The organism is Pontibacter saemangeumensis, from assembly GCF_039541895.1.
Lineage (GTDB): Bacteria > Bacteroidota > Bacteroidia > Cytophagales > Hymenobacteraceae > Pontibacter > Pontibacter saemangeumensis.
This window is the reverse complement of sequence record NZ_BAABHC010000016.1, coordinates 461,373-519,043: the sequence shown is the minus strand read 5'-3', so window position 1 is coordinate 519,043 and position 57,671 is coordinate 461,373. Positions and strand designations below refer to the sequence as shown.

Annotated in this window: 48 protein-coding genes and 1 pseudogene (2 of these 49 cut by a window edge); 36 read left to right on the top strand and 13 right to left on the bottom strand. The window is 54.1% G+C overall.

Annotated elements, in window-relative coordinates:
- The 4 genes from ABD920_RS16220 to ABD920_RS16205 form a co-directional block, all read left to right on the top strand.
- On the top strand, positions 1-1,095 hold the 3' portion of the coding sequence (locus ABD920_RS16220) for a sugar porter family MFS transporter (RefSeq protein WP_345160517.1). Its footprint begins 255 nt before the window's first position; only the last 1,095 of its 1,350 coding nucleotides appear in the window; its start codon lies off the left edge, out of view; it ends in the stop codon at positions 1,093-1,095.
- A 361-nt stretch (positions 1,096-1,456) separates the two neighbouring features.
- Positions 1,457-2,227, top strand: coding sequence for a carbohydrate kinase family protein (locus ABD920_RS16215; protein WP_345160805.1), 771 nt, complete (start codon positions 1,457-1,459; stop codon positions 2,225-2,227).
- Positions 2,228-2,290: 63 nt separating this feature from the next.
- Positions 2,291-3,400: a DmpA family aminopeptidase gene (locus ABD920_RS16210; RefSeq protein WP_345160516.1), complete on the top strand. Its 1,110-nt coding sequence runs from the start codon at positions 2,291-2,293 to the stop codon at positions 3,398-3,400.
- Complete coding sequence (locus ABD920_RS16205) at positions 3,384-4,235, top strand: aminotransferase class IV (RefSeq protein ID WP_345160515.1); 852 nt, start codon at positions 3,384-3,386, stop codon at positions 4,233-4,235. Before ABD920_RS16210 ends, ABD920_RS16205 begins: the two co-directional genes overlap by 17 nt.
- Here the strand turns inward: ABD920_RS16205 and ABD920_RS16200 are convergent.
- Positions 4,232-4,960, bottom strand: coding sequence for a metallophosphoesterase (locus tag ABD920_RS16200; protein WP_345160514.1), 729 nt, complete (start codon positions 4,958-4,960; stop codon positions 4,232-4,234). The genes ABD920_RS16205 and ABD920_RS16200 overlap by 4 nt on opposite strands.
- A 256-nt stretch (positions 4,961-5,216) precedes the next feature.
- Positions 5,217-5,669, bottom strand: a complete 453-nt coding sequence (locus ABD920_RS16195; RefSeq protein WP_345160513.1) for a dual specificity protein phosphatase family protein — start codon at positions 5,667-5,669, stop codon at positions 5,217-5,219.
- 271 nt (positions 5,670-5,940) lie between these two features.
- Between ABD920_RS16195 and ABD920_RS16190 the strand changes: the two genes are divergently transcribed.
- Entirely contained in the window at positions 5,941-6,480 is a 540-nt protein-coding gene (locus tag ABD920_RS16190) for a DinB family protein (RefSeq protein WP_345160512.1), read from the top strand.
- A gap of 232 nt (positions 6,481-6,712) precedes the next feature.
- Here ABD920_RS16190 and ABD920_RS16185 read toward each other — a convergent pair whose 3' ends face one another.
- A complete protein-coding gene (locus tag ABD920_RS16185) occupies positions 6,713-9,319 on the bottom strand; it encodes a M1 family aminopeptidase (RefSeq protein WP_345160511.1) in 2,607 nt (868 codons plus the stop codon).
- Between the two features lie 301 nt (positions 9,320-9,620).
- Between ABD920_RS16185 and pxpB the strand changes: the two genes are divergently transcribed.
- Genes pxpB through ABD920_RS16165 form a run of 4 tightly spaced genes read left to right on the top strand, consistent with a single transcriptional unit; the run spans position 9,621 to position 13,321 of the window.
- On the top strand, positions 9,621-10,364 hold the full coding sequence (gene pxpB / locus ABD920_RS16180; protein ID WP_345160510.1) for a 5-oxoprolinase subunit PxpB: 744 nt from the start codon (positions 9,621-9,623) through the stop codon (positions 10,362-10,364).
- The gene (locus ABD920_RS16175) at positions 10,354-11,361 is read left to right on the top strand and encodes a 5-oxoprolinase subunit C family protein (protein WP_345160508.1); all 1,008 of its coding nucleotides are present in this window, start codon (positions 10,354-10,356) and stop codon (positions 11,359-11,361) included. The genes pxpB and ABD920_RS16175 overlap by 11 nt, the downstream gene beginning before the upstream one ends.
- Complete coding sequence (locus ABD920_RS16170; protein ID WP_345160506.1) at positions 11,358-12,137, top strand: LamB/YcsF family protein; 780 nt, start codon at positions 11,358-11,360, stop codon at positions 12,135-12,137. The genes ABD920_RS16175 and ABD920_RS16170 overlap by 4 nt, the downstream gene beginning before the upstream one ends.
- Positions 12,134-13,321 (top strand): NRAMP family divalent metal transporter, encoded by a 1,188-nt coding sequence (locus ABD920_RS16165; protein WP_345160505.1) that lies wholly within the window; start codon positions 12,134-12,136, stop codon positions 13,319-13,321. Before ABD920_RS16170 ends, ABD920_RS16165 begins: the two co-directional genes overlap by 4 nt.
- A gap of 136 nt (positions 13,322-13,457) precedes the next feature.
- On the opposite strand, the gene ABD920_RS16160 is transcribed toward ABD920_RS16165, so the two are convergent.
- The gene (locus ABD920_RS16160; protein ID WP_345160504.1) at positions 13,458-14,483 is read right to left on the bottom strand and encodes a patatin-like phospholipase family protein; all 1,026 of its coding nucleotides are present in this window, start codon (positions 14,481-14,483) and stop codon (positions 13,458-13,460) included.
- Between the two features lie 432 nt (positions 14,484-14,915).
- Between ABD920_RS16160 and ABD920_RS16155 the strand changes: the two genes are divergently transcribed.
- Positions 14,916-15,311 (top strand): hypothetical protein, encoded by a 396-nt coding sequence (locus ABD920_RS16155; protein WP_345160502.1) that lies wholly within the window; start codon positions 14,916-14,918, stop codon positions 15,309-15,311.
- 337 nt (positions 15,312-15,648) lie between these two features.
- Entirely contained in the window at positions 15,649-16,785 is a 1,137-nt protein-coding gene (locus ABD920_RS16150; protein ID WP_345160501.1) for a glycoside hydrolase family 26 protein, read from the top strand.
- A 143-nt stretch (positions 16,786-16,928) separates the two neighbouring features.
- Here the strand turns inward: ABD920_RS16150 and ABD920_RS16145 are convergent, their stop codons facing one another.
- Positions 16,929-19,871 (bottom strand): adenylate/guanylate cyclase domain-containing protein, encoded by a 2,943-nt coding sequence (locus ABD920_RS16145; RefSeq protein WP_345160499.1) that lies wholly within the window; start codon positions 19,869-19,871, stop codon positions 16,929-16,931.
- 279 nt (positions 19,872-20,150) lie between these two features.
- Between ABD920_RS16145 and ABD920_RS16140 the strand changes: the two genes are divergently transcribed.
- From ABD920_RS16140 to ABD920_RS16130, 3 genes are all read left to right on the top strand, one after another.
- Positions 20,151-20,321 carry a hypothetical protein gene (locus ABD920_RS16140; RefSeq protein WP_345160498.1) on the top strand — a complete coding sequence of 57 codons (171 nt, stop codon included), beginning with the start codon at positions 20,151-20,153 and terminating at the stop codon, positions 20,319-20,321.
- A 151-nt stretch (positions 20,322-20,472) separates the two neighbouring features.
- Positions 20,473-20,721: a hypothetical protein gene (locus ABD920_RS16135; protein ID WP_345160497.1), complete on the top strand. Its 249-nt coding sequence runs from the start codon at positions 20,473-20,475 to the stop codon at positions 20,719-20,721.
- 80 nt (positions 20,722-20,801) lie between these two features.
- Positions 20,802-21,215, top strand: coding sequence for a hypothetical protein (locus ABD920_RS16130; RefSeq protein ID WP_345160495.1), 414 nt, complete (start codon positions 20,802-20,804; stop codon positions 21,213-21,215).
- A 159-nt stretch (positions 21,216-21,374) separates the two neighbouring features.
- Here the strand turns inward: ABD920_RS16130 and hrpB are convergent, their stop codons facing one another.
- Positions 21,375-23,921 carry an ATP-dependent helicase HrpB gene (gene hrpB, locus ABD920_RS16125; RefSeq protein WP_345160494.1) on the bottom strand — a complete coding sequence of 849 codons (2,547 nt, stop codon included), beginning with the start codon at positions 23,919-23,921 and terminating at the stop codon, positions 21,375-21,377.
- A 242-nt stretch (positions 23,922-24,163) separates the two neighbouring features.
- The gene (locus ABD920_RS16120; protein ID WP_345160493.1) at positions 24,164-25,186 is read right to left on the bottom strand and encodes an LLM class flavin-dependent oxidoreductase; all 1,023 of its coding nucleotides are present in this window, start codon (positions 25,184-25,186) and stop codon (positions 24,164-24,166) included.
- Positions 25,187-25,385: 199 nt separating this feature from the next.
- On the opposite strand from ABD920_RS16120, the gene ABD920_RS16115 reads away from it, so the two are divergent.
- Entirely contained in the window at positions 25,386-26,258 is an 873-nt protein-coding gene (locus tag ABD920_RS16115; RefSeq protein WP_345160491.1) for an aldo/keto reductase, read from the top strand.
- Between the two features lie 197 nt (positions 26,259-26,455).
- On the opposite strand, the gene ABD920_RS16110 is transcribed toward ABD920_RS16115, so the two are convergent.
- Positions 26,456-28,021 (bottom strand): protein adenylyltransferase SelO, encoded by a 1,566-nt coding sequence (locus tag ABD920_RS16110; protein WP_345160489.1) that lies wholly within the window; start codon positions 28,019-28,021, stop codon positions 26,456-26,458.
- 122 nt (positions 28,022-28,143) lie between these two features.
- Positions 28,144-28,596, bottom strand: a complete 453-nt coding sequence (gene msrB, locus ABD920_RS16105) for a peptide-methionine (R)-S-oxide reductase MsrB (protein WP_345160488.1) — start codon at positions 28,594-28,596, stop codon at positions 28,144-28,146.
- 276 nt (positions 28,597-28,872) lie between these two features.
- Between msrB and ABD920_RS16100 the strand changes: the two genes are divergently transcribed.
- From ABD920_RS16100 to ABD920_RS16045, 12 genes are all read left to right on the top strand, one after another.
- Positions 28,873-29,793, top strand: coding sequence for a 2-hydroxyacid dehydrogenase (locus ABD920_RS16100; protein ID WP_345160486.1), 921 nt, complete (start codon positions 28,873-28,875; stop codon positions 29,791-29,793).
- Position 29,794: 1 nt separating this feature from the next.
- Positions 29,795-30,208, top strand: coding sequence for a VOC family protein (locus tag ABD920_RS16095; protein WP_345160484.1), 414 nt, complete (start codon positions 29,795-29,797; stop codon positions 30,206-30,208).
- Between the two features lie 119 nt (positions 30,209-30,327).
- The gene (locus ABD920_RS16090) at positions 30,328-30,528 is read left to right on the top strand and encodes a hypothetical protein (protein ID WP_345160483.1); all 201 of its coding nucleotides are present in this window, start codon (positions 30,328-30,330) and stop codon (positions 30,526-30,528) included.
- An 817-nt stretch (positions 30,529-31,345) separates the two neighbouring features.
- Positions 31,346-32,701, top strand: coding sequence for a hypothetical protein (locus ABD920_RS16085; protein WP_345160482.1), 1,356 nt, complete (start codon positions 31,346-31,348; stop codon positions 32,699-32,701).
- 5 nt (positions 32,702-32,706) lie between these two features.
- Positions 32,707-33,120: a hypothetical protein gene (locus ABD920_RS16080; protein WP_345160480.1), complete on the top strand. Its 414-nt coding sequence runs from the start codon at positions 32,707-32,709 to the stop codon at positions 33,118-33,120.
- Between the two features lie 2 nt (positions 33,121-33,122).
- Positions 33,123-34,574, top strand: a complete 1,452-nt coding sequence (locus ABD920_RS16075; protein WP_345160479.1) for a hypothetical protein — start codon at positions 33,123-33,125, stop codon at positions 34,572-34,574.
- A 275-nt stretch (positions 34,575-34,849) separates the two neighbouring features.
- Positions 34,850-38,314: a hypothetical protein gene (locus tag ABD920_RS16070; RefSeq protein WP_345160478.1), complete on the top strand. Its 3,465-nt coding sequence runs from the start codon at positions 34,850-34,852 to the stop codon at positions 38,312-38,314.
- 228 nt (positions 38,315-38,542) lie between these two features.
- Positions 38,543-39,385, top strand: a complete 843-nt coding sequence (locus ABD920_RS16065) for a hypothetical protein (RefSeq protein ID WP_345160476.1) — start codon at positions 38,543-38,545, stop codon at positions 39,383-39,385.
- A gap of 8 nt (positions 39,386-39,393) precedes the next feature.
- Positions 39,394-41,151 carry a hypothetical protein gene (locus tag ABD920_RS16060; RefSeq protein WP_345160474.1) on the top strand — a complete coding sequence of 586 codons (1,758 nt, stop codon included), beginning with the start codon at positions 39,394-39,396 and terminating at the stop codon, positions 41,149-41,151.
- Positions 41,152-41,153: 2 nt separating this feature from the next.
- On the top strand, positions 41,154-41,807 hold the full coding sequence (locus ABD920_RS16055; RefSeq protein ID WP_345160473.1) for an OmpA family protein: 654 nt from the start codon (positions 41,154-41,156) through the stop codon (positions 41,805-41,807).
- 395 nt (positions 41,808-42,202) lie between these two features.
- Complete coding sequence (locus ABD920_RS16050) at positions 42,203-43,246, top strand: NAD(P)-dependent alcohol dehydrogenase (RefSeq protein ID WP_345160472.1); 1,044 nt, start codon at positions 42,203-42,205, stop codon at positions 43,244-43,246.
- A 520-nt stretch (positions 43,247-43,766) separates the two neighbouring features.
- Positions 43,767-44,885, top strand: a complete 1,119-nt coding sequence (locus tag ABD920_RS16045) for a serine hydrolase domain-containing protein (protein ID WP_345160470.1) — start codon at positions 43,767-43,769, stop codon at positions 44,883-44,885.
- Between the two features lie 128 nt (positions 44,886-45,013).
- Here the strand turns inward: ABD920_RS16045 and ABD920_RS16040 are convergent, their stop codons facing one another.
- A complete protein-coding gene (locus tag ABD920_RS16040) occupies positions 45,014-46,249 on the bottom strand; it encodes a multidrug effflux MFS transporter (protein ID WP_345160469.1) in 1,236 nt (411 codons plus the stop codon).
- Positions 46,250-46,953: 704 nt separating this feature from the next.
- Between ABD920_RS16040 and ABD920_RS16035 the strand changes: the two genes are divergently transcribed.
- Together ABD920_RS16035 and ABD920_RS16030 are read left to right on the top strand one after the other, a co-directional pair.
- Positions 46,954-48,921: a sialate O-acetylesterase gene (locus ABD920_RS16035; protein WP_425568630.1), complete on the top strand. Its 1,968-nt coding sequence runs from the start codon at positions 46,954-46,956 to the stop codon at positions 48,919-48,921.
- Between the two features lie 26 nt (positions 48,922-48,947).
- Entirely contained in the window at positions 48,948-50,495 is a 1,548-nt protein-coding gene (locus tag ABD920_RS16030; RefSeq protein ID WP_345160467.1) for a glucuronyl esterase domain-containing protein, read from the top strand.
- A 314-nt stretch (positions 50,496-50,809) separates the two neighbouring features.
- On the opposite strand, the gene ABD920_RS16025 is transcribed toward ABD920_RS16030, so the two are convergent.
- The 3 genes from ABD920_RS16025 to ABD920_RS16015 form a co-directional block, all read right to left on the bottom strand.
- Positions 50,810-52,171 (bottom strand): hypothetical protein, encoded by a 1,362-nt coding sequence (locus tag ABD920_RS16025; protein ID WP_345160466.1) that lies wholly within the window; start codon positions 52,169-52,171, stop codon positions 50,810-50,812.
- A gap of 145 nt (positions 52,172-52,316) precedes the next feature.
- Positions 52,317-52,583 (bottom strand): hypothetical protein, encoded by a 267-nt coding sequence (locus tag ABD920_RS16020; protein ID WP_345160465.1) that lies wholly within the window; start codon positions 52,581-52,583, stop codon positions 52,317-52,319.
- 273 nt (positions 52,584-52,856) lie between these two features.
- The gene (locus ABD920_RS16015; protein ID WP_345160463.1) at positions 52,857-53,753 is read right to left on the bottom strand and encodes a helix-turn-helix domain-containing protein; all 897 of its coding nucleotides are present in this window, start codon (positions 53,751-53,753) and stop codon (positions 52,857-52,859) included.
- A gap of 240 nt (positions 53,754-53,993) precedes the next feature.
- Here ABD920_RS16015 and ABD920_RS16010 point away from each other — a divergent pair, with 240 nt between their 5' ends.
- The 7 genes and pseudogenes from ABD920_RS16010 to ABD920_RS15985 all read left to right on the top strand — a co-directional run.
- On the top strand, positions 53,994-54,983 hold the full coding sequence (locus tag ABD920_RS16010; protein WP_345160461.1) for an aldo/keto reductase: 990 nt from the start codon (positions 53,994-53,996) through the stop codon (positions 54,981-54,983).
- A 57-nt stretch (positions 54,984-55,040) separates the two neighbouring features.
- The gene (locus ABD920_RS16005) at positions 55,041-55,520 is read left to right on the top strand and encodes a nuclear transport factor 2 family protein (RefSeq protein WP_345160460.1); all 480 of its coding nucleotides are present in this window, start codon (positions 55,041-55,043) and stop codon (positions 55,518-55,520) included.
- A 66-nt stretch (positions 55,521-55,586) separates the two neighbouring features.
- The gene (locus tag ABD920_RS16000) at positions 55,587-56,069 is read left to right on the top strand and encodes a nuclear transport factor 2 family protein (RefSeq protein ID WP_345160458.1); all 483 of its coding nucleotides are present in this window, start codon (positions 55,587-55,589) and stop codon (positions 56,067-56,069) included.
- Between the two features lie 25 nt (positions 56,070-56,094).
- Positions 56,095-56,712 (top strand): flavodoxin family protein, encoded by a 618-nt coding sequence (locus tag ABD920_RS15995; RefSeq protein ID WP_345160457.1) that lies wholly within the window; start codon positions 56,095-56,097, stop codon positions 56,710-56,712.
- A 93-nt stretch (positions 56,713-56,805) separates the two neighbouring features.
- Positions 56,806-56,964 (top strand): annotated as a pseudogene (locus ABD920_RS24980) (carboxymuconolactone decarboxylase family protein); the annotation flags it as partial.
- A gap of 69 nt (positions 56,965-57,033) precedes the next feature.
- Positions 57,034-57,480, top strand: a complete 447-nt coding sequence (locus ABD920_RS15990; protein WP_345160456.1) for a carboxymuconolactone decarboxylase family protein — start codon at positions 57,034-57,036, stop codon at positions 57,478-57,480.
- Positions 57,481-57,506: 26 nt separating this feature from the next.
- A protein-coding gene (locus ABD920_RS15985; protein ID WP_345160454.1) for a cupin domain-containing protein crosses the window boundary here: on the top strand, positions 57,507-57,671 show its beginning. 318 nt of this gene lie beyond the right edge of the window; 165 of the gene's 483 nt are visible here — the first part of the coding sequence; the start codon lies at positions 57,507-57,509; its stop codon lies off the right edge, out of view.

Sequence of the window (57,671 nt, the reverse complement as noted above, 5' to 3'; positions counted from 1 at the left end):
GCGGTCGGCTCTGCGCTGGCCACCGGCTGGTACGCTTTCCTGTTTTTCCGCTTCCTGGGCGGTCTGGGCGTGGGGGCATCGTCGGTGACTGCCCCGCTATATATAAGCGAGATTGCCCCTGCCAGGTCGCGGGGCAGGCTGGTGGCGCTGTTCCAGTTTAATATTGTATTCGGTATTCTCATCGCGTTCCTGTCCAACTACCTCATCGGCGGCACAGGCCCCAACGACTGGCGCTGGATGCTGGGCGTAGAGGCTTTCCCGGCCGTTGGTTTCCTGCTGGGGGTGCTGTTTGTGCCGGAGAGCCCCCGCTGGCTCATCCTCAAGCGCAACAGGGTGGAGGAGGCACGGGGCATTTTGCAGGCGGCCAACCCCGAGGTGGACGCAGCGCTCACTGTCCGGGAGATCCTGGAAACCTCCAAACACGATGCCTCCAAACCCGCCGCGCCCTTCTTCTCCAGCCACTACAGCAGACCCATCACGCTGGCCGTGCTGTTTGCCTTTTTTAACCAGCTGTCGGGCATCAACGCCATCATCTACTATGCGCCGCGCATTTTCGAAATGACGGGCCTGGGGCAAAGCTCCGCGCTCCTTTCTTCGGCGGGAGTGGGGCTGGTGAACTTCCTGTTCACGCTGCTGGCCCTTAACTTCATCGACCGCTTTGGGCGCCGCACCCTCATGCTCATCGGCTCCTTCGGGCTGATCGTGACGCTGGGGCTTGTTTCGCTGGCGTTCTTTACCCAAAGCTTTCAGGGGTATGCCGTCCCGATTTACCTTTTTATCTACATCGCTTTCTTCGCTTTCTCGCAGGGGGCGGTTATATGGGTGTTTATATCGGAGATCTTCCCGAACGAAGTGCGTGCCTCCGGGCAGGCGCTGGGCAGCTTCACGCACTGGATTCTGGCGGCCATCATTGCGTTTGCCTTCCCCTACGTCGCTGAGACGCTGGGCGGCGGCCTGACTTTCCTGATCTTCTGTGTGATGATGGTGCTGCAGCTGATCTTTGTGTGGCGCATGATGCCCGAAACAAAGGAAACGTCGCTGGAGCAGATCGGACGGGCCGTGGTAGAGGATGAGGTGCTGGAGAAGGCGGAATGAAAAAAGAGACATTGGCATAGAAATGATGGAGTATTGACCTTTGGGATACAGGAGTGCGGCAGGGATTGCTTTGAAGAGGAGTTGGTTTATATATGGCTCCCTACATCATCGGAGGGATGGGGCAGAATTTAAGTATGCTATATATAAACAGCCGCTCTGAAATAAAATGTTAGCACGAAAGGGATTTTTCGCCGGGAGGTTGCGCTTTATATCGTAAAAGATAAATACCTACATCCAAAACACAGCCTATATGAACGATCAAATCATTTGCTTCGGGGAGATGCTCTGGGACATGCTGCCGGACGGGAAACTGCCGGGAGGGGCGCCCATGAACGTGGCCATTCACCTGTAGTACCAGGGGCTGTCGCCTGTGGTGGTGAGCCGGGTGGGCCATGATGACCTGGGTGACAAGCTGCTCGGTTACCTGGAGCAAAAGGGGGTGAACACCCAGTGGGTGCAGGTGGATGAGGCGCATGAGACGGGCGTGGTGCTGGTGAACGTGAGCAACCGCAGCGAGGTGACCTACGACATTGTGCAGCCGGTGGCCTGGGATTATATACAACTGCAGGAGGGGCTGGAGCAGGTGGTGGCCGGGAGCGATTACTTTCTGTATGGCAGCCTCGCCGCCCGCAGTGAAACCTCCCGCAACACGCTGCTCGCGTTGCTGAAAGTGGCGAAAAGGAAAGTGTTCGACGTGAACCTGCGGCCGCCGCACTACGCGCGCGAAGTGCTGGAGCCCCTGCTGCAGCAGGCGGATATCGTGAAGATGAACCACCACGAACTGACCGAGATCACCGGGTGGCACCAGCCTTATACAGACGAGAGAACGGCGATGGCATTTCTGAGGGAGCAATACGCGGTGCAGACCATCATCGTGACGCGCGGTGAGAACGGGGCCGCTGTGCTCAGTGCGGAAGGAAACTACGAACAGGCCGGCTACCACGTGGAGGTGGAGGACACCATCGGGAGCGGTGACGCTTTCCTGGCGACGTTCCTGGCGCACTATATTGCAGGCAAAAGCTACCCGGAGGCATTGAAGCAAGCGTGTGCGATGGGGGCGCTGGTGGCTACAAAGAAAGGCGCCACGCCGGTCATTCCGCGGGAGGCAGTGAGTCAATTGATCAATAGCTGAGGGGTTGCGCCGGTTTGACCAAGCAGGTATATGGTTCGGAAACTTCTCATATTATTTCTTCTGATGGCAGGAATTGCATCCCAGGCTTGGAGCCAGCGGCGCCTGCGGGCGAGGGAGTACGGCATAAAAATAGGGGTGCTCCCGACGGGTATACACAATGCCATCACCGATGTGGCAGGCGTGCGGGTGGGCCATGTCACGCTGCGCGAGGGGAATGCTATCAGGACAGGCGTTACCGCCATCCTGCCGCACGAGGGGAATGTGTTCCAGGAGAAGGTTCCGGCCGCTATATATGTGGGCAACGGCTTCGGCAAACTGGCCGGCACCACGCAGGTGCAGGAGCTGGGCAATCTCGAAACACCCATCATCCTGACAAACACCCTGGGCGTGGGGACAGCCTTGGATGCCGTAGTAGGCTATGTATTGCAGCAGTCCGGCAACGAGCAGGTGCAGTCGGTGAATGCGGTGGTGGGCGAGACGAACGACGGCTACCTGAACGACATTCGGGGCAGGCACATAACCGAGGCCCACGTGCGGGAAGCCCTGCAAGAGGCCAGGGGCGGCGAGGTGGCGGAAGGGAACGTGGGAGCGGGCACGGGTACGGTCTGCTTCGGCTTTAAGGGCGGCATCGGCACCTCCTCCCGGCGGCTGCCCGACGCCATGGGCGGCTATACCGTGGGGGTGCTGGTGCAGACCAACTTTGGCGGGGTTTTACAGATTGACGGGGCCCCGGTGGGCGAGGGTCTGAAACAGTATTTCGGCAGCCAGCATATCCAAGACAGCGCCGACGGCTCCTGTATGATCATTGTGGCGACGGATGCTCCTGTGGATGCCCGCAACCTGGAGCGCATGGCGAAAAGGGGTATCATGGGGCTGGCCAAAACCGGCGGTATCGCCTCAAACGGCAGCGGCGACTACGTGGTGGCTTTCTCCTCGCATCCGGGACTGCGGGTGCCATATGCGTCATCGGATAAAACGCAGGCAGTTACCCTGCTGCGCAACGAGGAGATGTCGCCGTTGTTTATGGCGATCATCGAGGCGACGGAAGAGGCGATCATCAACTCGCTCTTCAAAGCTGAAACCACAGAAGGGAAGGAGCAGCATGTAGTGGAAGCGCTGCCGCTGGATAAAGTAATTCGCATTTTAAAACAGCACCGTGTCATCAGGAAATAGACTATATGCCTTTGTCCGGCACGAGATTGTGCCCTTGGACCAGGCGTTCCTGCATATAAGCGACTTGGCCATCCAGCGCGGCTACGGCGTGTTTGATTATTTTAAGGTCATGGGCGGGAAACCCTTGTTTCTGGAGGATTACCTGGCCCGCTTTGGGGCGTCAGCCCGGCTCATGAACCTGCCCGTCCCTCTATCGGACGTGGAACTGAGGGAAGCCATATATAAACTGACTGATTTGAATGGGCTGCAAATGTCTGGCATGAAGATGATCCTGACGGGCGGCTACTCCGAAAGCGGCTATGACATCGCGGCTCCCAACCTGCTCATCACGCAACAGCCGCTCTCGCTGCCCGGTCAGGCGCTGCGGGAGAGGGGCCTGAGGCTGATCACCCACGAGTATATGCGGGAAATGCCTTTCGTCAAAACCATCAATTACACCATGGGTATCCGCCTCCTGAACAAAATAAAGGAACAAGGGGCAGACGATGTGCTCTACCACCGCGGCGGGGTGGTGACGGAACTGCCGCGTTGTAATTTCTTTATCGTCCGGCAGGACGGTACCGTCGTGACTCCGGCGGAGAATGTATTGTTCGGCATTACCCGGAAGCATGTGCTGGAACTGGCCGGCAGGCGGTATAGTACAGAGGAGGGCACCCTGACGCTGGATGATGTCAAAGAAGCGAAAGAGGCTTTTCTCACCAGCACCACCAAGCAGATCCTGCCGGTAGTGCAGGTGGGGGATGTGAAGATAGGAAACGGCAAACCCGGGGCGGTGACACATTTACTGTTTCAGGAGCTTGTGCAGCTGGAGGAAAGCCTGCTTTTCCCCGTCTAATCGTGCAGTTCGTTCCAGCTCATGCCGTTGCGCCCTTTATGGTTCGGGTACAGGCGCATGACCATGTCTGATTGCCAGACCTGTTTGCTGTCTATGTCCTGGATGGAGAGAAGGCCGCTGAAGGCAGCCCCGGTATCCATCAGGGTAACGTTGCCCATTTGAAGGGGCAGCGTCTGTGACCTGTCCAGCGAGAGGGTGGGGGTATGGCCTATATATACCTCCTTGTACGGTGCCATGTGCATAAGCTGTTGTTTTTTAAACTGGTGATAGCAGTCTTTCACGAAGTCCCTGCTCCAGATGAGGTAGTCGGTGGCCGTTTCCTCTATCGGCTTGGCCATGTCGAAGCCGGCGTGCACCAGCAGGATATGGTCGTCGGTGATATGATAGGGTTTTGCGTTGCGCAACAGCTCCAGGTGTGCTGCTGGCATGGGCTTGCGGGCGCCATAGGATTTTACGGTGGCGTCGCCTCCCTGCGTCAGCCACAGGTAAAGCTCATCCCCGGCCCCGGACATCTGGCCGCTGTAGTACTTTAGCGCCCACTGGTCGTGGTTGCCCAGCAGGTACACCAGGTTTTTTATGCTCAGCAGCAGGTCCACACTCTCCATTGTTTCAGGCCATCCGTCCACCACATCACCCAGGAAAAAAAGTGTATCCTCCTCACTGTCAAAGCCACTCCTTTCTATACACTGCACCAAGGCTTCGTAGGCGCCATGGCTGTCTGACATCACAAACCGTTTCATCTCATCCCCTTGTTAAAGGTCGCTCCTGTATTCATGCTGGTTGGCTGCAGGATTACTCTAAATAACGTAAGCTGGACAGCTTCTGTTGATGTGGCACAGGCTCTTGCTTTACGCCTATCCTGCCGGTTGAGATGACCTGCAGGAAATTAGATAGGGCACCAGGATTTAGAGTTTAGTTGGAATATAAGGCAGAAATTTTCAGGCACAAGTAATAGCAGCAGGCTGCATGGGCTGGTTTAACTCAGTTTTTTGCCCTGTTGTATCTCTTCAGCACCTCCACATAGGGGATATTCTCCTGGTAATAGGCACACAGCGATTGCCACAGCGCCGGATGGGGCAAGGCCATGGCATGCTCCTGAACGATTTCCCCGTAAGCCGAGAGCAGGGAGCTGCCTTCTGTTTCTTTCAGGGCGGCAATGGCGAATGTGATGGACCTGCTGATGCCTGTGGCACAGGCAATCAACACGTTTCTGCCCAGCTGGTGCTCCAGTAACATGAATTTGATGCCGCGGCGGTAATCGTTTTCGGAAATGGGGACGCCGTCCTGCACCGGGAGAAATAACGTATGTATGCCCGGCTGCTCCACAGGTTCTTCCAACTGCAGCATTCCCCTGATGTGGTAAGCTTGCAGTTGCGGAAGGTTTTCCGCATCGCGGTGCTTCCCTATATATAGCCAGGGTCTTACAGTAAACATGCTGAATGATGCTTTAGAAGATGTAGAGTTCGGTGCTCTATCATGTATAACTAACTAAATAGCAGAATGTTGTGCGCTGGATTTTACGTCAGATTCTTGTACCCTGGAAGGTTGAACAGCAAATAGACTATGTTTAAGAGATATCTTTTCCCATTCCTGTTCAGGGCACTAGTTTGTAGCTTCTTTAGACATGCGGTAGCTGAAACCTGGCTGAAACAGTGAAACGCAGCGCACGGCTTGCCTGTATATATAAATCCTTAGTGCTGACCATATGAATGATAAGACACCACCCCAAAACAAGGAAGTCTGGCTGCGCGGACCACTACCCGATATGCCGCCTTTGCTGCAGCCGGTGGCCCATGCGCTGCTGCAGGCAAGAGAAGAGGTAGATGCGCTGATGCTGGGCTTTCCGGAGGAGTTGCTCTGGGAGCGGCCTGCGGGAGTGGCTTCAGTGGGTTTTCATCTGCAGCACCTCACCGGAGTGCTCGACCGGCTGTTGACGTACGCGCGGGGAGAGGCGCTTAGCCAGGCGCAACTTGATGCCCTGGGCACTGAAGGCAAATGCCCCGAGCCAACTTGCAGCACGCAGGACTTTGTGCAGGCTTTTAACCAGCAGGTAGGCAAGGCGCTGGAGCAATTGCGCCGCACCGATCAGGAGGCGCTGACTGAGCTGCGGGGGGTAGGGCGGGCGCAAATCCCCTCCACCGTACTGGGGCTGCTGGTGCACGCCGCCGAGCACACCATGCGGCATGTGGGGCAACTCAGCGTAACGTCCCGGATCCTGCGGGGCACGGCCGCACCGGCTTCCTGACGCGCTATATGAAAGGATATATAAACTGGCCTGCATTGAGCCCCACCTGTCGGCGCATGAAATGCAGTAACCCCAACCTCCTGCTGGTAGACTCGTGGCCTTTAACAGCGGTGCACCTGTTCCCTGTTGCTCCTCAGCTCCTGCTGCTCGCTGGTCGCGCAGGAGCTGAGGAGCAACAGGGAAGCCAAGGCTATGAAACAAGTTCTTATTGGCAGGTATATAAATGGCGAATTCAGGAACCTGCCCGGCTGCTGCGTATCTTCTCTGCCCGAAACAGGTCATCGGCTGCCTGCAGCACCTTTGCCCGAAGCTTGGGGTTGTAGACCGGGTGCTCCCGCAGGAACGTACGCACCGTGTCGGCGGCTGTTGTGGTCTGGTAGGACCCCAACGTGGCCTGCAGCCAGGAGTATGGGAAGAAGATGTCTCCTGTCAGCTGGATTTCCTCCAGCAGGTCCAGGCTTTCCTTGAGGTATTTCTCGGAGGTGCCGGCGCGCAGCGGGTGGTGCAGGTAAGCCAGCGCGGTGTTCACCCACGCCTCCTTCTCCCTGTTCTGCTCCGACTTTAAGGAGGCGAAAAAGGCGTCTCGCTCCTGCACTTTCGGGGACAGCGCCGGCATCAGGAACTGCAGCCGCTTTTTGCGGTCCGGGTTCGGGATGCGTGCCAGCTGCCGCTGCAGGATGTTGCTTTCCGGTTTGTAATCCCGCACGGCCAGCGCCAGCGCCAGCGCGGTATAATCATCCTCCGTCAGTTTCACACCCGCCGGGGCCTCCTGCTGCTGCCAGATGGTATATAGCCTGTCCTGCGCCGCTTTGCTCAGGGCAATGTTCTGGTACGCCTTGAAGAGAAGCTTTTTAGCGTTTGGGGCTGTCTGCTGCTGCATCGCATGCCACAGCTCCGCTTCCATGACAGGGGCAAGGGCCGTCCGGCTGGCAGGTGTGGTGTATTTCCAGAAGATGTCCCCCAGCTGGCTTGTCAGTAACCTCAGGTTCAGTTCTTCTTTCTCCTGAGCCAGGCCTTTCCTATACAGGTCGAGCATTTGCCGGGGCTTGACTGTCCTGGCGTTCAGCATATTCTCGTACAGGTTTATATAGGCTGAGGCGCGTGCCACCGGGTCTTTTACCTTAAAAAGCGCCGGCAGCATCCGCTCATCCACCGGGAAAACCCCATAGCCCTGGCCCGAGGTGTTGAAGAGGATATAAGCCGGCAACCTTTCTCCCGCGGCGGCATGCACCTCCACACTTGCCTGATTCATGTTCACGGTCAGTTCCTGCTGATGATCGGGGTAAACCAGTGTCAGCTCAAAAAACTGCGGCCAAAGGCGTGCGGAACCGTCTTCCCCCTGTTGCTTCAGCACCAGCTTTTTCATCTTGCCATCCGCTGCTTCCAGCTCGTAATCAAACACGGGGCGTCCCGGCTCGTTCACCCACACCTGGTTCCAGGCCTGCAGGTCGGCGGGAGTGCGTGCGTCCAGAATCTCGATCAGGTCGGGCCAGGTGGCGTTTCCGTGGGCGTAGGTTTTCAGGTACTGCTGCAGCCCCTCCCTAAATGCTGCCTCGCCCATCAGCCGCTCCAGCTGGCGCATCACCACCGGTGCTTTGTGGTAGATGATGCTGCCGTAGAGCGAACCCGCATCCTGTAGGTTTTCCAGGGACTGGCGGATTGGGTTGGCGCCCGCCGTGCGGTCCACCCCGTAGGCGGCGGGGAAATGGTCCAGCAGGAATTTCAGGTCATAATTGGAATCCGGCAGCGACACCTGCGTGATTTTGTCGGCCATAAAATTGGCGAACACCTCCTTCATCCACACATCGTCGAACCACTGCATCGTCACGAGGTCCCCGAACCACATATGCGCCGTTTCGTGGGCGATCAGGTTGGAGCGGGCAATTTTCTGGTCCTGCGTGGCCCCCTCATCCAGGAAGAGCGAAGCCGCCTTGTAGTCAATCGCGCCCACGTGCTCCATCCCGCCGTACTGGAAATCCGGAATGGCGATAAAGTCAAACTTCTGGAACGGGTAGGGGATCTGGGAATATGTGTTCATGAACGCCAGCGCATCCGCGTGTATCTGGAAGATCGGGTCCAGGGAGAGGGCTAGTTTGGTCGTGTCGGTTTCGCGGTGGTAAAAGCGCATCTCCCGGCCGCCCACTTCCCGTGTCACCTTGTCGAACCGGCCAGCGGCAAACGAGAAGAGGTAGGTGCTGATGGTATCGGAGGGGCCGAAGCGGTAGGTGACGGTGGACCCCGTTGTCAGGCTGTCCTGCAGCGGGCCGTTCGCCAGTGCCCGCCACCCCTTGGGTACGGTGAGCGTAAGCCTGAACGCTGCCTTCAGGTCCGGCTGGTCGAAAACGGGGAACACGGTGCGGGCCCTGTCCGGCACGAGCAGGGTATATAAATAGTCCGGGTTCCGGTTCAGGGAGAGGTCACCGGCGATAAACTGCGTGCGTACCTCATTCGGGCCTGCGTTCAGGTGCTGTTGCGGAATGATGATATGCTCCTCCCGGTGCATGAGCGGCACCTGTTTTCCGTTCACAGTCAGCTGCTGCAGGTGATCTGTTGCCTCCTTAAAATCCAGTTGCAGCGGCATGCTGTTTTCCCGCAGGTGGAAGGATATGGCTTCGGAGGCCAGCACAGGCTCCTCTTTCTCCGCCGGGATGTTCAGGGTGAGATCGTAGGAGAGCCGGCTGATGACCTTCTTCCTGTGGTCAGCGAGTTCTCTGGAAACACCGGGTTCAACGGCAAGGGAATCGGCAAGCGGCGTCATTCTGCTGCTGCAGGAGAAGGTGACCACGCTGGAAAGCAGCAGCAGCCCCATCCCGAAGCAAAGGGTTGTCTTGTTTTTCATGCTACTCCAAAAGTACAAATTTATACAAATAATCAGGTGAGGGAAGTGCAATTTTGAAGAGAGAAACCAGTCTCTTTTTGCCTGTCCTGTTTCCTGCGCTTATAGGGCTTGTTGTGCCAATCCACCGCTCCTGGATGTCATCCGGGAGCCTATCCGCCACCGAAAGAGACAAAACAGGCGGCGGGACAAAACCAAGCAAACCCGTTCCCGTTCGACATGTAACAGCTAAGTAGCCGGAGCACCTGCAGCAACAGTCTCCGAAGCTGAGTTTGGAGCGTAACCAACGGTAGCTATATATAAAATGAAAAAGCTAAAGGAGAGCGATATCCCCAGTGTCCGGTTATATCCTTTGGGCGACGCCGCTGTGGTGGTGCACTTTGGCGATGTGATCGGGGAGGAGACGCACAAGCAGGTGCGGGCCTTTGCCGCATACCTGGCGCAGCACCCTTTCGAGGGCCTGGTGGAGTACGTGCCCGCCTTCACCACCGTCACCGTGTACTACGACCCCTGGTTAATCAGTCAGAAAGGAAACTTCAACCCATATACCAAAGTAACCGGTTTTTTGCAGCGGATGCTACCGCTGCTGGACCGGTATGAAAATGGGCAGGAGCCGCGGCTCGTAGAGATCCCGGTGCTGTATGGCGGAATTTCCGGGCCTGACCTGCCCTTTGTGGCCGCCCACTGTGGGTTAAGCCCCGAGGAGGTGGTGGCCTTGCACCGCCAGCAGGATTACCTGGTCTATATGATCGGCTTTGCACCCGGCTTTCCTTACCTGGGCGGCTTGAACCCAAAGATCGCCGCGCCAAGGCGGGAGAGCCCGCGGCCCGTTGTGCCGGCCGGCTCAGTGGGCATCGCCGGCAACCAGACTGGTATATACCCGCTCCCAATGCCCGGAGGCTGGCAACTCATCGGCCGTACCCCGGTCTCGCTCTTCAACCCCGACAGCACCTCTCCTAGTTTGCTGCACGCCGGCGACCGTGTCCGGTTTGTGCCGATTGCTGAGGAGGAATACCATCAGAGAAAGGAGCAGCGCCATGTGTCTTAACATTATCAGCCCCGGACTATTGACCACCGTCCAGGACCTGGGCCGGCACGGTTATCAGAAAGACGGCATCAGCGTGAGCGGCGCCATGGACACCTTCGCCCTGCGTGCAGCCAACCTGCTGGTGGGCAACGCAGAAGGGGAGGCCGGTATCGAAGTCACGCTCAAGGGACCGAAGATTTTCTTCACCAAGCGCCAGCTCATCGCTGTTACGGGCGCAGACCTGTCGCCAAGCCTGAACGGCGCACCCATCAAAAGCTGGCGGCCTGTGTCCGTTGAGGAGGGCAGTATCCTGGAGTTTGGCGCCGTGCTAAATGGGTGCCGGGCCTATATAGCCGTGGCCGGCGGCCTCGACCTCCCAAAAGTGATGGGCAGCAACGCCACTTATCTGCGCGCGGGCATTGGCGGGTTCGAGGGCAGGGCCCTGCAGCTTGGAGACTCTATTCCGTGTAAGGGCATTCCCGCTAAAATGGAGCCTTTCCTCCGCGGCCTGGCATCGGCGCAGGAGGAACACCCGGGGGCACAGACAAACTGGTCGGTGGATTCGTCGCTGTACGTAACCTATCAGGAGCCGCAGCAGATACGGGTGGTGAAGGGGCCGGAGTACCTGATTTTCTCTGAACAGAGCCAGCAGGATTTCTGGCGCATGGCGTACCAGGTCACGGCGCAGTCCGACCGCATGGGGTACCGTTTGCTGGGCACGCGGCTGGCGCTTGCCACCCAAGAAGACATGGTTTCAAGCGCCGTGACCTTCGGCACCGTGCAGGTGCCCCCCGAAGGCAGCCCGATTGTGTTGATGGCCGACCACCAGACCACTGGCGGCTACCCACGCATTGCGCAGGTTATATCCGCAGACTTTTCTAAATTAGCCCAGCTTGTTCCCCGGCATAAAATCCAGTTCAAGGAAGTGACGCTGGAAGAGGCGCAGTCGCTTTATATCCGGCAGGAGAAGAACCTGGAAAAGCTCAGGGGAGCCTTATACTACAAGACGAATATATGAAGGAGCAGTTAGCCGTAGACCTGAACTGTGATTTAGGTGAAAGCTTCGGTGCTTACCAGCTCGGCCACGATGCCGCTGTGCTGCAATACGTGACCTCCGCCAATATTGCCTGCGGCTTTCATGCCGGCGACCCCACGGTGATGCGCCGGACGGTGCAGCTGGCGCTGGAGCGGGGCGTGGCGGTCGGCGCGCATCCCGGACTACCCGACCTGGTGGGCTTTGGCAGGCGCGAGATGGCGGTGTCGCGGGAGGAAGTGTATGACATGGTGGTGTACCAAATAGGGGCATTGATGGCTTTTGTAAACGCAGAGGGCGGTGTGTTGCATCATGTAAAGCCGCATGGGGCGCTTTACAACATGGCCGCCGTAAGCGCGGTTCTGGCGGAGGCGCTGGCCGAGGCCGTCTACAAGGTGCAGCCGCAGGCGGTGCTGTACGGTCTTGCCGGCAGCGAGCTCACCAAGGCCGGTGAGCGCCTGGGCTTAGCCACTGCCCACGAAGTTTTCGCAGACCGCACTTACCAGCAGGACGGAACCCTGACCCCGCGTAGCTCCCCCGGTGCCCTGATTACGGAACAGGCAGACGCCGTGCTGCAGGTGCTCCGGATGGTAAAGGAGGGGAAGGTGACCTCGCAGCAGGGGCAGGATGTGCTGATCAGGGCAGACACTGTATGCATCCACGGTGATGGACCGCACGCCCTTGCGTTTGCGCGGCAAATACAGGAAGTGCTCCGGAGCGAGGAGATTCTGCTGCAGGCATCAGGCGGGGCGGGCAGATGAGGCAAGCGCGAAACAGGGGTGTGCTGCTGGGCGCTGCCTTTCTCATGGCCACCTCGGCCGTCGGGCCCGGCTTTCTGACACAGACCACCGTATTTACCCAATCGCTCGGGGCCAGCTTCGGCTTTGTGATTCTCATCTCTATCATCATCGACATCGGCGTGCAGTTGAATGTGTGGCGCGTGATTGCCGTATCGGAGAAGCGGGCGCAGGATATAGCCGATGCCCTGCTACCGGGGCTGGGGCTTTTCATCGCCGTTTTGGTTGTGCTTGGTGGCTTCGCGTTCAACATCGGAAATGTGGGCGGGGCCGGGCTGGGTTTGCATGTGCTGCTGGGCATTCCCGCTGAAACCGGCGCGGTCATAGCCGCAGCCATTGCCATGGCCGTTTTCCTGGTGCGCGAGGCAGGCAAGGTGATGGACCGCTTTGCCCAAGGCATGGGCCTGCTGATGATCCTGCTGATCGTGTTCGTGGCCATCACCTCCGCACCCCCGGTCGGGGAAGCGGTCGTGAAAACCTTTATTCCGGACCAGGTGGATATGGTGGCGATCATCACGCTGGTAGGCGGCACCGTGGGCGGCTACATCACCTTCGCCGGTGGGCACCGCCTGCTGGACGCGGGGGTGAAAGGCAAATCAGCGCTGCCCGAAGTAACCAAGAGTGCGGTAGCCGGGATTTCAGTGGCCTCCCTTATCCGTGTTTTTCTCTTCCTGGCCGCACTGGGCGTCATCAGCAAAGGCCTGCTGCTGGACCCGTCCAATCCACCTGCGTCCGTGTTCCAGCAGGCGGCTGGCACCCTGGGGTATAAATTATTTGGCGTTGTCATGCTTTCCGCAGCCATAACCTCGGTTATCGGGTCTGCCTATACCTCGGTGTCATTCATCAAGTCGTTTCACCGGAGTATTGCCCGGAATGAGAATTGGGTCATCATCGGTTTCATTGCTGTATCCACGGCTATTTTCATCTCTGTCGGCAAGCCGGTGAAGCTGCTGATCCTGGCGGGCTCCCTAAACGGCCTGATCCTGCCTATCACCCTGGGCACTATTTTGATCGCAGCATATAACAGGAAAGTGGTCGGGGCATACCGGCACCCGCTGTGGCTCACGGTATTCGGGGTGCTGGTGGTGCTGGTCATGGCCTATATGGGCGGTTATACCCTGGTGCAGCAGTTGCCCGCATTGTTTTAGGTGTTTTGTGTAAGGGGCAACTCGTAAAAGTTTTAAGATTGCAGGCAAAGAAGGAGGATGTGCCTATATATGGCAGTATCAAAATTGTGCTACTGCGGGTAATTCTCTTAAAGCTATATGCGGCTGGTAAGTCCCCTCACTTCAGGCTTTTTGCATTTAGATAGGCGGCTGTGTGTTCCCGGCCGCTGTTTACCAGTAACGCCTTCTGGTCTTTCGAAAGCCGCTTCACGCGCGGGGTAATTTCGGCCGAGGAAACAGAGATGGTTCGTTCCCAGTCTGATGGCTGCAACTGGCTACGGTTGAGGTTTTCGAGTGCCAGGATATAAAAGGCGGAAACATAGTCCTGGAGGCTATTGATTTCCAGGGGAACAAGTTCTTTCGACGCAGCATCGTTTTTGATCTGCGCATCGGAGTCAATCCTGATGCCAAGCGTCTGCCTGTTCACAACACGATGGGTTTGCTGAAGAGAGTCGGTGGCGACTGAGTCGAACAGGGTGACAGGGAAGTTGCCCAGGATACCGCCATCTACCACAATATCCAGGTCGCGCTGTCGGTTGTGCTTCTCGTAAACTTTGCCGGTGCTGTCTATAAAAATGGCTTCAAAGTAAAGCGGCACGGACATAGAGGCGCGTACCGCGTCCTTCACTTGCATGTCAGGGTAAGTTTCGTGCGAGAACACGTAAAGCTTTTGCTTGTTCAGGCAGGTGGCCGTCACGTACAAATCCTTATAGCCCATTGTCTTCAACTCCCGGAAAGTTATATCCGCGTTTCCGGTTTTGTGCCGGATGATGTCCTCCAGCCAAATGTTAAACCTTTTGCTTCGGTACCAGCCGTAGTTGTGCTTCATGCGCAGCATGCCCCCGATGAAGATAAACCTGCCGTCGTTGAATTTCTGAAACTTTGTGTCGGAGATAATCGCGCGCATCTCATCCGCGGTATAGCCCAGCGAGACCATCAGGGCAGTGATGGCGCCCGCAGAGGTACCGCCCACCTTTTCGACATCCTGCACGATCCCCTGCTTTTCCAACTCGTCCATAACCCCCGCGTAGGCAAGCCCACGGACACCGGCCCCTTCAAAAATAAGGTTTCTGATTCTCACCTCCTGGCAATGCCCAACCTTAAAACAAAAGATAAACAGGGTGAACAGTAGCATCTTTTTCATGAGCTGCATATGAGAGCGCTGAGTTAGGCAAATATACTTGAATGGAGCCTGCTGCCTACGGTTTTCATGGCCCATAGCCGGTCTCATGGAACGCTTTTTCCTGTTTTCTGCTGATTTTATATCCAAATTATTAGGAATTCTTGAATATTTTTCGTATACTATATATACAGGCAACCACGCACTACTAAATCCCTAAAGCATTTCTCCCGGACGGGTATTGAAATCTGCTTTATATATGGCTCCGGCGCACGCAGCAGGAGCCTTGCCCTCGCTGAAATCAAATCCGGGTAATCACCAGGCTTGTAGAACAATTCGAATGGCAGTGCCCTGACGTTCTATGCCCATTGCGTTTTTTGGGGGAGGCGTAGACCTGTGCAAACGCCGGGTATTATTACCGGCGTGAAAATTATGTTTCATTAAAAAATCATCTATATGCTATACACAAATAAAAAATCAGAGGAGTACAACGCATTTGCAGAACAGGTAATCAATTTCGCCAAGAAGTCTGGATATCAGGACATCAAAGCTGACTTTACAGGCTACACCAGCCCGGCTTCCATCAGCATGGTCAGTAAGGATGTTGTATTAACGCCTGATTTCACAGCAAAGCGCGGCGAAAACAAGTACTATTTCGAATTAGTGGTGAAAAACGAGAAAGAGGAAGAGCAGAGCACGCTCATAAGCAAATGGAAAGTACTGGAATCCATTGCGAAAATGAAGGGTGGAGACCTGAGGCTGTTTGTGCCGCGCGGCAGTTACAAGTTCGCGACTGAGCTGATGCAGAACAATCACATCGAGGCTAAACTGACGAAGCTGGCTGATTTATAAACCGAAATCGACAAAATTGGAAGCTGATTGCGATGAAGGGATATAGAACACAGCATCTTCCTGCAATTCATGCAGGTACAGGAACCCTCAAGCAATGCATAGCTGAGTTTTTGCTTAACTCAAAGCCGCAGGATAAGTGCGTCGGCGCTTTCCAGCGTGCTTTTTAAGGCAGGCAGGACCGGGATATCTGAAAGGATTGAAGGGCCTGCCCGCCTTTTTTAGTATAGAAGGTGATCATCGAAAAGGGAGGCAACGAGAGGTGGTTTTGTAAAACCCGGCGAGGGACATTATCTTTCTAAGGCCAATGATGTAGAAGCAAACTCAGAAACGTCTTTTTATGCGAAGCCTTTTTTTACTCTCTTTCCTCTCTTCCTTCCTGCTGATGGGCTGCGCCTCGACCAGGCCCATCGACGCCAATGCTACCAAAGAGACAGAAGCGCTCTTTCATAACATGGCAAAGCTGTCGAAGAACCACACGCTGTTCGGGCATCAGCATGCCACTGAGTACGGGCACGGCTGGTCGGGCGATGAAAACCGCTCCGACGTGAAGTCCGTGACAGGGTCGCACCCGGCCGTGATTGGTGTTGATTTCAGCGGCTTCTCAGGCCGCTCGCCCGAAGCGATCGCGGAGGCTAGGGAGGCTGTGCGCAAGAATGTGGTGGATACCTACAACCGGGGCGGCGTCACAACGGTTGCCTGGCACTTCTCCAACCCGGTGGCCCGCGGCGGTTTCTATTGGGTGGATTCGCTCTCGCTGCCGGCGGTGCGCTACATCATACCGGGCGGGGAGGCGCACGGGCAGTACAAGGAAATCCTGAACGGCATCGGCGCCTGGGCCCACAGCGTGAAGGGCGCGGACGGAAAACTGGCGCCTGTCATCTTCCGGCCGTTCCATGAGTTTGACGGTGGCTGGTTTTGGTGGGGCAAACCGTACGCCTCCCGCGAAGAGTTTATCTCGCTCTGGCGCTTTACCGTATCTTACCTGCGGGACAGCCTGGACGTGCACAACTTTATATATGCCTTTTCACCCGACAACAAATTCAGCACGGAAGCAGAGTTCCTGGAGCGCTACCCCGGCGACGAGTGGGTGGACATGGTGGGCATGGACAACTACGGCGACATGGGCCGCGACCGCTATGCCGTGGACACGGCTGCAGCCAAGCTGAAGATCATTTCGGATTATGCAAAGAAAGCGGGTAAACTGGCCGCCTTCACCGAAACCGGCTTGGAGTCAATTCCCGACACCACCTGGTGGACGGACACGCTTCTGAGAACGATGAAACGGGCTGATATGCAACTGGCGTATGTGCTGGTGTGGCGCAACGACACCCGCAGCCCCACCCATTATTACGCGCCCTACCCCGGGCAGGTGAGCAGCCCCAACTTCCTGAAGTTTTACAGAGATCCGTACACCCTGTTCGAGAAAGACCTCAACCACATATATAGAAAGAAGAAGTTCCTGGGCATCTTTTAATGCTATATATACTTGCTGCCATAGCTACAGTAAAAATGCCATTTCCCTTAACTCAAAAGGATGAAGCCATATAGGGGAGAAGCTTGAGGCGAGTTGGTAAAAGAGGGTGCTGTAGCGGGAAGCGTTCCTATTAGAATCGTTCGCTACAGTAGTACGGGGCTTTCGACATGTGCCTCTACAAAGTACATGTCGATGTCGCCTTTGTTCTTGGCGTCTACTTTGCCGCGGTAGGTGCACCGGAACTCGTCTTTGATGATCTCGTAGGTGGCGCCCGAGATATTCACCTTGCCCTCCTCGCCGCAGGTTTCCATGCGGGCGGCGGTATTCACGGTGTCTCCCCATATATCGTACGCAAACTTAGTCGTCCCCACAATGCCGGCCACCACCGGGCCTGTGTGGATGCCGACGCGGATTTCGAACTTGTGTTTTTTTAGTTGCTTGTTATCCGGGTTCAGGTTTTTCACGAACTGCAGGATCTCCAGGGCTGCCTTCACCACATCGGTGGGCGTGTTCGCATTCGGGTCCGGTAAGCCTCCGGCGCACATATAGGCGTCGCCGATGGTTTTGATTTTCTCTATTTTGTAACTGCTGATGATGCGGTCGAACGCGCAGAAGTAAAAGTCGATGACCGAAACCAGTTCTTCCGGCGTCAGGTGCTCGCTTATCTTTGTGAAATCCTTGAAATCAGTGAACAGGACGGTCACGGCCTCATAGCTTCTTGCCCGTGCCCGGCCCGTGGACTTCAGTTCCTCGGCGGTTTCGGCAGGCAGGATGTTCAGCAGCAGGTCATCGGATTTCTTCTTCTCCACCTCCAACTGCGCCGTCCGTTCGTACACCTGCTTCTCCAGGCTTTTTTTCGAGGCGATTAGGTTGCGGTGCTTTATCTTGATAAATGCCAGGATCACAAGCCCGTAGAAGAGCACATAGATCCCATAAGCCCACCAGGTGCGGTAAAAGGGCGGCAGGGATTCAAAGGCAAAGGTCGAGGCCAGGTTCTCGGTGCCATATATGTTCTTCGACTTCACCTTGAAGACGTAATTGCCCTCGTCCAGCCCCGTAAACTCTTTTTTCGTCTCGGTGGTCCAGTGCGACCAGCCCTTGTCCTCGCCCTCCAGCATATAGCTGTACATCAGCTGCTCGGGCGCGTCGTATGAGGTGGCTGCGTACTCAAAGCTGATAGACTTGACGGCGTGCGGCAGCACGAACTTGAATCGGGGCGATTGTTTGATGGTGGCCGTTCCGTTCTCCGCAAAAGCGCCAAAAAAAACGGTAGAGTCGCCCAACAGGTTTACTTTGCGGAGAACCGTCTGCTGCCGCGAACTGTAGTTCTTGGGGACAAAGGGTGAATAACGGTAGATGTTGTCTGTCGTGCCCAGCCACACCGCCCCCTCCGGATCAGTGTGTATGGCCCAGACCGCCAGCTTCGGGATTCTGCTCAGCGGGATGGTGTCCCAGGCGTAGGTGTTGTCCTCCTTCTTCTTCAGCAGGCCGGTCCTGAACTCTGAAGTCAGCCATATATCGCCGTTCCGGTCTTCTGTCAGGTTAATGGCCTCCCGGGAGCCGTCTGCGAAAAGGGCTCCAAATGTGGCGTCGGGTTTGAGAAAGTATCGCTCTCCTTTTTGTTGAATACTGTAGATGCCTTTGCTGGTACCGAAGTAGATGTTGCCGTTTATGGCTGAAACCTGGAACCTTGTCAGCTGCTCGACCAACTGCGGGGCGGGTGTCAGGCTGAGGACGGGAGGATTCAGCCTGGGCCCGCCCGAAATATCAACGGTAGAGATTTTATTGTCGCAGGACGCCCAAAGCACACCTGCCCTGTCTTCCGCCAGATAGATCACATCGTGCCGCACTCCCTGTATGTCTCCTTCCCATTTCCACCTGCCATCCCGGTGTGTGAGAAGCGCGAGGCCGTCAGAAGACCCTACATAATAATTAGACGGGTTGTGAAGAGACTGGTGAATGGTTTTATAGACAATGTTTTTGGTGGCGGGCGACAACTGCTTCACCGTAGGGCCTGCCAGCATATAGACGCCCCCGCTGCTCACCACCAGGAGCGAGTCCTTGCCTATATCCAGCATTTTCCATACCTCCCGCTGCAACTGGGGCAGCTTTTGGAATTCGGGCAGGGGGGCCTTCTCATCCATCCTATATAAACCCACCGTAGTGCCGGCGTACAAGCGGCTGTCTTTCTTCAGGATATCAAGCACAATCCCTTCCAGCCCTGACTTTTCCCCTAAATACGAGACAGGCGAAGGATAGTCGATGCGGCTGATGCCTTTGTTTAGGGCTGCCCAAACCCCGCCTTCTGGGTCAGTATAGAGAGAGAGTACGGTGTTGTCGTTCAGGCCGCTCTCCTTAACGATCACCTTGATCACGTCTCCTGCATAGTTCACCACAACTACGCCCTCGGATGTGGTTGCCAGGGCAACAGTTCCGTCCGCTAGCGTTATGCCGTGCATAAAGGACGTGCTCTTCAGAATCCCTCCCGAAGCCGTCGCCAGCTTTTTCAGAACATGGTCTTCGTACGTATATAGGCCTTGATCGAATGTAACTACAAAGAAATTCTGCTTCGAGGCCTTTGTTGCCGGCATGGGCAGGAGAGCGGTCACATTTAAGGATTTGAATTGCTCCCCTCCGGGAACAACCTTAAAGCGATTACGGTCCAGCAGGCCTAGCCCCAGTGTCCTGTGTAAGACGTATAGGCCGTCCGGACTTGGGAATATCCGGATGATCCCTGCCGCGCTTTTAAAGACCTTGAACCCTTTGCCGGACCAGCGGAAAATATTGTTCTCTGCACAGAAATAAACATCCTGCCCTACGGCGGCAACCCCTTTTATCTCGAGCTCCGGGTACTTTCCTTTCAGGAATGGCAGCAGCGAGATAAATTGCATTTGACCAACGGAGTCAGGCGCCAGGTAACCCAGGGCGGTGCTATTGCCGACGAATATCCTGCCCTCGCTGTTCTTAGCAAGGTGAAACCGTTCTTCATAGTCCGTATTTTTTACCAGGTGCCACGAAACGCCGTCGTATTCCATCACCCCGCTTGTATTGCTTATATACAGGATTCCCCTGTTATCCTGTATCACCCCCCAGTTCTGTGGGCTGGAGATATAGGAATCGCTTTGGTAAGCGGAGGGCGGGAAGCTTTGAATAAAAGGATCTCCGAGTTGTGCCAGTGATCTAAAACTACCTATCAGCAAGAATATGGTAATAAATAGATATTTAGACATTGTAATTTACTTTGATGAAATAAAACTAAATATATATACGGAATTATTTTATTTAGATTATAATTTGTATTTTTATTTGAATTTAAAATTCAGAGAGCCTGATTTTCATCGTTTAAACATTTAACAGGTTGTATTATGCCACAAGGAAAAGTAGTACCCGTTAAGCCTGCGCTCACAGATGCGTCAGCCTCATTAGATGAGGAGTCTATTAAAATGAAATCACAGGGCGAAGCAGAGGAGGTAGATGCAAATACCGAGGGAAGTTCTGCTAGTTTGCCGGACACTGAAAGTAGTGCTGAAAAGTAAAACCAGGCGCTGGAGAAAAATAAAATACTGAATATAACTAAAAAAGGTGTGTGACTCTCACCCCCATGTGAAGGTATGTCTAAAGTCTTTCATTGATGATGTCAGCACCGTTAACTTTTGATTAAATAGACTTTAATTTATATATGAAACTATGCCTCAGGGAAAAATAATCGCAGTCAGACCTTCGCTACTTGAAGGAGTTTCAGATGCAAATGATCTTTTGGAGTGTGATGGTGATGTGGAGGTGTTGGACGGAAGATATGAAGGACAAATCCTGCCATTCAAGGAAAGGGGGAAATGTTGTAAATGTGAACATGGTGATGAGGTTACGATTGAAATTACGGAGATGCCCACCGGGAGACTAAAGGCAAAAATAACTGATTGTCCAAAATGTAAATAATATCCAGGCAGGTGCTTCCATTACCGCCTGGCTTTAAGATCATTTGCTTATATATAAATCGAACCAAAATAGATACAGCCATGCCACAGGGAAAAGTGATTGCCGTAAAACCTTCTTATACAGGAAGCGGGGTAGCGTTCAGGAGCTTCAGTTCTCCGGGAGTAACGGGTGCTGGTAGCAGTATGGCAACAGGCGAGCCTGAAAACGCAAGGGTCGTGTACATCGGGGTGTGCAGGGACGAGAACATACTCAAGTGCAAGAGAAAGAATGTGGAGGCTGTGGTATGGTTTGTCGACGCGGCGAAGGAGTTTAATGTGGGCGATTATGTGACGTTCGACATTGATGAGGGAAACACAAAATCCATCGACTCAGCAAAGAACGTGGCGAAAAGCAAGGTCGGTGGAATCCCGGTTTCAGGCGGCATTCTTTCCAAAATAGCCTTGCTGGCTTCAGTGCTGCTGCTGCTTGCCATCATGAATGATACCAGGCGATAACACAGCCTTACACAGCAACCTGAGAGGTTGATCAACATAATATCTTCTGAGGTACGTGATAACGCCTACATTCCAGGTGAAGAAAGCTATGCCCGTTAGCGTTGGCAGGCACACTCCCGAGACTTACCTGGAATTATATTGGCTACACCAGCCATTTTTTTATTGTGGCCGTTTCTTCGTGCCCCGGGTGGGCAGTGCAGAGAGCGGATCCTCTGGCCAGTGGTGCTTCGGGTAGCGCCCGCGCAAATCCTTTCGTACCTCAAAATAACCTGAGCTCCAGAAACTCCTTAAGTCGCGGGTTACCTGTACCGGCCGGGAAGCCGGGGAGAGCAGGTGGAGGAGCAAGGGCACTTTGCCGCCACCGATGCTGGGTGTGTCCAGCAGACCGAATACCTCCTGCAGCCGCACGGCCAGCACGGGCGTTGTTTCATCCGAATAATCCAGCGCTATGCGGGAGCCACTGGGCACCTGCAGGTGCGTCGGGGCCAGCCGCTCCATCTCCTGCCTTTTTTCCCAGGCAAGTTCAGTCAGCAGCAGTTCGCTGAAATCCAGCTTTGACACCTGTTCCAGCGAACGCAGCCCCGACAGGTGCGGGCCCAGCCATATAGGCATGGTAGTCGCCAGCGCCTCATCCGACACGTCCGGCCATTGGCCTGGCTGCAGGTGGTGCAGAAACGCCAGCCGCTCACGGGTGCGCAGGGCCTCTATCTGCCAGGGTAGCCGTTCAATTCCTCTCTCCTGCAAAGCCCGCAGCAGAACCTCCGCCGCCTGTGTCGGGTCAGGCTTATGCTGTGTTGTCTCCTCCAAGACTAAGGCCCCCAGCCGGGTAATCTGCCGGGAAACAACGCGCTCCGAGGAGGCATCCCAGCGCACCTCCTGCACCTCTTCTAACTGATCGTGAAAGTGGAGCAGGATGTCATCTTTAGCGATGGGGGCGGCAAGCATCACGCGCGGTTGTTTGCCGGTCTCCAGGTGCGCCACTGCATAAAAGTCTGCTTCGCCGTAAAGCTCTGTTGCCAGGCTGGCCCGTTGGCCCGTTACCAGCCGCACCCGCCCCGACGATTCACGTTGCGCCAGCCGGTCGGGGTAGGCGAGCGCAGTCAGGATACCGGCGGCTTCCGGACTTTGGGGCCCGCCTGCTTCGCGCAGGCGCTGTCGCAGGTTCTGGCTTTGTTCCCGGACACGGCGCAGCGCGTTCTCATCCGGCACAAAACCGGGTGTCTGCATGCGGCGGCCGGCCAGCAGTTCCAGGCGCAGGGGCAGGTCCGGCAACGGTTCGCTGTAGGCCTGTTGCACCGGCTTCAGGATGTCGCGCTCCGACAGCAGCGAGGCCAGGGCGCAGGCAGTAGCCCCGAAGCCCAACTCATGACCACGCATCACGAGGTGGCCCAGCCGGGGCGAGAGCCCCAGTGCAGCCAGCGCTTTGCCGTGTCGCGTGGCGTTCCCGGTGCTGTCGATGGCCTCCAGGCGGTATAGCAGTTCCAGGGCCAGGGTAAGCGCAGCGGCTGGCGGCATGTCCAGCCATTGCAGGGCGGCCGCGTCTTTAACTCCCCATAAAGCCAGTTCCAGGGCCAGGCCGGTGAGATCTGCCTCCCTTATTTCCGGCACCTGCCGCTCGGGGAGTTGCAACTGGTCGGCCGAAGACCACAGCCGGTAACAAACGCCTGGCCCTAAGCGCCCGGCACGTCCCCGGCGCTGGTCGGCAGCGGCCTTCGAAACAGCGGAGGTGACGAGCGTGGTGAGACCGGTGCGGGGCACAAACCGCGGTGCCCGGGCATAGCCGCCGTCTATCACTATTTTCACGCCTTCTATGGTTAAGCTTGTCTCGGCGATGCTGGTGGCGAGCACTACTTTCCGTCTTCCTGCCGGGGCCGGTTGGATGGCGGCCAATTGCCTGCTGAGCGTCAGGTCGCCGTGTAGGAGGTGGAGATCAGTGGCAGCAGGCAGTTTGCCCTCCAGCCGCTGCGCTACTTTGCGCATCTCGCCCATCCCCGGCAAAAATACAAGCACATCGCCTTCCGTGTCCTTTGCCATGGCCTGCCGGATGGCCCCCGGCACCAGGTTCGCCAGCCGTTCTGCCGGCCACTTGCCGGCACCGGCTGCTTCTGCGGGTGTTAGGTAATGCGTCTCCACCGCAAACTGCCGGCCCTCGCTCCGGATAACCGGCGCCTGCAGCCAGTTGCCCACCGTACTGGCATCCAGCGTGGCGCTCATCACCAACAGGCGCAGGTCGGGCCGCAAAACCGCCTGAGCGTCCAGCGCCAGCGCGAGCCCCAGGTCAGCCTGCAGGCTCCGCTCATGAAACTCGTCAAATATAAGAGCGGCAACGCCCTCCAGGGCGGGGTCGTCCTGCAGCAGGCGGGTCAGAATGCCTTCCGTCACCACCTCAATCCGCGTTTTCCCCGACACCACGTGCTCCATCCGCACCCAATACCCCACAGTTTGCCCCACCTCCTCGCCCAGCAGGTCAGACATGCGTTGCGCCGCGGCCCTGGCCGCCAGCCGCCGTGGCTCCAGCACCAGGATCTTTCCCCCGTTCCGCCAGCCGGCCCCCAGCATTGCCAGCGGCACGAGCGTGGTTTTGCCGGCACCGGGGGGCGCTTCCAGCACAGCCTTGGCGTTCGCGTCGAAAGCAGCCATGAGCCGTGGAAGCGCTTCTTTAACGGGCAGATCGGGTAAGTCAGGAAATAGATCAGGAAATGGCATAGCTCCTCAAAGTTCCGAATTTTTTTGGAAAAGTCAGGCGGCGGGAGGTGGAGTGGCTATATATGTATAAAACCCTTTCACTTCAATATTAGAGTGAAAGGGCTTTATATAGAAGGGATTCTGTCCTGATGGGTGCTGTTTACCGATGTTTCTAACCTGATCTCTCTTCTTTGGCGGAAGGCGAGAAATCACACTTCATGCTTCCGATAACAATCCTGGTTATATATCCAACTTAACAGAGGTTACTGCTTTTTCTTACCAGCTATCTCAGCCAGAATCTCATAGGAGTGCAACCGTGCCGCGTGGTCATATATACCGGAGGCAACCATCACTTCGTCCACCTGCGTCTCGTCCACAAAAGTCTGCAGCTCCGCTTGCAGGGTATTCGGGGAGCCGATGAACGTGTAGCGAAGCATTTGCTGCACTGCGTATTTTTCAGAGCCGTCCCACTGTCCCTCCATGCTTTCGATGGGTGGCTTCATGGGGGTAGCCTTCCCGCGGATCACGTTGAGAAACGACATATAAAGAGAGGTGGCCAGGCGTTGCGCTTCTTCGTCTGTGTCTGCGGCCACTATGTTGATGCCCGCCAAGGCATAGGGCTCCTGCAGGTATTCGGATGGCTGGAAATGGTCGCGGTACACTTTGAGGGCCGTGTGCAGCAGGCTCGGGGCGAAGTGGCTGGCGAAGGCAAAGGGCATCCCGAGTATGCCAGCCAACTGGGCGCTGAAGGTGCTGGAGCCAAGCAGCCAGATCGGGATATCCAGCCCTTCGCCCGGCACGGCCCGCACGCGTGCTGATGCGTCTCTCGGGGCGAAATAACTCTGGAGTTCCGCCACATTCTCAGGGAAATCTTCCCCCGCTCCCCGCAGGTCGCGGCGCAGGGCCATAGCCGTTACCTGGTCGGTGCCCGGGGCGCGGCCCAGCCCAAGGTCAATCCTGCCCGGGTACAGCGTCTCGAGGGTGCCGAACTGCTCCGCCACCACGAGCGGGGCGTGGTTGGGCAGCATAATCCCGCCCGATCCCACCCGGATGGTGGAGGTGCCGCCGGCTATATACCCTATCAAAACGGAGGTGGCAGAGCTGGCGATGCCGGGCATGTTGTGGTGCTCGGCCATCCAGTAGCGCTCATAGCCCCATTGCTCTACGTGCCGGGCTAGGTCCAGGGCGTTTTTGAAGGAGTCAGCCGGGGTCTTGCCGCTTAAAATGGGTACAAGGTCCAGGACGGAGATGCGTATATCGGATAGGTTCTTTGTTGCACTACTCATTCTAAATACTGATTGTGGTTGTTAATTTTTATGAAATCCATAAAACTTACAGCAGGCCGTGGGGCTGCAAAAGAGGCCCACACCCGCGCTGCTATCTCCTTATCAACTCCAAAACGGCACAATGGTTTCTTAACAAGCCGGATGTGCCGCCGTACAAACAGAGACAATTGATCTTATAACACCGAAAACTACTTATTTTATGGCAGATGCAACAACATACGAGAAAACATATACCATCGGCGGCGACCTGAAAGTTAACAGGATGGGTTTTGGGGCGATGCGGATCACCGGCGAAGGCATTTGGGGCCCGCCAAAGGACCGGGAAGAGGCGATCCGGGTGCTGAAGAGAACGCTGGAATTAGGGATAAATTTTATTGACACGGCCGACAGCTACGGGCCGCATGTTTCGGAAGAGCTGATCGCTGAAGCATTATACCCTTACCCAAAGGACCTCGTGATCGCTACCAAGGGCGGCCTCACCCGCACCGGACCAAATGTGTGGCCCATCAACGCCGATCCGGATTACCTGCAGAAAGCGCTGGAAGGAAGCCTGAAGCGCCTGAAACTCGACCGGATAGACCTCTACCAACTGCACCGCGTGGACCCGGAGGTGCCCTACGAGAAAACACTCGAATTCCTGCAGCGGGTGCAGGAAAAGGGGCTGGTGAAGCATATCGGCCTCTCCGAGGTGACGGTAGACCAGATCAAGAAGGCGCAGAAATATTTCAGGGTGGTGTCGGTGCAGAACAAGTACAGTGTGGACTTCAGGAAGTGGGAAGATGAACTGGCCTTCTGCCAGGAGCAGGACATGGCCTTTATTCCCTGGAACCCGATCAATGCGGGCAATGTGGGCGCCATCGAAAAGCTGCAGCAGGTGGGGCAGCGGCACCATGCCACGGCGCACCAGGTGGCACTTAGCTGGCTGCTGCACCATGCGCCCAACATCCTGCTGATACCGGGCACCTCCAAAGTGAAACACCTCGAGGAGAATTACAAAGCCGCCTCCATACGACTGACTGACGAGGATATGAAAACCTTGAACGGGATCAGGTCCGTGGAGGTGGCAGGTTAAACCGTAAAGCCGGGACAGCCAATGCAGCTGTAGACTCCTGATTTGCCCGGAATTTTATATATCCCTGAACCTCTCCCAGTGACTGCCCAGCCCCACATCGGGAATGGCAGTCTCAGGAAAAGGTCAGGGATTTTCCTGTTATATAACCCGGACCAGCCGAACGTTAGACGGGGAAGTTTATAGCAAGCGCTTGAAAACTACGAGCTGCAGGAAAGCATGGAGCAACCTGCCTTTTGGCTCGCCCAGTCGGGCCGTTTGGCAAAGAATTCATCAAACTCCCTTGAATAAGGATTTTGGATCGCCTGCTGGAGCTTCACAAAAAGGGTGTCCTCACCGTGTTCCAGTTCCTCAATTGCCTGGTGCAGCAGGTAGTTCCGCAGGATAAAGCGCGGGTTGTTCTGCCGCATGCGCACCTGGGATTCCGCCCGGCTACAGGAGTTTTCTTTTACCCGGGCTATATATGTTTGGATCAGATTATGGAGGGCTCTGCTTTCAGCTTCACCGGGAACTCCATATAGGCTGGGCTCAAAATACTTCACTACCGCCTTCTCATCCGCTAACGAGAGCGGGAGGTCGATGAGCAGTTGGTAGAAGATGGTCATATCCGGCTTCAAGGCGGCCAGGGTTTCCTCGAGCTGTGTGATCAGTTCGGTGTCTTCAGGTTTCACCTCATCCAAACCCAGCTTGTCCCCCATCATGGCAAAGTATTTTGGGTAAAAGATGTCCCGGTATGCCTCCAACTCCGCTACCAACTGAACCGTGTCGGGCAACAGGGGCGCGATGGCGCTTGCCAGGCACCCCAGGTTCCAGTAGGCGATGGAATGCTGCTTGCCGAACGCGTACCTCCGCACCGGCAGGTCGGTGGTGTTGGGCGTGAAATCAGGGTCGTAGTCGTCTAGGAAGGAGTAAGGGCCGTAATCGATGGTGAGCCCGAGGATCGACATGTTATCAGTGTTCATTACGCCGTGCACAAATCCAACCCGCAGCCAGTCCACCATCAGGCTTGCCGTCCGCTCCACCACCTCCCGGAACCAGGCCAGTATTTTCGCATCGCCTTCGCCCTGAATGTGCGGGTAAAAACGGTCAATGGTCCAGTCGGTGAGCTTTCGCAGGTTGTCGGCCTCTTTTCTGGCTGCAAGTAATTCAAAATTACCGAACCGCAGGAAGCTTGGGGCTACCCGCATCACGATGGCCCCGGGTTCGTGCGCGGCGTTTCCGTTGTAAAACATATCCCGCAGCACCTGATCGCCGGTAGCCACGAGGCTCAGTGCCCGGGTGGTAGGGACACCCAGGTAATGCATGGACTCGCTCATCAGGTACTCCCTCACCGAAGAACGCAGCACCGCTCTGCCGTCGGCCCTGCGGGAATAAGGTGTAGGACCTGCGCCCTTCAGCTGCAGCTCCCAGGTTTTGCCAGCCGTCGTTTTCAGCTCGCCCAGCGTAATGGCGCGGCCGTCGCCCAACTGGCCCGCCCAGTTCCCGAACTGGTGCCCGGCGTAACAGGCTGCATATGGGTACATGGAAGCGGTCACGTTATTCCCGCCGAGAAGATCAACCTCCTCCTGTGTTTTTGGTCTCTGAATCCCCAGCTCATGGGCGAGCGCCTCAGACCAAGCCAGTAGCGTCGGGCTTTTGACCGGGGTAGGGGCGGCCTTGCTATATAAAGCACCCGGCGTCTGGCGCGGTCGAAGCTCACCGCTCTCATCGCCGTCAAAGGTGCTCACAAAGTCTTTTGCATATTTTATCGTACTGAGGTTCTGCATATGGGTCTGCTTATCGAATGATTATGTCAGGCAAATAGCGCCACCCTGCGACGCTGCTTTGCCCGTGCTCTACTAATACGGCTATAACGATGGCTATATATAATCTATGCCTGGATACCCAGTTAAACCGGGCTGTCCAGTTTGGAAAGGCTGGCCGAGTTGATGCAGTACCGCAGCCCGCCCGGCGCGGGACCGTCGTTGAACACGTGGCCCAAATGGCAGTCGCACACATTGCAGAGCGCCTCTATCCTTTGCATCTGATGGCTGTCGTCGAAGGCGTACTTTACAGCGCTTTTCGAGATGGGCTGCGTAAAGCTGGGCCAGCCGGAGATGGCATGGTATTTTTCCGCTGAGCTGAACAGGATGCTTCCGCAACCCGCACAGGCATATAGGCCCGGATCGTAGGCGCGGCAATAGGCATTCCGGTAGGCCCGCTCCGTTCCCTTTTGCCGCATTACGTGGTACTGGTCCGGCGTTAGCTGCCGTTGCCACGCTTCTTCCGTTTTCTCCACCCGTTTACAGGGTTCCGGGTTGCTGTACCGGGCATATATCAACACATCAATCCAGCGCATCATATATCATATATAAGGCCACCTTGTGATTTTACAGTGTAAAACAAGGCAGCCAGGCGATAGGTTCAGCAACTGAGATCCGGCGCAACGGGGATTCAGGATGCGCCGGCGCGAACGAAGTTGCTTACCGCATTGGCTGTTTCTCCGTTACAGAAGAAGGGGGTGGCCCGCGTGGGGACTGCAACCTTTGCAAAGCCAGAGCGATCTGCGGCCCGTGCTAATTTTGTGTAGGAGCTTATATTTTGTACCATTGTCACAAGTTAAAACATTATGTCCATTATGATCATAACCCAGCGGAAAGAGATAGCCCCTTGGGTGAAAGCACTTCAGGAAAGGCGACCTGCGCTGGAAATAAGGGTATACCCCGACGGGGGGAACTATGACGATGTCACGTTTGCGCTGGCCTGGAATCACCCCCTTGGGGCGTTCAGGGAATTCAGGAACCTGAAATGCATTGCGTCGATGGGCGCAGGCGTAGACCATATCATGAAAGACCCGGATCTGCCGGAGGATGCTGTCATCACCAAGGTGACGGACGAGAACCTCACCAACGATATGGCCGCCTTCACGCTCGGCCTTGTGCTGCAACACGTTCGCGGCTTGAGTGAATATGAAGCTCAGCAGCGGCAGCATATATGGCGCCGCAAGGCATATAAAAGAGCGGAAGACGTGACAGTTGGGGTGATGGGAATGGGCGTGTTAGGCGCCCATGTTGCCCGCGTGCTGAGACAGACCGGTTTCAGGGTGAACGGATGGGCGACGGCGGCAAAGCCAATGGAGGGCATCAAGGTATATGCAGGAGAGGGAGAGCTCAGCGCCTTTTTAGCACAATCCGATATTCTGATCTGTTTGCTCCCGCTCACAAAGGAAACGGCGGGTATCCTGAACAGGGGCACGTTCGGGAAGCTGCCAAAGGGCGCCTATGTCATTAATGTGGCGCGGGGCGAGCACCTTGTGGACGAGGATCTGCTCTATATGCTGGATGCCGGGCACCTGTCAGGCGCAAGCCTGGATGTTTTCAGGGAAGAGCCGCTGCCGGCGGGTCACCCTTTCTGGCGCCATCCCCGCATCCATATCACCCCGCACATCGCCAGCGTCACAGACCCTGAAACCGTTGTTCCACAGATACTTGACAACTACGACAGGCTGCAGCGCAACGAGCCGTTGATCAATGTTGTTTCACGCCAGAAAGGTTACTGACATGAACCCGTTCCACTACGCATTCAAAGTAAAAGACATTGCCTCTACCCGAAGGTTCTACGTGGATATGCTGGGCTGCACCGAAGGAAGAAGCACAGCCACCTGGGTGGATTTTGATTTTTTCGGCCACCAGCTCTCGGCGCATGTGAGTGCCGATATCCCCGCAGCCGACTACTGCGGCCAGGTGGATGGGGTGCGTGTGCCGATCCCGCATTTAGGGTGCATCCTGGAGCAGGAGCAGTTTAGGCAGATTCAGGAACGGTTGCTCGAGCACAGCATCACGTTTATTGTGGAGCCGCAGACCCGTTACGCCGGGGAAAAGGGAGAGCAACTGACGATGTTCGTGCTGGATCTGAGCGGCAACCCGATCGAGTTCAAAGCCTTCAGAGACAAAGCCGATATCTATACAACCTGAGATAACAAGCTTTTTTGCACCCTGTATCAGGTTAGGGAGCGTTCCTTTTTCAGGTTTTGGGCGTAAAGAATATCTTATATGCTTTGATAAACGTACGCTCACTTAAAGCAAAAAGCACTATGACAAACTCGACATCACCTAAATCGCTGGTAAATATCCTGAAGGACCCTTCCGAAATAGAAGCCCTGATGAAAAACCCCGGCAAGTACGGAATGGATTTTTACAACGGCCTCTCCAACAAAAATAAGCAATACCTGGTATTCGCGGCAGCGGCCGGGCTCCTTGTATATGGCCTGTATCTCAACAGGCAAAAGGAGTAGGGTCGGATTCGCGAGTTGATCCCTGGCGCTGTGATGGCGGGTTAATCCCTGTCACAGCGCTTTTTTGTGCCTGATCGATAGACTTTTGCAATTCCGGAAGCAAAATAGGTTTCAGCGCACGAACGCAAGACGCCAGTCTGCCTGCTCCTTTATGACTTATATATAACTGACAAGCATCGGTTTCTCACTTCTTATCACGGTTCGCAAAGCCATCCTTTCAATCATGCGGCGCGAAGCGTGGTGCGCTTTCAATTTGGATTTCCGCCGCCACCCGGTCTCGCACTATCGCTTAAGACTGCACAGCTTGCGCTCTATATAGCCTTACCAAGCCGGCACTATGGCCCCCAAGCGTGAGATTCGGTTGATCCGGTAGACTTGCCTTATGCGGGCCCCCATCCTGCACAATCGCAAAGCATGCCCGGCGAGTGCAGGAGCTTCTGAGTAAGCGAGGCAGGTCCGAATGAATTGCTTATATTTGGATATGAACCCTGACCGGAAGGTGGTGGCTGTAATGCTGGGGAATAACGGGCATGTGCAGCTTCAGATAGCTGTAGCAGGCTGCCAAGGGATGAAAAGCAGTGCCAGGTAGAAGTAATATTTGCCCCCTCGGTACGTTGTGCAGGAATCGGATAGTGATTTTTATATATATAAATCCTGCAAATGCGAAACAATGGTCTGTTACAAAGAGGGGGCGGGAGTGGTTCTGGTGCGCAGGCTATATAGAATAGAACCTCCCGGAGCCTTCATCATAAAAATACTATATAACCTTAATCCTGTTTTCAGAGTAATGGCGAAACAGCTAATGAACCAAACATGCATGCCTGTCACGAAATATACGCGTAACCTGTACGTGCTGCTGTTTTGCACGGCGCTCACCCTCTCCGGTTGCTACACCAGGCAAAGCGAAGGAGATGAAACGGACCCAACCACCACGGCGCCTGCACAGGAGGAAGAGCGCGTTGCCCCAACGCCCGCCACCAAAACCCCCGCTGCGGCACCCGAAAAGGTAGATGTGAATGTGTACCTGGAGATATCGAACGGCATGAAAGGATTCATGCCCACGGCCGCCGCCGGGAAAGAAGCGACGGGCTTCCAGCAAAATCTGCTGAAGCTGCTATCGGAAGTACAGGACGGGCGCTACGTGGCTGAGAAAGGTTTTTACCTGGCCAAGGAAGACGCCCAGAGCCGCCCTGTGCTGGATAGTGTTTCCTACAATACCATGAAAAGCTATATCGTTAGTGGTATAAAGGATGATGTGCGGGGAACACCGCTCCCGGCCATGCTAAAGGCGGCACTGCAGAAGTCCCTTGACCAGGGGGCGGTAAGCGTGATCGTCTCTGATTTCATACACGGCCCGAGCGACCAGGGGCAGTTCATCTCGCTGGACGCGGATATCAGGAGCAGCCTGCGGGAGGCCGAGCACCAGGATTTAGCCATTGCCATCCTTGGCAACACGTCGGGATTTTTCGGGACCTATCACCCCGCTGTGAAAAAGCCGGAGGTGAGAAGGACCCTGAACGGCGAGGAGATCCCCTATTATATATGGGTGATCGGGAAGCAGGAGGAAGTGCAGGTGGTGACAAACAAGGTGCTGCGCAACCTGCCGCCGCAGCAGGCCTATTTCGGGTTTGAATACAAATCGGTGCCGTATTCCGCTTTATTGAAAGAAAAGGAGTTCAGGCCGGCCGGTGTCGTGTACTGCAGCAGCCGCAACGCGGACCCCTGCACCTCCGTGAACCTGCAACCGGAAAAAGAGGAACCGGTGGAGTTCACCATCGGGCTGGACCTGAGCGGACTGCCGCTGTCGATGCAGGATGAGGCGTACCTGGAGCGCAACCTGAAAGTGGCCGGCAACGGCAGCAGGGCGCGTCTGGTCTCAGTTAAGGCGGCCGATGAGAATATAAAAGCAACGCCGGACCTGGCAAAGTACAGCCATTTCGTGCGGGTGCAGGTGCCGCAGCTAACAGCGAATTCCGGTTCTATCGCAGTGCAGTTGCCGCAGGTGTTCCCGACCTGGATCAACGCCTGGGCTACTGACAACGACAACAACCCGGCAGCGGAGCCGAAAAAAACGTACCAGCTCGATAAAATAGCGGATGGGGTTCAGGCACTTTACCGCGACCAGGGCGACTTTGTTTTCAACTCAACCATCCAATTCAACAAAGCAGACTAAACCATATGATACAACAGTTTTTTTCAGGACTCTACGAACTGGTTTTAGGCCGGCCCATCCCTGCAAACTTCACCAACGATTACCGCGAAGTCGTGTTCCCGAACACCGGGCTGATGCTGTTCATCATCACACTGGCGATGGTGCTGGTATATTACTATGTGCTCAACCGCATGATGAGCACAGGCCTGTACAAGCCACGCCACTGGGTGATATTCCTGGTCCTGAACGCGGTCATCGCCTTCATCATCCCGATCGCACAGGTGAGCGGCAACGACATCGAGACTCATTCTTACACCTATATGTTCGCTTTTGTGAACGTTATATACAGCCTGATACTTTTCTTCGTTTTCTCTTTACTGCTTAAAAGGGGATCCGTGCAGGCATGGACTACTCCTATGAAATGGCCTAATAAAAAATAACTATGGCAAAACTTTTTGTATTCGGAATAGGTGGCACCGGCTCCCGTGTGATCCGCTCATTGGTCATGCTGATGGCGGCAGGTGTCAAGATTCAGAGCTGTGATAAAATAGTGCCGATCATCATTGACCCCGATACCCAGAACGGCGACATGAACCGCACGGTGGAGCTGCTCAAAACATACAAGCACATCCACGACGCGCTGGGCCGCCGCGAAGAGGGTTTCTTCCACACCGACATCAGCACGCTCTCCAGCATCGCCGGCGATGGTACCGCGAAGATTCGCGACAGTTTTGTATATGATTTCGGCGGGATCAACAAGCCGTTTAAAGACCATGTGGGCTATAACCAGCTCGACGTGGAGAGCCAGGCGCTGATTGATCTGTTGTTCACCCCTGAAAACCTGAACAATAGCCTGGATGTGGGCTTCCGCGGTAGTCCGAACGTGGGCAGTGTGGTTTTGAACGAGATCATCGATTCACCGGAAATGCGCTTCTTTGCCTCTAACTTTCAGTCAGGGGACAGAATCTTCTTCGTGAGCTCGATCTTCGGTGGGACAGGCGCTGCCGGATTCCCGCTGCTGCTGAAGAATTTCAAGGATTCACGTACCGGTTTGCCCAATGCCGCCAGCCTGAACGCTGCGCTGACAGGTGCCATGGTGGTGCTGCCGTACTTTTCGCTGGAGCAGCCCGCCGCCGGCGTAGAAGCTGACTTTATCGACTCCAACACCTTCACCACCAAGGCAAAAGACGCGCTTTCCTATTACCAGAACCACCTGAACGGTGTGAATGCGGTCTACTATATGGGCGACACGCCGGACAAGCCGATGGAGAACAACCCGGGCCGAGCGAGCCAAAGAAATGACGCGCATTTAGTCGAGTTACTGAGTGCCCTCGCCATTGTGGACTTTATGGATTACTCGGACGACGAGCTCTCCGGGAACGAGACTTTCCACGAGTACGGCCTGCGCGAAGATGTGAGCAATGTGCAGTTCCAGCACCTTGACAGCGAAACAAGGGACCGCATTGCCAAGCAACTCATCCGCTTCCATTACTTTGAGCGCTACTATACCACGCACCTGCCAGGCGACGCACAGGCGGCATATGCCAAAGGCGTGGACCTGACGGGTGCTATCCGGAACGAGCCGGTTTTTAAGGAGCTGAACAAATTCCTGGCAAACCCGGAGTTCGGATACCAGTCGTGGCTGCGCGAGCTAAGCCGCAAGGAAAGGACTTTCGACGCCCTTAACCTGAGCGAAACGGACTTCAACCGCATGGTTTCGGACAAACACATTGAGACCGGTTTTTTGAACAAGGGCATTCACCAGGGCTCTTTTGTAAAGGAACTCAACCGTGCCTCCGAATCCATTTCCGACCGCGACGCTTTCAAAGCCACCATCAAAGCCTTCGAAAAAGCAACGGATACCTTGGTGGAGGATAAGCTGAAGTATAGTTAAGGACCTCCCCCCAGCCCCCCTAAAAACAGGAGGGGGAGCCTACTGCTCTTCCGGATTTGCAATCCGGAAGCTGCTGTTATCAGGATTTGTAATCCGAAATAGCAAAATTTTATTTAGATAGCCTTCGCTCGCGTCCCGCGAGTGTGAGTTATCCAGTGGCGTCCCGCCACTTGTGCTTCAGGCACAGTTTAAAGCGGCCAGTGACCGTTAAATAGCTCACACTCGCGGGACGCGAGCGAGGGCAGGTAATCGTACTTAAAACAAACTAAACGAACATGCCGAAAGTACTTCGTCTACATAAAACCGGGTCAAATGTGGAAGGCTGGGCAAAAACCAGCCAGATCACCAGCACCGAGATCAAAGACATAACCGATGGCGCCGGTGGCAGAGCCTTAAAAATGAATGCCTCTATCCCGACGCCTTTTGCCCGCATGCACCTTTTCGAGACCGCTTTCGATTTTGTGAAGCGCGGCGTGGCCGGAAACAACACCAACACCATCTACCATCAGTTTGTCACGCATTTCTGGGATCTGTGGGAGCTGCTCTACAACCACCAGAGCTACGCGCAGGCCGGTAACAAGATCATCATCCGTCGCTGGAACAAGCACCAGCAGTTGGGAGCCATGCAGGCGAATCCGAACACAAGTCTGCTGGGCCGTACGCTGGAGCTGTTCATGAACGACAGCCGTTTCCGGGGCATCGAAGACATCTTCCTGATCTTCTTTGAGTCCACGAACAGCCGTGGCGAGCGCCATATGCAGCTGATCGGGGGTACTTCGCCGCTGACTTTCCTGTTTGTGGCGCCCAACGTGCAGCCTTTAAACATGAACCGCGCGCAGAACATCGGCACTTATTTCGATCAGCACTATGTGTCGCTGGAGGACAGGGAGCAGGATTTCAGGGAGTATGTGCACAAGCTGTTCGTGTCGAACAATGCGATGATCCAGGCTTTCCCGGCAGTATATAATGCATTGGACGAGAACCTGCTACGTAAGATTAACATGGCTGGCGCGGTTGGGCAGGATGCCATTGCGTCGCAGTACCTGCAGCTGGTGGACTTCCAGCAGAACCCGGTGCATGTCGGCCATATCAACTTCCTGGTCAAAAAGGACCAGACCGCTGTTACCAGCAGCGACCTTTTCATCCGTCCCACCCACACGGGTTTTGCGGGTGAGCGGCCGATTGTGCTGAAGCCTGAACTGCGCCTGGCGCCTGATGTGAAATATGTCAACAACCTGGCCTGGCCGGTGAATACGGTGGTGGGGTATTCCGATGAAAAGCCATTGGAGAACCGTTCGCTGCCCGGTGTCGGGTTCAACTATCCCTATCTAACCATCAACGATCTGTTGCAGGAAACGCTGGTGCAGGTGCCGTACGAGGTAAACACCGACCGTTTCTACAGCGGCACCGTGGTGTACCAGCCGGGCGTAACGGAAAAGTCTTTCAACTACCTGCTGCCGATCACGAGTCTGTACTTTAGCTTTTTCACGCCACAGGACCTGGCCAACCACCTGACGTTCCACATTGATATGAACCATGTGCGGGTGACGCTGAGCATACCGACCGAGAAAGGGAACGTGGTGTATGAGCGCAGCTACTACGACAACCCGCTGAACTCAAAAGACGCCAACGGCAGTATAATTCCTGAAAAGGGCCGCATTGTAAAGTCTAAGATCGGATTAGGAGTGTTCCCTTTCTACAAGTTTACCGACGCGGTACAGTACAACGACTTCTACAAAGTAATGCTGGTGGATGAGGACATTGATCCGCTGCTGGTGAACAAGAACCATACACTCGCCTTCTTTGTGGGGGGCAGGCAGCTGGAAGCAAGTGGCGGCATTATATCCGCCACCGCACATAAGCGAACCAAGAAGAGTAACAGCAGCGCCGGCAGTACCTATTACGAGATCCGGGGCACGCACTTCGATGTGGCGGAGTTCACACATGCCGGGGTAGACTTTACCGGTAAGGCGCTTATCGTTCCGAGGTTCGAGGAAAAGCAGCAGGGCATTCATAATTTCACGTTTGCGGTTGATTTTGGAACATCGAACACGCACATTGCCTATACTTCCGGCGCTAACCAGCCGCCACGCGAGTTCTCCATCACCGCCAACGACCAGCAACTGGTGATGCTGAACAAGCCTTCGGACGATCCGGCCCTGACCGATTACCAGCGTTTCCATAAGCGCGGTTTCGGCAGGTTGTTTGCAGTGGAGACTTTGCTGAAACGCGAGTTCATTCCGTTGATCATCGGCTCCGGCGGATCGTTATATAACTTCCCAACCAGAACGGCTACCTGCGAATCTGTTGACTTTGAGAACCAGATCTCGAACCTGTTCGGCAACATCAATATCGGTTTCTCCATCAATACGGAAGGCACGCACCAGGACCAGTACAAGCAGACGTACCACACCGACCTGAAGTGGAGCGAGACACTGACCAACGCCGGCAAGCGACGCATCGAGGCCTTCTTCACCGAGATCATGCTCCTGATCAAAAACAAGGTGGTGCTGAACAACGGCAATGTGGCCAGCACGAAAATTGTTTGGTTTGCGCCGCTCAGTTTTGATGAATACTCGCGCAATATGTTCCAGAACGTGTGGGACGGGGTATATAACAGCGTATTCAAAAACGGGAGAAACACTGTGTGCATCACAGAATCGGTGGCGCCATTTTATTTTCTGTCGAGAACAGGGGCCGTGGTGCCGAGCCAGGACGAGAACCTGATCAATGTGGATATAGGCGGCGGTACTACCGACGTGCTGCTGTTCACGAACCGGAAGCCTTCGCACAGCTCTTCTTTCCGCTTTGCAGGCAACGACCTGTGGGGCGATGGGTTCGCTACCGTGAAGACCAGAAAAGACAACGGCCTGCTGCAGTACGGCGTGGACCACGTGCTGCGCATTCCGCTTACGGAAGAAGGGCGCGAGTACCGCAAGTTCCTGGAAACCGCGCTGGACAACCCGGACTTTAACTCAGCCGACATCAGCAGTTTGCTCTTCAGCTATGACAAGGAGCTCAACTACAGTTCACAGCTTTTACAGGCGCGCCAGCTGCGGTTGATGTTCTACCTACACTTCGGGGCGCTGATGTATCACCTGGCACAGCTGGTGCAGCAACTGGATGTGAAGGTGCCCCGCTATATCTCCTTCAGCGGTCGCGGCAGTTTATATATAAAGCTCCTGAGCGCAGGCAACAACCTGTCGAATGTGGAGCGCTACGCCAAAGCCATTTTCAAGAAAGTGACAGGACAGGAGCCACCGGCAAACTTTAAGCTGGTGCTGGTAGACAATCCGAAGCAGGTGACAGCAAACGGCGGCGCAATGGCACTCGAAGGCACCGACCTGAATGACCTGACCAATATCCCGATCATGAAGCCCACTGGTTCTGCGAACATGGCCGATGCCCTGACGCCTGTTACCAAAACCCAGATAACAGGCGAGTTGCGCCAGGAAGTGATGGACAACGTGATGAACTGCCTGCAAATGCTGCTCGACGACCCGGACATATCGCCGCTGATGCGCTCAATGGGCGTGGAGGTGGACCCGATGCGTGTGCTGGACTTTATGCGCACCAACCTGCAGGACAGTTATACGATGGTGCTGGAGGATACCGTACGCGGACTGACCGACCGCGAGCAGCTGCACGAGACCATGTTCTTCATGCCACTAAAACAATCGCTATATTTGCTGTCGAAAGAGCTGTATAGGCAGCAGTCGCAGGTGAGTGCCATTTCATGACGTTGCGCGCGTTACAGGAAGAGCCTGTGCCGCCAGCTGAAGTCATGCTTTAAAGTTTCCCTGCTTCAAACTGAAAACTTTGAGCAGGGAAACTTTTATATTGTTTAGTGTCAAGGGTTTAAATCAAAAAAGAAACAACATCAGATGGATTATTTAGCGATCATAGTAAGTATAGTAGCGCTTTTAGGGGCAGGGTTCGCGTTCCTGAGGGCAAATAGTTCTCATAACATGCAGAGTAAGCGATATGAGGCTTTGAAAGAAAAGAACAGCGCCATGGAAGCCCGGCTCAGGAAACTGGAGGGTAACACAGGCAGAGGAAATAAGCCGGCGACCGAGTCTGTCGAATCCGGAAGAAGCAACCAGCCACGGCAGGAGCGGGAAGGCAGGCAGAACCAGCCGCGCCAGGAGCAACAGAACGAGCCGCGCCAGAAGCAGCCACGGCAGGAGCAGCAGCAGGAGCGCAGGCAGAAGCAGCGCGAGCGGCAGCCGCAACCCCAGCAGCAGGTTTCAGCCCTGTCGCAACCCGACGAGGATGTTTCGCCGCAACCGCAGCAGCGCCGGAAGAAAGAAAACAGGCGACGCAATGAGCCCATGGAGAGAACCAGCCCGGAGGAGGCAGGAAGAGAGCAGCAGGCGCGCGCTGCCCGGCCTGTACGGCTGGAGATACAGGACGGTGATCTGCTGGATGCCTTAGAGCAGGAGGCAGGCGTGGCTGCACCGGCTGCCGGGGCCGTGGCGGCTGCCGAAGCCCCGTACGCAGGTAAGAAATATGCGATTATCCCGGAGGATGGCGTGATCAGGGCGCACCAGCTCCAGCAGCAACCTGACTCCGACAGCTATATAGAAGTTGATGCCACTGCCGATGGAAGCAGCACGCATTACCGCTTTAACCTGGCCGGCAACCATGCGTTTGTGATTGCGCAGGGGATTGACAGGCTGGAGAACGCGTTTGATTTTGAGAAGCCTTCGAACCGCATGGTCACTAAAGTGGTGCAGCAGCAGGATGGGGTTCTCACTAAAGTTAACAACGGCTGGAAGATCATGGAGAAAGCCAGAATAGATTTCAGATAACCGTTTGCATGGAAGGCGTATTTATTTTTGAGGCTCTTTTAGTACTGGCTATCCTTGGCTACCAGTTTTATATATACCGGAACACCAGGGCCAAAATAGAGCTGATAAATAACCTTTTCCCTTCCGAAGAGCAGCTGTCCGTAACGGAGCACCTGCTCGGCCAGCCCGCCGCCTTTCCCGCCACAACTGGGGCAGACGGGCAACTTTGGGAACAGCTGCTGGCAGGCAGGCCGTTTCGGGAGTATATGCCCTCTAACCCGGTTGTAAAGCGCATCGTCTCCGTCGAGCAGGACGTCCTGCACATCGAAGCGAAGGGCGGGGCCGTACCTGCTTATTCTGTAGCCAAAGACAAGTTTGACCGGCTGGTTTCAGGCAATAACATCTACCTCGTAGAGGGGGACCCGGAAGCCCTGGTCAGCACCGTAGGCGCAGGCGGCAAGGCGGCAGCGACCATCGATCTGATCGAGGTGCGGAACCCCTCCGACACTTTTGGTAAGATTATCAGGAACACCAACGAGTACCTGAAACGCAACAAAGGGGCTGCCGCAGACTTTGATATCCTGAAGGACGTGTCGGAACGCTACTCGGAGGCGCTGGATGAGGAAGTGCAGTCTACGGTATCCACGCCGCTATATATAGGCTTGCTGGGCACCTTTTCCGGTGTGATCATCGGGTTGTCGAGCCTGATCTGGTCGGGTTTGCTTGCGGATGAAACCGGGGCCGCCGCAGGTTCCTTTATCACCGATCAGAACATCCCTTCGTTTTTATTCGGAGTTTTGATTGCAATGGCCGGGAGCTTCTTCGGGCTCCTGCTGACGCTGCTGGGCAACCATGCGCTGAAAAACGCCCGCAGCACCCGCGACAGGCTGCAGAACGGCTACTACACCTTCCTGCAAACCCACCTGCTGCCCAAGCTGAACTCCGATATGGCCGCTAGCCTGGGCAACCTGAAGTCGGTGCTGGACTCCTTTAACAAGGATTTCCTGGACAAAATACTGGGTTTCCGGCCGATCGTGGATACGCTTACCGAGAACATCAGCACGCAAAAGGAATTTATTGAGAAGCTGGATAAAATCGGTTTCACGCAGATGGCCAACGCGAACCTGCAGGTGTTCGATAAGATGAAGGAAAGCGAGCAGCTGTTCAAGAACTTTATGCAGTACCAGGTGGCCCTGAACGAGTCGGTGAAGAAAGGGGCGGAGCTGACGCATACGATCAGTGACGTGCTCGGCCGTTTAACCAGTTTGCAGGAAGGCTTCGATAAAGTGCCGGGGTACCTGCAGAAGCACGACGAATCCATTCAGCGGCAGGTGAACTTCTTCGGGCAGCACGAGCAGGAACTGCAGGATATAGGAGGCAGGGTGGAGCAGTACTTCGACAAAGCCGCCCTCCGGCTAACTGACCTGATGGAGGCGCGGCTGCAGCACCAGGAGCGCGATGCGCAGAATGCCTACGAGAAGTGGCAGGAGCATTTCAGGAGGATTAACGAAGATAACATATACCAACGTATCCTGGATTATATGCGGCCCTTCGAGAACCTGAACCAGCAGCAGGAAAAGCTGAACGTGACGCAACAGCAACTGTCCGGGGAGATACGGCAGACGAACGAGCGCCTCCTCCAAAAAATCGAAACAGACTCGGCCATTCAGCAGCAATTGCTCCAGCAACTACAGGCCCTGAACGCGCATATGGTCCGAAGCATGGAGCCTGGGCCGATCAAAGCAGCGTTCGACAAGATTTTTGGCAGCGGGAATAACAGGAGGTAGCGATGAGCAAGGAAAGCAGGGATTTCTTCTGGCCCAGTTACGTCGACCTGATGACGGTGCTCTTCCTGGTGATGCTGGTGCTCTTTGTGCTGAGCTTCAAGATGTTCCAGGGCAAGGACAGTGAGAACCGCGAGAACATAGCGCGGCTTCAGGTAGAAGTACAGGAAAAGCGCAAGCTCGACGAGATAAAAGCGGCACTCGCCCGCCTCGACGACGAATACTTTCAATACAACGAGCAGTACAAGCGGCACGAGTTGCTGGTAGATGTGCTGTTCGAACAAAGCAGCGCCGTGATACCGCAGCGCTCGCGGGCACCGCTCCGGAAAGCCGGGGAGAACCTGAGCCAGGTCATCAATTCCATTGAAGACGAGGAGGTAAAATACCTGATCGTGATTGACGGCCGCGCTGCCAGTTTCCCGAAAGGCGACCCCCGCAACGTTACCCAGCGCGAATATGCGCTGCAGCTGAGTTACCAGCGGGCGCTCGCCCTGCTGGAGTTCTGGCAAAACGCCGGCATCAAATTCCCCAAAGACAGGATTGAGCTCATCGCCGCCGGAAGCGGTTTCGAGGGCGCAGGCCGCAAAGGCGACATCCGCGACCGAAGGTTCGTGATCCAGATTCTCCCCAAAGTGGGAACGCTGGAAACAGTACAATAAGGCGGGTAGCTGAAGACCGTTTTACAGAGCGTCGGCATATATGGCCCCGGAACATTGCAATAGAGGAGCAGCATGGTGGCTTCTGGAAAAGCAGCAGACACTATGTCTTTCTTCTGATCTTCCCTTCAGGCCAGGCACGTAACGGGGCCGTACCGGTCATGGCATTTCAGCAACAAGAGGCAACATCAATAAAACAGGGTATCCACTTGGCGGCAGCCGAATGTTCCACGCAGGCGAAGGCGTAGCATAAGTTCAAGCCAGCCTTTTAAGCCCGCCTCCACCCGATACTTTCTGGAGATATTATGTATATGGCTGTTATTCAGTTATTTAAGATATTTCATAAACAATCCTGACGTACAGCCGTTTTTCAATGCATATACCTAACAAGCAAAACTATGATATCAACAAAAGGATATGCCGCTTTCGATCCTGTTCAACCGTTAGCACCTTATGATTTTGAACGCCGTGATGTTGGAGCACACGATGTGATGATCGAGATTTTGTTCTGCGGTGTTTGTCACTCAGACTTGCATACTGTCCGGAGCGAATGGGGTGGGGCTACGTACCCGGTGGTGCCGGGCCACGAGATCGTGGGCCGCATAGTGAAAGTGGGAAACCTCGTAGAAAAATTCAGTGTGGGAGAAACGGCTGGCGTTGGCTGTATGGTGGATTCCTGCCGCTCCTGCCCAAGTTGCGAAGAGGGTCTGGAGCAATATTGTGAGGTCGGTTTTACCGGTACCTACAACAGCCCGGAACCTGGCTTAAATACGCCTACCTATGGCGGCTATTCTAACCAGATTGTCGTAAAAGAGGATTTTGTTCTTAAAATAAGGGAAGACCAGGACCTGGCGCGTATCGCCCCGCTGCTTTGCGCCGGCATCACGACCTATTCCCCACTTCGGCATTGGAAAGTAGGCGCTGGCCATAAGGTGGCTGTTGTGGGCTTGGGAGGCTTAGGGCATATGGCTGTTAAACTAGCTGCCTCCATGGGCGCTGAAGTTACCGTGCTAAGCACTTCCCCAGAAAAAGAGACCGACGCCACTGACCTGGGTGCACATAAATTTGTGGTCACCAAAGATCCACAGGCCCTGGAGGAAGTGAAAAACACGTTCGATTTTATCATCAATACTGTTTCTGCAAAGGTAAGTCTGGATATGTATGCCAGCCTGCTGCGCCGGGATGGCACCATGATCCTGCTGGGGGTTCCACCGGAGGCGCCAGAACTACAGGCGGCAACTTTGATCTTTGGCCGCCGCCGCATTGCCGGTTCCCTGATAGGAGGTATTGCCGAGACCCAGGAAATGCTCGACTATTGTGCAGAGCACGATATACTATCGGATGTGGAGGTGATACCGGTCAATTATATCAATGAAGCGTACGAGCGCATGCTAGAGGGCGATGTGAAATACCGGTTTGTCATTGACATGGCCTCCCTCTAAACTACAGAAAATGGATCCGGCCCTATATACTGCGTTCTATTAGAGAAGTGAAAATGGTCTTATAGCAGTGTATATGCCTTGCGCTTGCGTATTCTCCGCTCGGGAAGGGCAGACGTAATGCCTCATGGTGGTGAAGAAGGATGCAAATTCAGATTATGACTTGTGTCAGAAGGCCAAAAAAAATCCCTCAGGTGCACCTGAGGGATTTTTTTTGGCCTTCTGATAGGATACGGACCCTCTTTAACAGAAAATCAATAGAGACAGGGATATTTCTTTCACAGCATATAAGGGCAGACAACCTTATTGGCTATATAGGAAAGTAAAGAATTTCATAAAATTACTTCCAAGTACTAAAGAAGAAAGATTATATTTAGCACTGGTTTCGGTGTTGAAAAATTTAGTTATGACCCTGCTTAAAGTAAAGCTTCTGATGCTCAGGTATGTCTCAGCGATTGTGTGCGCTTTGCCCCTGTTTTCCTGTTCAGGATCAGAAAAAAACAATCTGTTAGATAACTTATTTTTGAAGGAGGATAGTAGGCAGCAGGTAAAGATCCCGGCTTCGTTTACCGCAGCGAGCGCCAACCAGCTGTGTAGTCAACTCGACTCCATATTCAATTACCTGCATAGGCGAAAGGGGTTCAACGGAACGGTACTGGTTACGAAATATGACCAGGTAATGTACAAGGGCGCGTTCGGTTACGCAGATTTTTACCGGAAGGACACCTTAACCACGCAAACGGCTTTTCAGCTGGCCTCTGTGTCCAAGCAATTCACAGCCATGGCCATCATGATGCTGAAAGAACAGGACAAGCTCGACTATGATGACAGTGTGCAGCAGTATGTTCCGAACTTCCCTTACAAAGGCATTACAATCCGGCAGTTGCTGACCCATCGTTCCGGGTTGCCCAATTACACCTATTTTAGCGATGAGCTTTGGTCCGACCGCAAAATAGCGCTGACCAACCAGGACGTCCTGAACCTGATGTCGGTGCATCAGCCTAAGGTGTTTTACAAGCCCAACACCCACTTTGATTACAGCAACACCGGGTACGCTTTACTGGCGACGGTTGTGGAAGAGGCCTCTGGTGTGCCCTTCGCCACTTTTTTGCAGGAGCAAATATTTGAGCCGCTGCAGATGGAGAACACTTTTACGTTTCATGAGTTAGCCGCCCGAACAGGAAGAGTGGCTACCGGGCACAACCGCAACAGGCAGATGCGAACGTCTGACTACTTAGATACCGTGCTGGGCGACAAGGGACTGTACTCTACGGTCGAAGACCTTTATAAATGGGACCAGGCCCTATACACGCAAAAGCTGGTAAAGCGGGAAACCCTGGAAGAAGCTTTTGCCGGCACCGGGATGAAAGATAAAAAAAATGAAGATTATGGGTATGGCTGGCGCATTGGCCAGGTTGGGAGCGGGGATACCATCGTATACCACGGAGGCCTGTGGCACGGCTACACGACCTACCTGCTGCGGAATCAGAAAGACCACAGTGCCATTATCGTGCTCAGCAATCTGCCGAACGGAAGTTTGACCTATCTGAAAGACCTGCGGCAATTTCTATACCCGGCCAAGTCTGACAATATCGCCCGCCACGAAGACAGGAAAAGTGAAGCGGCCAGTGGCCGGCTGTAAAAACCTGGCAGGGCTTTCCTGATTCGGTTGCATGTCACTGCTTCACCACGGCGGCAATGGGCAAATATAAATCCATGATCGACCGCATGCTGCGCACGAAGCTGCAGTCAGGTGATATGGGTAAATGATCAATGAATTGCCCCGGCAGCAGCGCCGTCAGTTTGGTAGTGCAGCCCCCTTGCCCGGATGACCCTCTGCCCGAGCAGCAAAATCATCATCGAAAGAAAGGCTGACGCGGCCATCAAGCCGGCCATGGGAACGGCTGAGTGGTTGCTGAAGAGGCTGAGGACGACGGTTGCCAAAGCTCCGATTCCCATTTGGGTGGCACCCATCAAAGCTGAAGCGCTGCCGGCGTTCTTAGTGAACGGCGCCAGCGACAACGCAGAAGCATTGGGAAAGGTAAAGCCAAGGCAGCAAAGGAAGAGGAAGATACAGGCAATCGTTGAAAAGAGCCCGAGCCAGCCAGCCATAGTGCCCAGTACCAGGGCTGTTCCGATCACCAACTGGCAAGCCAAGGCCGTTAGAATGATTTGCTCGCTACGGTACCTGCGCAGCATGATGCTGTTGACCTGGCTGGCCCCGATCAATCCTATGGAGAGGAAGGCGAATATCCAGCCGTATTCCTTCTCATTCACCTGAAAGATCTCCATGAACAGCAGCGGCGAACCGGATACGTAAGCCAGCAGCCCCGCGAACGATACAGCCCCGGACAAGGCGTAGGTATAAAACTGGGGCTCTTTCAGGACCATGATGAATTTCGAGATGATCGGCTTTGGCTTTAGTGAGTAGGAGGGATCGGGCTTGCTGCTCTCAGGCAAGCCAAAATAAACGGCAGTAAGTATTGCCGCCGCCATCCCAGCCAGGATCAGAAACACGGCCTCCCACCCGAATCCGGCCGTTACATAGCCACCCACTGTCGGGGCTATCATCGGCGAAACGCCAACCACCAGCATCAAAAGTGAAAACACCTTCGCATTATCCTGCACCGGGAACAGGTCACGCACCATAGCCACGGAGGCCACAGCGGCGGCACAACTGCAGACAGCCTGCACAAAACGCAATATGATCAGCGCTTCGATGGAGGAGGCAAAAGCACAAGCCACCGAGGCAAAAAGGTAGCCCGTAAGGCCGATGTAAAGCGGCTTCTTTCTGCCAAACCGGTCCATGAGGGGGCCATAGAGCAACTGACCGGCGGATATACCGATAAAAAAGCTGGACAGGGATAGGGAGACCTCTGCTACCGTAGTGCTCAGGTCTTTGGCGATGGCAGGGAAACCAGGCAAGTACATGTCTATAGAAAATGGCCCCAGGGCTGTGAGCGTTCCTAATATCAGGATGAGGGAAATGTATCGCTTGCGTGTCATATAGCTGCTTTTTATCCGCAAAGGTACATAAGCATCCGCGAAAGGTTATTCCTATTTGATGGATTGCCTGAAATATGGTGCCGAGGGATATATAAAAACGCTCATTTTTTCCGAAGCTGGCTATTCATAACCGAAAGACTATAGTTCGAAGAAAGTTTTTTCAGGCAGCTAAACGGCTTACTCGTTGTTCCAAGCTGGAGGGACAGGGGGAGCTATCGTCGGACAGGCCTGCATCTTCACCGGCATCGGGCTTTGCTTTAGTAGCAAGAGGATTCTGGATATCCTGCTGTGTTGAAGGCTTGAGTTATATATTTAGTTATATATAATATCCGAAGTAAGAAAAAGTATTCGGTTCCTGCTCCATCTATTTGAGCGGAATCCGGAACCTGATAATTTAACCATTATAGGATTTAATCAAACCCATATAGGTGCATGAAAGTAGTTTTCTCAGAGCTTATGCTATATATAAAGTGACTTTTGATTATTTTCAGAAAAGTTTAATTACTTTCTTTCCTATTTTTAATTTAAGACAGATGTACAGGACTTTATATTGGGATCGCCAATGCATATATGCGAAATGTTTTCCTTTCAGGGTTACGGATATATAGCAGGAGTCTTAGGTTAGGGTGCGCCCCTGCCTTGGGTTCATTTACATCGGATACGCTTTCTTGTTAACACATTTCTTCACCCTCAGTAATTATTGAATGTCTAATCACCGAAACTTTCCCAAAAACTTAGTCACTGTCTTTCTCCTGTTTTTTTTCCTGTCCGCTTATCAAGCGAATAGTCAGGTCAAGCTTCCGCAGCTGGTAAGCGACGGCATGGTGTTGCAGCGTGATGCTAAAACTAATGTCTGGGGATGGGCGGCTCCCGGAGAAAAAGTAACCGTGAAATTCAAGGGCAAGTCTTACAGGGCAACGGCCGACGCGAATGGGAATTGGGCGATTAGATTAGCGCCTCTGAAGGCAGGCGGTCCCTATACAATGGACATCAAAGCCAGTAACCGGCTTGTCATCAAGGATATATTAGTAGGGGATGTTTATCTGTGTTCCGGTCAGTCCAATATGGTGCATCAGATGTCGCTGCACAACATTACCTATGCAGAGGATATCGCGACTGCCGATTATCCGCAGATACGGCATTTTTGGATTCCGACCACCACCAATCTGGAAGGCCCTGCCCAGGATTTGCCGCCGGGATCGTGGAAATCAGCGAATCCGGAAGACGTTAATAATTTCTCCGCCGTCGCTTATTTCTTCGCCCGGAAACTTTACAGGCAATATAAAATTCCGATTGGCCTGATCAACGCGAGTGTCGGCGGCACACCCATTGAAGCCTGGATGAGTGAAGAGGGGCTGAAAGATTTTGCTCCTATACTCGCGACGATAGAGAAAAACCGCGATACCAGTTACGTAAATCCCATCAGGCGCCGCGCCTTAGCGGCTGCCAATGCGAACAGGCAAAAAGCAGAGCAGGATAAGGGGCTTACCGGGGCGGTGAAATGGTATGAAACCGCTTACGAGCCCAAAGGGTGGCGCACCATCAACATCCCAGGCTATTGGGAGGATCAGGGGATTAAAGACCTGAATGGTGTGGTGTGGTACCGGCGTGAAATTGAGGTGCCGGCCTCCATGACCGGGGTGCCGGCAAAAGTGTTCTTAGGCAGGATTGTAGACGCTGATGTGTTATATATAAACGGAAACCAGGTGGGCAACACCACCTATCAGTACCCACAGCGAAGATACAGCCTGCCAGCCGGCACTTTGAAGCCGGGCAAAAATCTCTTTGTGATCCGGGTAACGAATAATGGCGGGAAAGGCGGCTTTGTTCCAGACAAGCCTTACTATATAGTAGCGAATGAGCAAACCCTTGATCTGAAAGGGTATTGGCAGTACAAAGTTGGTGAGGTTTATCCTCCGGTTAGTGGCAGCGGCGGGATGGAAAGTGGTTTCAGTGCACAAAACCAGCCTACCGCCCTATATAACGCAATGGTGGCACCTGCCACGAACTACACCCTGAAAGGCATTCTTTGGTACCAGGGGGAGAGCAACGCCGGTAACCCCACGCAATACAAAAAGCTGTTGCCTGCCTTGATAGCAGACTGGCGCAATAAGTGGCAACAAGGCAACATCCCGTTCCTCTATGTGCAGCTCCCGAATTTTATGGAGGTGAATTATACGCCTTCAGAAAGTAACTGGGCCCTGATGCGGGAGGCTGCCCTGCAGAGTTTATCGGTGCCCAACACCGCCATGGCCGTCACCATCGATCTGGGTGAATGGAATGACATTCATCCGGATAACAAGAAAGATGTGGGGGAGCGCTTAGCCCTGGCCGCCCAAAAGCTTATTTACGGTGAAAAGAATATCGTAGCTTCCGGTCCGCTTTTTCAATCAGCTAACGTCGCTGGGAATAAAATTACCGTAAGTTTTACCGATACCGGTAGCGGGTTAACCTCGATCGATGGGGAAGAACTGAACTGGTTTGCCGTAGCCGGAGCTGACAAAAAGTTTGTCTGGGCCAACGCCAGAATTGAGGGAGATAAGGTCGTGGTGTGGAGCGAAGAGGTGCCTGAACCTAAATATGTCCGCTACGGCTGGGCTGATAACCCGGATGGCGCCAATTTATACAACAAGGAAGGTTTGCCGGCTTCTCCGTTCCGGACCGATGAATAACATAAACGACAAGCAAGGACCTTCCCATGAAAAAAGCATTTTATCTCTTTTTCGCTTTGGCGTTTTCTTCCGCTTCGGCACAGCAGGCTACCTCCGGCGCGGACGCAAAGTTACCGCCGGTGGTTGATTTTACCGCCCAGCAGGATCATCAGCATATGATGAAACAATTGGGCATTAAGGCCCTGCGTCCTGGCCCCAGCGGCGACGAGTCAGCCCCTAATCACGCCAATTACGATGAAGCGCTGGCCAACCCGTACCCGAACCTGCCAGAAGTCCTCACCCTCAGAAACGGTAAAAAAGTAACGACCCCGGCCATGTGGTGGAACAAACGGCGGCCCGAGATCGTGGAGGAATTTGAGCGGGAGGTATTTGGACGAGTGCCCAAAAATGCGCCCAAAGTCACCTGGAAGACTTTAATCTCGGAGCGGGAATATGTGGGGTGGATTCCGGTAAATGCGAAACAGCTGGTAGGGCAGGTGGATAATTCGGACTACCCCTTGCTGGACGTAAAGATAGCCATGACGGTCGTGACGCCGGCCAATGCCAAGGGTCCGGTGCCTGTGTTGATGATGTTTGGCCCCAGTGCTTTGCCGGCTCCGGCGCAGCCGCCGAAGGAAAGCCTGGAGAAGATCAATACAGCGCTTAAGGATTTGTTAATTCAGCAGGACCCTTCCCTGAAGGAGGTGTTTGAGCAATATCCCGCCTACAACCCCATCGCATCACAGGTCCCTGCTTTTGGCCCTCCACCAGCCGGCGATCCGCCTACCACGCATCAGCTGCTGCGGGCGGGCTGGGGCTATGCCCTGATCGAGCCGGGTAGCATACAGGCCGACAACGGAGCGGGCCTCACCAAAGGTATCATCGGCCTGGTGAACAAAGGGCAGCCACGGAAGCCCGACGATTGGGGGGCCTTGAGGGCATGGGCATGGGGTGCCTCCCGGGGGTTGGATTACCTGGAAAATGACCCGGCGGTGGATGCCAGACACGTGGGCATCGAGGGGGTGTCGCGCTATGGGAAAGCGGCCCTGGTAGCCTTGGCTTTTGACCAGCGTTTCTACATGGGCCTGATTGGCTCCTCCGGGGAAGGCGGCGCCAAGCTGCACCGGCGGAACTTCGGGGAAGCCGTGGAAAGCCTGACCAGCAGCGCGGAATACCACTGGATGGCAGGTAACTTTTTAAAGTATGGTGCCTCGGAGGCCACATTTGGCAGTAAAAATGCGAAAGACATCCAGGTAGATGCGCATCAGCTGATTGCGCTGTGCGCCCCCCGGCTGACTTTCATCAGCTATGGAATCCCAGAAAAAGGTGACGCGAAGTGGCTGGATCAGCAGGGCAGCTATATGGCCACTGTCGCGGCTGGACCGGTCTTTCGATTGTTAGGAGCAAAAGACCTTGGGGTAGGCCATGATTACAAAACGGCCAAAATGCCAGGGGTCAATGTCAGCCTGCTGGATGGGGAACTGGCCTGGCGGCAGCACGACGGAGGCCATACGGATGCACCCAACATCAGGTATTTCCTCGAGTGGGCAGCTAATTGGATGAAGGAAAAACCAGCCTCCGGGTCAAACCGCTAAGTCGGTGCGCATATCTTTAAGCGAAGTTGTGGAGAGTTAGTCTTATAAAAATATCACAGCTTACACTGCTATCACCTTCAAAAGCCGCCCCAGCCTATTATGGAGTGGCTTTTGAAGGTGAGTGGATGAGAAATTAAAATCAACAGGAGAAGACTGTTCGCTTGCAGCATCCTTTCTAACAGCCCCGCTCCTTGGAAACCTGGGCCGGAAAGCAATGTCCTATATGCCTTTTGGTTGGATTTAGAAATTGCGAAAAAGCATACCGCAGCCTCTGAAATGAGTTTGAACGGTTGCATGAAGGCCCGATATGGGGATCAAAAATATATCTGGAATTGTAAGTAAGTACTGGCACGGGTAGAGGACTTCACAGGTTCCCCGTCGGGCTTTATCTCAAACTCAGGCCTGATCTCGTTGTTGAGTGAAACCTTGGCTTTGTGCTTGTCCAGCAGCCAGTTGATCCCATAATTCCACACATCCACCGGGGCTGCTAAAGCGGAGTAACTGGAATGCCTGAAAGATGCATAAGGCATCAAGGTGCCCATCTCCCCAAGCAGGTTTTCCGGTAAACGCAGTCCAACCTGGGTATATATGGTTTCGCCGGTGCCAAACATCGGGTAGGCATTGCCGGCACCATTAAAATTGCTTGGGTCGGTAGTGCCAGTCGCAGGGTTCATGATGCCGTTGTTGCGGATATAGTCGTTTCCATAATGCGTGTTAAAATAGCCTGCATATGCGGAAAGGGCATAGGTATTGTTCTGAAGAGGCATATCGGCGAAAGCGGCCAGCGACCAAAGCAACATATCGGCGTAGGTAGTGTCGGTGCCGTTCGGGGTGTACCAGGTCGCGTCTTTCTGATAGATCAGGCCGCCCTCTATATTCAATATCTTCTTATCGCCCAAGTAAGTACCGGCCATATATGGGGTGGTGTGCGGCTCTTTCTCAAGGAGGTTATATATAAAGAACCCTTGATACTGCTTGTTAAGCCCTACCTTAGCAAAGGTGGCGCGCTTTCCTATTTCCGGTGCTACCTGGCCGTTCGTTTGAACCGGGAAGGGATCAGAGAGTGCCACACGATAGTCCAGTTTCCCTACCTGCCCCCTGGCGTACACGCTCAGTTTGCGCCCGAATTCATCTGTCTGGTCCACGGTGGCCTGGGCAAAAACCGGCACGTCCGTTGTCATGATGGTGCCCACACTCGGCTGGGAGAACCTGCTCAGGCCGCTCAAAATCGTCAGACCGCCCCCCAGCTTGAGCCTGTCATCGCCCTTGAACACCTTGTACTCTGCCAGTGCGTCGTGAAAGAAGGCCTGCAGCTTGCGGTTGCCGCTCATCTGTGCCAAGCGGTTGAAGTTGTTCATCCCGAACTGGGTATAGAAGAACACATGGTCGGTCAGCTGCCCGAAAAGCTGCAGGCGCGTGCGCCGAAGGCCTATGTCCAGCGTGTTATCCTGCGGCTTGCCGTTTATTGTCGTTCCACTGTTATTATCCGTCCAGCGCAGCCAGACCTGGTTCAGGAAAGTGGCCTTGATGTATTTGCTTCCGTCTTCTGAGAGGTTATATCTCAGTTCAGTTTTAGGGTTGCTCATCCCGGTTGCCGGGGTTATGGTTTGCTGCGCGAGAGCGGGTGGGGCTAGATAGAGGGTAGCTGCCAGCACAGGCAGGAGTAGGTTTTTCATATGGAAAGTGAATTTACAGCGCAAGAATTTATGATGCAATAGGGTATAATGCTATAGCAAAGCAATACTGCTGCTGCCGCGCGTAATGGAAGTGAAAATTATAGCAGCCGACCCGGCTGCTATAACACAGGGATAAAACTGCAGGTTATATCTCGGCCAGCACACGGGCAGCCAAGGGATGGTTTGTAGCTGGCCAATGGCAATCCAGGCCCGCAAGCCTGGAACGCTTACCCTGGCTGGTATAGATATGCTGGTGGAGGATGGTGTGCTCAGAGACACCGACATAGGATAACAGCAAGCCGCCGATCATGGCCGCGAATTTACCGGCGATGGAAGGGGCCCGGTCAACCTGGTTATACCCAGGCACAAGGGGAGCACAATCACGGACACGGGCAATCCGAGAGCGCGTCATTTTTTAAAATAATTCCTCTCTTTTCGACTTAAACTTTTATGTATATGTTTTTAGGTCTGAAAATACCGGGATTTTAAAAGAATAAGTTCTTCAGCCTTCCTGGAAACACAGGTTTGATGCCTTTGACCGGAGGTCCTTAGACAGGCAGATAAAAGTAAAATATTCAGGATGGGATGGGTGCAGCCACTTGCATTGTTTCCACAATAACAGTGTGTGGAGCGCATCGAGCCCTTCTCATGTTTTTGCGGCCTATGCTATAAACCTGTTTGGCAATTAAGTGAGCATCCGGTACACATTGGGGGATTGCCCCACCCTTTGCTTGAACAGGCGGGTAAAGTGCTGGGGGTACTTGAAGCCGAGTTCATAGGCGATTTGGCTCACAGACTTGCTGTGGTCGAATATCCTTTCCTTCGCCACCTCTATCACCTTTGTCTGGATGTATTCCTGTGCTGTTTTCCCGGTTTCTTTTTTGACCAGGTCCCCGAAATAGTTGGCAGACAAGCTCAGTTCGCCTGCGCAGTAGGCGACAGAGGGCAAGCCGATGGTCTGGGGCTTGTCGGACTGGTAGTAGGCGTTCAACAAGTTCTCAAACCTCTCCAGTATCCCTTGGTGGACATTGTCGCGGGTGATAAACTGGCGGTCGTAGAAACGGACGCAGTAGTTGAGGAACAGCTCGATGTTGGACACGATGAGCCGTTTGCTGTGCTTGTCGATGGCATGCTCCAACTCATACTCGATCTTGGAAAGGCAATCCAATATGATTTTCCTTTCCCGCTCCGATAAGTGAAGGGCCTCATTGGACTGATAGCCAAAGAACGTATAGTCCTGCATATGCCGCCCGAGCGGCGTGCCGTGTATCAGGTCAGGATGGAAGATAAGCGCAGTTCCTTTCGGTTGATAGGTCTCCCCGCTGTTTTCCACGCTCACCACCTGCCCCGGGGCAATAAACACCAGCGTTCCCTCCTGGTAGTCATATATATGCCGGCCGTACCGCAGATCACCGCAATTGACTTCCTTCAGAAAGACGGTGTAAAAGCCGAAATACATGTTGGAGGCCTGCCTGGGGCTTGCCTTCGACACATCCACCACGCTCACCAGCGGATGGAGCGTCTCGTTGTTGTTGAAGGTGTTATAATCCCGGATGGTCTCAAATCGTCGCAGGTTATCCATGTCGTTATCGTTTTATCTCCCTCAAAATTACCGCTTTCTTCTTCTTTTCCACAATGCGCTTTCCCCAATCAGTAATAATGGTATGCAAACCAGTAATCTGTATAACAGGCAGATATATAATGTCCTATACCTTTGCAATAGAAAAAGAAAAGCCTCTTCTTCGACCACCGTGACCCGGCGATGTTGAAATGGCTGGGAGAAAGAAAGCTGGAGGATTAATTTATTTTAAAGCGAAGGGAGATGCAAAAAAGAACATTAGGAAAGAGCGGGCTGGAAGTATCAGCCCTTGGCCTTGGCTGTATGGGGTTAAGCTTTGGCTATGGTCCTGCCACAGAAAAACAGGATGCGGTCAAACTGATTCGGAGAGCTTATGAACAAGGTGTCACTTTCTTTGATACCGCTGAAGTATACGGTCCCTTTACCAACGAAGAGCTACTGGGCGAAGCATTGGAGCCGTTCCGTGGCGAGGTCGTCATCGCCACCAAGTTTGGCTTTAAACTTGAGAACGGCGCTATGGCAGGTCTGGACAGCCGCCCCGAAAACATCAGGGCAGTTGCAGAGGCAGCACTTAAACGTCTCAGAACAGATGTCATTGATTTATTCTACCAGCATCGCGTCGACCCCAATGTTCCCATCGAGGAGGTGGCAGGAACAGTGAAACAGTTGATACAGGAGGGAAAAGTGAAGCACTTCGGGCTGTCGGAAGCAGGCGTACAGACCATCCGTAAAGCTCATGCGGTGCAACCGGTAACGGCTTTGCAAAGTGAATATTCCCTTTGGTGGCGGGAGCCTGAACAGGAAATACTGCCCACCCTGGAAGAACTCGGGATTCACTTCGTGCCCTTCAGCCCTTTGGGGAAAGGTTTCCTGACAGGCAAGATTGATGAGAACACTACCTTCGGGAAGACTGACTTCCGTAATACTGTTCCCCGCTTTTCGGAGGAGAACCGGAAAGCCAACCAGGCGCTGGTGGATTTGCTGGGCAGGATGGCGAACGAACGGAATGCCACTACTGCTGCCCAGATAGCCCTTGCCTGGCTCTTGGCACAAAAGCCATGGATTGTGCCTATTCCGGGCACCACGAAACTGCACCGGTTGGAGGAGAACCTGAAGGCGGCTGAGGTTGAGTTAACCACGCATGACCTTCAGGCAATCAATGAGGCTCTGTCGCATATTGAGATTCAAGGTCATCGGTATTCAGAACAAGCACAAAAGATGATAAACCGCTAAACCATGAGGGAAAGCGGCCCTTCAACAAAGCATATAAAAAAGCTAAAATAGAAAATCATGAAAAAATTACTTCTCGGCTTATTCTTGTATATAGCCAGTGTGCAGCTATCGCATGCCCAGGCGAACCTGCCGGGTTCAGCCACAACCAGCCCGACAAAATCAGAACAGGAAATCCTCCAACTGTCGAAAGACAAGTGGCGCTGGATGGCAGACAAGAAGGTGGATTCCCTGAAGACCTTATTCGATGAAAAAGCAGTGTTCGTGCATATGGGTGGCAGTTGGGGGAAAGAGCAGGAGCTTGGTGTGATTGAGAGTGGGCGGATTCATTACAAGAAGGCCAATGTCCATTCAGCGTCCGTGAACTTCATTGGGAACACGGCCATCCTGTTAAATGACATTGACTTGGTAGCCGTCGTGGGCGGAAACGAAGTGATCAATCCTTTTATGGTGACGGAAGTGTATATCAAGGAAAAAGGTAAATGGAAGTTAGGCTCCCTCACTTTTTCCAAGCTAAGCAGGCCTGTTAAAACTGAGTAGTCAGCACCTTGTGGTTCGCAGGCAAAATGAACCTGCCTTTTCTTCAACTCTTAAACCGATGACTATATGAAAGCCTTCATTCTGGGCCTCTGTTTCCTGCTGATGGGTATGCAAGGGGCCTTCGCACAAGATAAAAAAGCAAGCGTTGCTACGGCCGGCAGCACCGACGCGGAAGAGCAGATCATCAATCTCTCCAGGGATAAATGGCAGTGGATGGCAGACAAGAAAGTGGACAAACTGGCTTCTCTCTTCCACGATGAGTCGAAGTTTGTCCATATGAGTGGAACCTGGAAAAAGCAGCAGGAATTGGATATCATCAAAACAGGAAGCATCTGGTACAAGAAAGCGGATGTACATGATGTGGCCGTAGAAATTGTGGACGACACAGCCATTCTTTGGAGCCGCATCACGCTCACGGCCGTGGTCCGGGGCAATGACGCGATAAATGAATTTACAGTTACCGAGGTTTTTAAGAAACAAGGGAACGACTGGAAACTGTTAGCCATGACGTTTAGCAGTGTCCGGGACACCCATACCATTCAGCATTAGGTATAAGCAATGAAAAACCGTTTTTATGATTCAACTGCTGCTGGCTTTTTCTCTTTTGTTTTCAGCTTGTTCTTCCGCTCCCACAGAGGATATCGAGGCTAAAACTGAAACTGCAGTTGACCCTGACAAAGTGCTGATTGTGTATTTGTCGCGAACAAACAACACAAAGGCGATTGCGGACATCATACACGGGTATATGGGGGGAACGATGTTGGCGCTCGAACTGAAAGAGCCATACCCGGAGGACTACCAGGCTACGGTGCAACAGGTAGCACAGGAGAATGAGACCGGCTTCCTGCCGCCGCTGAAAACCAGGATAGACAGCATGGAAAGCTATGATGTGGTATTTGTGGGGTTTCCCACGTGGGGGATGCAATTACCTCCGCCCATGAAAAGTTTTTTGAAGCAACACGATTTGAGTGGAAAAGTCATTGTGCCTTTCAACACCAATGCTGGCTACGGAATTGGGAGCAGTTTTGAAACTGTGAAGGCACTTTGTCCCAACAGCAAAATAACGGAAAGCTTTTCTACCAGAGGCGGACTCGAAAGAGATGGTATATACCTTGCCATCAAAGGAGAAAAGGCAAAAAAAGCAGAAGCAGAGGTGAAGAAGTGGCTGCAAAAAATTAAGATGCTACAGTAGCAGCTAATTAAGAATAGGTAAAAACAAGCGCGTGAAATTATACAGCAAAATAGCGGCAACAGCATTTGTGATGATAGCAGTTAGTTTGCTCTCCTGGGCAGCTGCACAACAAAAAAGCGCTGTGGAAGAACCCTTAAGCCCAAACAACAGGGTCTCATCACCATTGCCGCCTATACCGCCAAAGGCGATTTAGCAAATCTAAAACCGGAGATAGACGCCGGCCTTGATGCGGGGCTGACTGTTAATGAATTAAAGGAAGCCATGGTTCACCTGTATGCCTACTGTGGTTTTCCCCGCAGTATCCGGGGGCTGCAAACCTTGATGGCCGTACTGGAAGCGCGTGAAGCTAAAGGCATTAACGATGAATGGGACGTGGAAGCCTCCCCGATAACAGATGATCGGAGCAAGTACGAGCGCGGCAAAGAGGTACTGGGAAAACTCACGGGCGCACCACAGGATGGCCCTAAAACAGGGTATGCCGCCTTTGCTCCCGAAATAGAGGTTTTTCTGAAAGAGCATTTGTTCGCCGATATTTTTGGACGTGATGTATTATCCTACGCCGAAAGAGAGTTGGTGACCATAGCCGTGCTCAGCAGTATTGTCGGCGTGGAGCCTATGCTGCAGGGGCATTTTAATATTTGCCTGAACGTAGGGGTTACACCTGATCAACTGCAACAATTCGTAACCATCATAGCAGCAACCATAGGCCAGAAAGAAGCAAAAGCGGCTCAGGCAGTATTGGGAGAAGTACTTAAAAACTACCGGTAGAAGGACATGCCAAATATTAATAAAAGATGAAGCAGATCCTTACATACAGCCTACCCTTCTTTATCGTTTTACTTATCTCGTGTAATGTGAAGCCGCAGGTTGAAACAGCGCAGGGGCAAGAATCAGAACTGATATTCCCGAAAGGGGAAAAAATCAGCAATAATAATTTTACAGGTATAGCCTGGCTAAAC

Bases quoted from the DNA above. Each gene is read 5' to 3' on its own strand.
- ABD920_RS16210 (WP_345160516.1), top strand. From the start codon at position 2,291: ATGGCAGGAATTGCATCCCAGGCTTGGAGCCAGCGGCGCCTGCGGGCG.
- ABD920_RS16200 (WP_345160514.1), bottom strand. From the start codon at position 4,960: ATGTCAGACAGCCATGGCGCCTACGAAGCCTTGGTGCAGTGTATAGAA.
- ABD920_RS16195 (WP_345160513.1), bottom strand. From the start codon at position 5,669: ATGTTTACTGTAAGACCCTGGCTATATATAGGGAAGCACCGCGATGCG.
- ABD920_RS16190 (WP_345160512.1), top strand. From the start codon at position 5,941: ATGAATGATAAGACACCACCCCAAAACAAGGAAGTCTGGCTGCGCGGA.
- ABD920_RS16185 (WP_345160511.1), bottom strand. From the start codon at position 9,319: ATGAAAAACAAGACAACCCTTTGCTTCGGGATGGGGCTGCTGCTGCTT.
- pxpB (WP_345160510.1), top strand. From the start codon at position 9,621: ATGAAAAAGCTAAAGGAGAGCGATATCCCCAGTGTCCGGTTATATCCT.
- ABD920_RS16175 (WP_345160508.1), top strand. From the start codon at position 10,354: ATGTGTCTTAACATTATCAGCCCCGGACTATTGACCACCGTCCAGGAC.
- ABD920_RS16170 (WP_345160506.1), top strand. From the start codon at position 11,358: ATGAAGGAGCAGTTAGCCGTAGACCTGAACTGTGATTTAGGTGAAAGC.
- ABD920_RS16165 (WP_345160505.1), top strand. From the start codon at position 12,134: ATGAGGCAAGCGCGAAACAGGGGTGTGCTGCTGGGCGCTGCCTTTCTC.
- ABD920_RS16160 (WP_345160504.1), bottom strand. From the start codon at position 14,483: ATGAAAAAGATGCTACTGTTCACCCTGTTTATCTTTTGTTTTAAGGTT.
- ABD920_RS16155 (WP_345160502.1), top strand. From the start codon at position 14,916: ATGCTATACACAAATAAAAAATCAGAGGAGTACAACGCATTTGCAGAA.
- ABD920_RS16150 (WP_345160501.1), top strand. From the start codon at position 15,649: ATGCGAAGCCTTTTTTTACTCTCTTTCCTCTCTTCCTTCCTGCTGATG.
- ABD920_RS16140 (WP_345160498.1), top strand. From the start codon at position 20,151: ATGCCACAAGGAAAAGTAGTACCCGTTAAGCCTGCGCTCACAGATGCG.
- ABD920_RS16135 (WP_345160497.1), top strand. From the start codon at position 20,473: ATGCCTCAGGGAAAAATAATCGCAGTCAGACCTTCGCTACTTGAAGGA.
- ABD920_RS16130 (WP_345160495.1), top strand. From the start codon at position 20,802: ATGCCACAGGGAAAAGTGATTGCCGTAAAACCTTCTTATACAGGAAGC.
- hrpB (WP_345160494.1), bottom strand. From the start codon at position 23,921: ATGCCATTTCCTGATCTATTTCCTGACTTACCCGATCTGCCCGTTAAA.
- ABD920_RS16120 (WP_345160493.1), bottom strand. From the start codon at position 25,186: ATGAGTAGTGCAACAAAGAACCTATCCGATATACGCATCTCCGTCCTG.
- ABD920_RS16115 (WP_345160491.1), top strand. From the start codon at position 25,386: ATGGCAGATGCAACAACATACGAGAAAACATATACCATCGGCGGCGAC.
- ABD920_RS16110 (WP_345160489.1), bottom strand. From the start codon at position 28,021: ATGCAGAACCTCAGTACGATAAAATATGCAAAAGACTTTGTGAGCACC.
- msrB (WP_345160488.1), bottom strand. From the start codon at position 28,596: ATGATGCGCTGGATTGATGTGTTGATATATGCCCGGTACAGCAACCCG.
- ABD920_RS16100 (WP_345160486.1), top strand. From the start codon at position 28,873: ATGATCATAACCCAGCGGAAAGAGATAGCCCCTTGGGTGAAAGCACTT.
- ABD920_RS16095 (WP_345160484.1), top strand. From the start codon at position 29,795: ATGAACCCGTTCCACTACGCATTCAAAGTAAAAGACATTGCCTCTACC.
- ABD920_RS16090 (WP_345160483.1), top strand. From the start codon at position 30,328: ATGACAAACTCGACATCACCTAAATCGCTGGTAAATATCCTGAAGGAC.
- ABD920_RS16085 (WP_345160482.1), top strand. From the start codon at position 31,346: ATGCCTGTCACGAAATATACGCGTAACCTGTACGTGCTGCTGTTTTGC.
- ABD920_RS16080 (WP_345160480.1), top strand. From the start codon at position 32,707: ATGATACAACAGTTTTTTTCAGGACTCTACGAACTGGTTTTAGGCCGG.
- ABD920_RS16075 (WP_345160479.1), top strand. From the start codon at position 33,123: ATGGCAAAACTTTTTGTATTCGGAATAGGTGGCACCGGCTCCCGTGTG.
- ABD920_RS16070 (WP_345160478.1), top strand. From the start codon at position 34,850: ATGCCGAAAGTACTTCGTCTACATAAAACCGGGTCAAATGTGGAAGGC.
- ABD920_RS16065 (WP_345160476.1), top strand. From the start codon at position 38,543: ATGCAGAGTAAGCGATATGAGGCTTTGAAAGAAAAGAACAGCGCCATG.
- ABD920_RS16060 (WP_345160474.1), top strand. From the start codon at position 39,394: ATGGAAGGCGTATTTATTTTTGAGGCTCTTTTAGTACTGGCTATCCTT.
- ABD920_RS16055 (WP_345160473.1), top strand. From the start codon at position 41,154: ATGAGCAAGGAAAGCAGGGATTTCTTCTGGCCCAGTTACGTCGACCTG.
- ABD920_RS16050 (WP_345160472.1), top strand. From the start codon at position 42,203: ATGATATCAACAAAAGGATATGCCGCTTTCGATCCTGTTCAACCGTTA.
- ABD920_RS16040 (WP_345160469.1), bottom strand. From the start codon at position 46,249: ATGACACGCAAGCGATACATTTCCCTCATCCTGATATTAGGAACGCTC.
- ABD920_RS16035 (WP_425568630.1), top strand. From the start codon at position 46,954: ATGTCTAATCACCGAAACTTTCCCAAAAACTTAGTCACTGTCTTTCTC.
- ABD920_RS16030 (WP_345160467.1), top strand. From the start codon at position 48,948: ATGAAAAAAGCATTTTATCTCTTTTTCGCTTTGGCGTTTTCTTCCGCT.
- ABD920_RS16025 (WP_345160466.1), bottom strand. From the start codon at position 52,171: ATGAAAAACCTACTCCTGCCTGTGCTGGCAGCTACCCTCTATCTAGCC.
- ABD920_RS16020 (WP_345160465.1), bottom strand. From the start codon at position 52,583: ATGACGCGCTCTCGGATTGCCCGTGTCCGTGATTGTGCTCCCCTTGTG.
- ABD920_RS16015 (WP_345160463.1), bottom strand. From the start codon at position 53,753: ATGGATAACCTGCGACGATTTGAGACCATCCGGGATTATAACACCTTC.
- ABD920_RS16010 (WP_345160461.1), top strand. From the start codon at position 53,994: ATGCAAAAAAGAACATTAGGAAAGAGCGGGCTGGAAGTATCAGCCCTT.
- ABD920_RS16005 (WP_345160460.1), top strand. From the start codon at position 55,041: ATGAAAAAATTACTTCTCGGCTTATTCTTGTATATAGCCAGTGTGCAG.
- ABD920_RS16000 (WP_345160458.1), top strand. From the start codon at position 55,587: ATGAAAGCCTTCATTCTGGGCCTCTGTTTCCTGCTGATGGGTATGCAA.
- ABD920_RS15995 (WP_345160457.1), top strand. From the start codon at position 56,095: ATGATTCAACTGCTGCTGGCTTTTTCTCTTTTGTTTTCAGCTTGTTCT.
- ABD920_RS15990 (WP_345160456.1), top strand. From the start codon at position 57,034: ATGGCCGTACTGGAAGCGCGTGAAGCTAAAGGCATTAACGATGAATGG.